Genomic DNA, 55,473 nt, shown 5'->3' with positions numbered 1-55,473 from the left:
CTATAGGCGATTTGATCATCCGGGACCCTACAATTAGGCAATGCCAAGGAGCCACCTAGGCAGTGCGAGTGATAGCTCTGGAATAAAGGTGACAATCATTACCATTGGAAGATGGCCTAGAAGAAGAAATTTCATGGTTATTCCAAAGTACTTGTCCAGCGAAATTTTACTCACGCCAGCTGCCATATAGAGCATAGGTGCGCAGGGTGGTGAGACATTACCTAGTCCCAAGTTCACGCCAACGATTGCTGCGAAATGGATTGGGTGTACGCCAATCGCAGTAGCCAAGGGGAGTAACACTATCGCAGCAAGAATGCTGCCAGAGATGTCGTCCACAATCATGCCAATCAGCAACAATACTAGGTTTATCAGAAGCAGGATGACCACTGGATTGTCGGAGAGACCAAGAAGGAAAGTGGTGACCTGTGTGGGTACCTGTTGCAGAATCATCGCACGGCTCATCATGAACAAAAAGAAGAGCACGGCTATAATTGAGCCAATGGTTACGGCGGCTTGTATCAACCCCTTCCAGAATGCCCTGTAACTCAAAGTTCGGTAGAGGGCGAAGCCAGCGAAGGCCGCATAAACTAAGGCAATGGCTGCAGCTTCGGTGGGAGTGGCTATCCCACCATAGATGGTGCCGAGGATGATCACCGGCATTAGCAGTGCCCAGCTTGCATTACGGCCACTTTTAAGCACCTTGAGGCTTGCCTCCCGGAGTGGCAGCCTCTCGTCGACCTCAATATTTGGGTTGTTGCGCAAAAAGAAGAAGTTCAGCCCCACGTAGATTATCATCAAAAGAACGCCAGGGATTACTGTTGAAAGAAAAGCTGCGCTTACAGAGAGTCCACCAGTCACGGCGAAGACTATCATCGGCACCGAGGGTGGGATTAATAATGCTAGGACTGATGAACAAGCAACGAGCGAAGTAGCATGCCCCACCGGGTAACCTTCATGCACCATACGCGGAATCATGATTTGACCGATCGCCGCGATGGCAGCCGAAGAAGAGCCGGAAATGGCCCCAAATAGTGCACAGGTAATCACCGTCACTGCCCCTAGGCCGCCCTTGATTCGGCCGACGAAGGCGTTGATGAAGTTGAGCAGGTGGTTAGAAATTCCGGCCTGGGCCATCACCATGCCGGCTAGTATAAAGAGCGGAAGGGCCAGCAAAGCAAAGCTGGTTGTGGTCTGGAATGCGTAAGGGATTAGAAAGGAGATGTCGGAGCCAGTGGCAAGAAGGTATATCAACGCGCCGAGCCCGAAGGCAAAAGCGATCGGCATACCCAGAAGCAAAAGCGCTACTATGATCCCGATCGCAAGGGAAAAGATCAGCATCGTGTCCTCTCTTAGTGTTGGTGTTGTTGGTTTTTAAGACGGCGAAGTTCCAGAAACTGATTGATGCTTTGCATGACCAGCGCCAACAACGCGCCAGCAAAGCCGACGATTAGCGAGCTGGACCAAAGCCATCTTGGCCAGCGCATGTATGAGCTGAGGCGTCCACGGTCGAAGTCGAACATTGCGTATTTGATGGCAAAGTATCCGAATACTGCGCACACGCCTATGCTAATAATCGACATGCAGAGGTTAACCATCTGTATGCGAGCGGGGGACTTTACTGCTAGTTCTAATATTCCACCTCGAATATGCTCTCCTTGGCGGGTTGCGTAGGCGAAGGCGGGAAAATAAACCCAAGCGCCGAGCAATAAGGCGATCTCCTCAATGCCAAGAAAAGGCGAGTTGAAGAGGTAACGCATCAGTACTTGGCTGAACATCAATCCACCCAGCAGAATGCTGAAGACTGCAAGTGAACTTTTGAGCAGCCAAGCATAGGCAGCCTCGAGCTTGAGGAACGCTGAGTAGATGGGGCCCACAGGAAAATCAGGGACGGCAATGACTTCTGGCCGTGAACTCTTCTGATGTCCCTCTTCTGAGCCGTGATTCTTGTCTTGTATAGGCATCACGTCCTCCATAGGAAAAGGCCCGCATGAGCGGGCCTCTGTGCTTATTCGATACCGGCTGCCTGCCTCAACTTAGACATGATCTCCGGGCCGACGAGCTCCTCCATTACCGGCCACTCCGTCTCATGCACAATCTTCGCAGCTGCGTCGATTTGTTCGTCACTGAGCTCAACCACGTTAATGCCAGATTCGCGCACTTTGTCAATAAAGTCATTACTTAGGCTTTCGGCCTTGTCCCAAGACCACAGCACGGTATTATCAGCAGCATCCTGCAGAAAATCGCGATTTTCTGCAGAGAGGCCATCCCACCAGTCCTTGTTGACTAACCAGAAGGCAGTTTCAAAGTAGTCATTGGTGAGCACGTTGGTTTCCAATACATCGCGTTGTTGATAAGTTTCCACTGCTGTAGAGAAAGCGCGTGCATCAACAGTGCCAAGCTGCAAGGCAGTGTAAACTTCTGATAAAGGAATCGGGACTGAGGCGAAACCTAGACTATTAAATCGATCAATGGCGATAGGTACCGGTGGTACTCTGGTCTTTAGATTCTGGCCATCTTCCGGGAAGTTAACAGGTGTTTTTCCTACGCCTTTGCGAATAACCAATGATCCAAAATCTGTCGGAATGATACCAATGGCATGCAGGTCAAGGTCATGGAAAATCTCATTATACACTTCCAGCATTTCGCCGCCGGGGCCATAAACTTCACGTGCATCTTCCCAATTTGAGACTACATAACCAAGCCAGGAGAGGTCGAGTCGTTGGTCAAACTCGGAAGCTCCCCAAGTGATTGACATAGGCACTACGCCCTGCATTGACTGCTCAAAGAGGGAGGTCCAGTCGCCTAGGTCACCCCCCGGATGATAGGCAACACTGAGATTTTCACTCTCTTCTAGTTGCTCGATAAAACGTTCTGATATCGAATGAAATACGTGGTCGCTAGGCATTGCATGGGCGAATATGAATCTTTCATTTGCCTGAACACTAACAGCAAATGAAGCTCCCATAATTGCTGAAATTGCAATGGCAAGACGAAGTTTTTTATGCTTGAATTTGGTTTTCATTTCTCTTCCTTTTTTAGCCATTGTTATAGTAAGTAAATCAATCATCTCTAATGATTATTTTTCTTTTTCAGCATGTCAAGATGGAAAAGAGAACTGCGCCCCCTCGCGCACGCCGGCCGAGGGCCAGCGCTGGGTGATGGTCTTGCGCCGGGTATAGAAGCGCACCGAGTCGGGGCCATAGGCGGAGAGGTCGCCGAAAAGAGAGCGCTTCCAGCCGCCGAAACTGTGGTAGGAGACCGGTACCGGCAGCGGCACGTTGATGCCGACCATACCCACCTGAATGCGATCACTGAAGTAGCGCGCCGCCTCGCCGTCCCGGGTATAGATGCAGGTGCCGTTGCCGTACTCATGCTCGTCGATCAGCCGCATGGCCTCCTCCATGGTGTCCACCCGCATCACCAGCAGCACCGGGCCGAAGATCTCCTCCTGGTAGCAGGTCATCTCGGGGGTCACACGGTCGATGAGGGTACCCCCTACATAGAAGCCCTCTTCATGGCCGGGGACCTGCACGCCGCGACCATCCACCACGATGGTGGCGCCCTGCTGCTCGGCGCTATCGATGTAGCCACACACCTTCTCCTGGTGGGCCTTGGTGATCACCGGGCCGAAGTCGTTCCCGGCATCGTGGCAGGGACCTACCTTGAGGGAGGCCATCTGCTCCTGCATCTTGGCGATCAGGGCGTCGGCGGCCTCGTCGCCCACCGCCACCGCCACCGAGAGCGCCATGCAGCGCTCGCCAGAGGAGCCAAAGGCGGCCCCGTTCAGGGAGCTGACCACATTGTCCATGTCGGCATCGGGCATGACGATGGCGTGGTTCTTGGCACCACCCAGGGCCTGGCAGCGCTTGCCGTTGGCGCTGGCCCGGGAGTAGATGTACTCGGCAATGGGCGTGGAGCCAACGAAGCTGACCGCCTGGACCCGGGGATCGTCGAGCAGGGTATCCACGGCCTCCTTGTCGCCGTTGACTACGTTGAGCACGCCGGCAGGTAACCCCGCCTCCAGCGCCAGCTCGGCGATAAACAGCGCCGAGGTGGGGTCACGCTCGGAGGGCTTGAGCACGAAGGTGTTACCGCAGGCGATCGCCATGGGGTACATCCATAGCGGCACCATGGCGGGGAAGTTGAAGGGGGTGATGCCGGCCACCACGCCCAGCGGCTGGAACTCGCTCCAGGAGTCGATGCCGGGCCCGGTGTTCTTGCTGTGCTCGCCCTTGAGCAGCTCGGGAGCCCCGCAGGCGTACTCCACGTTTTCGATACCGCGGGCCAGTTCGCCCTGGGCATCGTGAACGATCTTGCCGTGCTCTTCACCGACCAGGCGCACGATCTCATCGGCATGCTCCTCGAGCAGCTGCTTGAAGCGGAACATCACCCGAGCCCGCTTGGCCGGCGGCGTGTCGCGCCAGGCCGGAAAGGCCGCCTGAGCAGCGGCAATGGCCTCTTCAACGGTTGCCTTGGCGGCCAGGCTGACTTGGCCCTTCACCTCACCAGTGGAGGGGTTGTAAAGATCCTGGCTGCGCTCTTGGCGATCGACGCGAGCGCCGTTGATCAGGTGGCCGAGTGCTGTCATGGATTACCTCTTTTGCTGTTGCGTTGTTGTGGGAAGGTTCCGTCGTGAGAAATATTCAAGCCAGCTCGCCGATGGCGTCGCCCAGGACATTGACGATCCGATCGATCTCCTCATTCTCAACGATAAAGGGCAGGCCGAGTTGAATGGTGTCGCCGCCGTAGCGAACATAGAAACCCTTCTCCCAGCACTTCATGGCGATCTCGAAGGGGCGGCGGGCCGGCTCACCGGGGTAGGACTCGATGGTCAACGCCCCGGCGAGGCCGTAGTTGCGAATATCGCTGATATAGCGCGTGCCCTTGAGGCCGTGCAGCGCCTCCTCGAAGAGCGGGCTCACCTGCTGGACGCGCTCGATGAGTTTCTCCTGCTCCAGGATGTCGAGGGAGGCCAGGGCCGCGGCACAGGCCACCGGGTGGCCGGAGTAGGTGTAGCCGTGGGGCAGCTCGAGCATGTAATCGGGACCGCCCTGTTCCATGAAGGTCTGGTAGATCTCGCCCTTAACCATCACCCCGCCCATGGGTACCGCGCCGTTGGTCAGCTGCTTGGCAAAGTTCATCATGTCGGGGACCACGCCGAACGCCTCGGCGCCGGTCATGGCGCCCATGCGCCCGAAGGCGGTGATCACCTCGTCGAAGATCAGCAGGATGTCGTGCTGATCGCAGATCTCGCGCAGCCGCTGCAGGTAGCCGACTGGCGGCGGGATTACCCCGGCGGAGCCGGCCAGGGGCTCGACGATCACGGCGGCGATGTTGGAAGCATCGTGCAGGGCGATCAGCTCCAGCAGCTCTTCGGCCTTCTCTGCGCCGCGCTCGGGCATACCGCGGGTGAAGGCGTTCTCGGCCATCAGGGTGTGGGGCAGGTGGTCGGCGTCCACGCCCTGGCCGAACAGGGCGCGGTTGGCGCCGATGCCGCCCAGGCTGATACCGCCGAAGTTGACCCCATGATAGCCCTTGGCGCGACCGATCAACTTGGTCTTGGTGGGCTTGCCCTTCTTGCGCCAGTAGGCACGGGCGATCTTCAGGGAAGTATCAGCGCTCTCGGAGCCGGAGCCCGTAAAGAAGGCGTGGTCCAGCCCTTCCGGCGTCAGCTCACGCAGGCGATGGGCCAGCTCGAAGGCCTTGGGGTGGCCAAACTGGAAGGCTGGTGCATAGTCCAGCTCGCGCAGCTGACGGCTGACGGCATCGGCAATCTCGGGGCGCGAGTGGCCGGCGCCGCAAGTCCATAGTCCCGACAGGCCATCGAAGATCCGACGTCCATCGGCATCGATCAGGTAGCTGCCCTGGGCTCCGACGATGATGCGCGGATCTCGCTTGAACTGACGGTTGCCGGTATAGGGCATCCAGTAGGCGTCCAGCTGCTCGGAACTCAAACCGGCGGCGTGACGAAACTGCTGTGCGGTCATGGCGTTAGCCTCCCTTATTGTAGGTATCGACGGCGGATATCAAGAGCGATGTTGCGGCCGGCATCGACCTAGGCACAGGGTTCAAGCTAGCCCTTTGTTTGCATTAGTTAAACCACAAGGTATTTAATCTCATGCAAGCGATTAGTTAACTTAAACCCCACCAGCCGCATACCCACCACAGCACGGCTGTGGGGCACGACAGCCAGAGGAGGCGCACGATGACACAGCGCAGGAATCTCCCCATGGGACAGCTCGGGGACACCGATCTAAGGCTGCTGCGGATCTATCGCAAGGTGGTGGAGTGCGGGGGGTTTTCTGCCGCTGAGGTGGCACTAGGCATCAGCCGCGCTGCCATCAGCATGGCGATGAACGACCTGGAGACACGGCTTGGCCTGCGCCTCTGTCAGCGCGGACGCAGCGGCTTCGCCCTGACCAACGAGGGTACAGAGGTCTACGAATCAACTCTTCAGCTGCTCGCCGCTGTGGAGGGGTTTCGTACTCGAGTCAACGGCCTGCATGCCCAGCTCAAGGGCGAGCTCAATATCGGCATCACCGACAATCTGGTAACGATGCCCCAGATGCATATCACAGATGCACTCAGCGCGCTCAAGGAACGCGGCCCCGAGGTGCGCATTAACATTCGCATGATCCCCCCCAGCGATATCGAGATGGCAGTGCTCGACGGTCGCCTCCACACCGGAGTAATTCCCGATCTCAAGGTGCTACCGGGGCTGCATTACCTCTCGCTCTACGCCGAGGAGTCACGCCTCTACTGCTCCAATGAACATGCGCTGTTCGATGTGGAGAGCATCGACGAGGCGACGCTGTCCGACTACGATGCCGTAGTCCCGGCCTATGCCCAGACCTCCGAGATCAAGGAAGTTCATGAACCGCTAAAGGAGGCCGCCTCGGCCAGCGACCGCGAAGGCATCGCCTTCCTGATCCTCTCCGGCCGTTTTATCGGCTATCTGCCGACCCACTACGCCGAAGGCTGGGTCCGCGATGGGCGCATGCGCGCCCTGTGCCCTGAGAGGTGGCGTTACTGCACTCACTACAGCGCCATTACACGCAAAGGCGCACCGCCCAACCTGGTGCTGGAGTGCTATCTGGAGGAGCTGGCCAGGCTGGTGCAGTGATAGACAGCAGACTCAGCACTCGATGGCGTTGACGGCGAGGACTCCCACCGAGGTCTCCTTGTACTTCGCCTGCATGTCGGCGCCGGGCGGCGCCGTTCGCCCGGCAGAGCCGGCCTCGAAGGCTGCCTGCGGGACGGAACTCGGTGCGGATGAAGTAGCTAACCGCAGTGGCAGGGTCAGGCCTGTCATAACCACTGCACATAGCCTGGCTCTCCTGCCTCTGCCGTAGGGACTAACGTGCTGCAGTCACTGTGTAATGCAAGAAACCCTGCGACCAGAGCAGTGCGTGCCGTGGAACCTTATGCCGCCGAGTGGTCTGATAAGGCTTCTAAATGGCGCTGGAATGGTCCTATGAAACAGAAATTTGCTCTTTTAGCCCTGCTGGCCAGCACAATGGCCTTGACCGGCTGTTCCGGGCTTGACGCGACTTCCGGTGGAGGTGCCGGCGATGAACCGCTGGAGAATACTTACTGGAAGCTGGTGACAGTGGGCGAGCGTCAGGCGGTGGCCGTCACCGAGACACGCGAGGCGCACCTGGTGCTGCACGCTGAGGAGGCTCGGCTGGCTGGCTCCACCGGCTGCAACCGCATGATGGGGGGGTACGAACTTGATGGCGACCAGCTGAGCTTTGGTCAGCTGGCCACCACCATGATGGCGTGTCCCGGCGACGTAATGGAGTTCGAACGCGAATTTCTCGATGCCCTAGGCGACGTCGCCAGTTGGCAAGTCGAGGGCGAAAGCCTGACGCTCGTCGATGGTGAGGGCGAGGCACGTGTCCGCTTCGAGGCGGTGCACCTCTACTGAACCGAATAGCCCTGGAAGCATCGCCTTCGATCTCGGGCACCCGGGGCGGCGCTGTGTCGCGTCGGGTGCCCTTGTCTTAATCGGCGCTGGCGAGTCGCTGACGCAACCTTGGCAGCCTGCGTGCGACCGGCGGCAAGCGGGCCGCCATGAGCAGGGCAGATGCCAGGGCATACATGACCCACGCCCCCAGGTCCGCGCGCACCACCTGATCGCTGCCGCGCTGAGCGGAGGCCGCCGCCCTCGCCACCCAGGCGTCGCATTTCGCACATAAAAAGTCGCACCCCGAAAACTCCCTTCGCGCCTCCTCCCCCACACTGCTCCTGACATCAGCCATCCGTTCCTCAGGAGCCGACCATGAACCGCAACGTCATCCTCACCTGCGCCGTCACCGGCGCCGGCGACACCACCGCCAAGAGCCCCCATGTGCCGGTCACGCCGAAGCAGATCGCCGACGACTGCATCGCCGCCGCCAAGGCCGGGGCCAGCGTGGCACACATCCACGTGCGCGACCCCGAAACCGGCGCCGTCAGCCATTCGCTCGACCACTTCCGCGAGGTGATGGAGCGCGTGCGCGAGGCGGAGGTGGATATCGTCATGAACATCACCGCCGGCGGCGGCGGCGACTGGATCCCCGACGCCGAGGACCCCACCCGCGGCGGGCCGGGCACCGATATCCAGACCCCGGCCGAGCGCCACGCGCCGGTGGGTGAGCTTTTGCCCGAGCTCTGCACCCTGGACTGCGGCAGCCTCAACTTCGGCGACATGGTCTACGTGAACCCCGCCGACTGGCTGCGCGAGCACGCCCGCCTGGTGCAGGCCGCCGGCGTCAAGCCGGAGCTGGAGTGCTTCGATCTGGGCCACGTCTGGTTCGCCCGCCAGCTGCAGCAGGAGGGGCTGATCGACGGCGCCCCCCTCTACCAGCTCTGCCTGGGCATCCCCTGGGGCGCCGAGGCGGACACCGAGACCCTGCTGGCCATGCGCAACAAGCTGCCGGCAAGCGCCCACTGGGCCGCCTTCGGCATCGGCCGCCACCAGATGCCCATGGCCGCCCAGGCGGTGCTGCTGGGCGGCCACGCCCGGGTCGGCCTGGAGGACAACCTCTATCTGAAGAAGGGCACCCTGGCCACCAATGCCCAGCTGGTGGAGCACGCCGCCACCCTGATCGAGAACCTCGGCGCCCGGGTCATGACCCCCGCCGAGACCCGCGCCCACCTGGGGCTGCGCGACCCGCAGAGCGGCCAGCCGGTAGCGAAGCGCGCAGGAGGTGAGGCATGAGCCGCAAGCTCTCCGTGATCGGTACCGGGGTGATCGGCAACGGCTGGATCGCCAGGGCCCTGGCCCGGGGCTGGGACGTGGTGGCCTTCGACCCGGCTCCGGAGGCCCCGGCACGCACCCGCGCCTTCGTCGACAACGCCTGGGCCTCGCTGACGCGTCAGGGTCTGGCCGAGGGGGCCAGCCCCGCCCGGCTCACCTTCGTGGATAGCCTGGAGGCGGCCGTGGCCGGCGCCGATCTCATCCAGGAGAACGTGCCGGAGCGCCTGGATCTCAAGCGCGAGATCCTCGCCGCCCTGGACGCCGCCGCGGCGCCGGAGGTGCTGATCGGCTCCTCGACGTCCGGCTTCAAGCCCAGCGACCTGCAGCGGGACTGCGCCAAGGCGCCGGGGCGGGTGATCGTCGCCCACCCCTTCAACCCGGTCTACCTGCTGCCGCTGGTGGAGCTGGTCGGCGGCGAGGCCACCGAGCCCGCCGAGGTCGAGCGCGCCGCGGCGCTCTACCGAGAGCTCGAGATGCGTCCCCTGGCGGTGCGCCGCGAGATCGAGGGGCATATCGCCGACCGGCTGATGGAGGCGCTGTGGCGCGAGGCACTGCACCTGGTCAACGACGGCGTGGCGACCACCGAGGAGGTGGACGCCGCGGTGGTCTACGGCTGCGGCCTGCGCTGGTCGCTGATGGGCACCTTCCTCACCTTCCACCTCGCCGGCGGCGAGGCGGGCATGCGCCATATGCTCGAGCAGTTCGGCCCCGCCCTGAAGCTCCCCTGGACCAAGCTCGAGGCCCCGGAGCTCACCGAGGAGCTGATCGACCGGGTGGTCGAGGGGTGCGAGCACCAGGCCGCCGGGCGCCCGGTGGCCGAGCTGGACCGCCGTCGGGACGACTTCCTGGTGGAGCTGCTCGGCCTGGTCCAGAAGTACTGGCCCGAGGCCGAGGGCCTGGAGGGGCGCATCTGATGGAGATCCTCAACACCCGCGTCGCCCCGGAGTGGGTCGACTACAACGGCCACATGAATGACGCCGAGTACGCCCGGGTCTTCTCACTGGCGGTAGAGGCGCTGATGGAGCATATCGGCCTCGATGCCGAGGGGCGTGCCCGTCACGGCTATACGCTCTACACCCTGGAGACCCACCTCTGCTACCGCCGCGAGGCCCACGAGGGGGAGCCGCTGAGCGTGGCGCTGACCCTGCTGGACCGCGACGCCAAGCGGCTGCACGTCTTCTTCGCGCTCAACGACGCTGAGGGCAACCTGCTGGCCACCAGCGAGCAGATGCTGATGGGCATGAACCAGGAGAGCGGCCGGCCCGACGCCTTCCCGGCGCCGGTGGCCGAGGCGATCACCGCCCTGCCCCAGGCCGAGACGGGCGCCTGGCCGGAGCTCGCCGGGCGCACCATCGCCATTCGGCGCTGACAGCGCAGCAACGCCGGACCGCCCGCCACCGCGGGCGGCCCACCGGGACTGCCGGCCCGACGCCCGGCCAAGGAGGACAAGAACATCGCTACGCCAACTCCCCCCCACCGCCCCTCATCGCCGCCCAGCAACGCTTCGCCCAGAGCCGAACTCAACACCGACTACATGGTGACCGAGCTCGCTCAGGGCGGCGTCTTTCAGGGCATGCACAAGGGCATGACGCTGACCAGCGGCGGCCTGGTGCTGCTCTTCGTACTCTTCACCGGGCTCGGCTCGGAGACGGCCGGCAACCTGTTCGGCACGGCACGCACCTGGATCGAGACCACCTTCAGCGGCTACTACCTGGTCACGGTGATGCTGCTGCTGGCGGTCTGCGCCTTCATCGTCTTCAGCCGCTACGGCAGCGTGCGCCTCGGACCCGACGACAGCCGCCCCGAATTCAGCAACTTCGCCTGGCTGGCCATGCTGCTCTCGGCGGGTATCGGCATCGGCATTCTCTTCTTCGGCGTCGCCGAGCCGGTCTTCTACCTGGATGACACCGGCGCCTTCGGCTATCCCAACAACCCCCATGCCGACATGGCCGGCGCCACCGCCATCGGCCACGAGCGGGCCATCGATGCGCTGCGCGTCACGCTCTTTCACTGGGGGCTGCACGGCTGGGCGATCTACGTGATCGTCGGCATGTCGCTGGCCTACTTCGCCTACCGCAAGGGGCTGCCCCTGGCGCTGCGCTCGGCGCTCTACCCCTTCGTGGGCGACCGCATCTTCGGCCCCCTCGGCCACCTCTTCGATATCCTCGGCGTGCTCGGCTGCGTCTTCGGCGTGGCCACCTCCCTGGGCCTGGGCGTCAGCCAGATGGCGGTTGGCCTGGAGCGCCTGGTGGGCGTCGGCTCGGGCCTCTCGACCCAGCTGCTGCTGATCGCCGGGATCTCGGCTATCTCCATCTTCTCGGCGGTCACCGGCGTGCGCCGGGGCATTCGCGTGATCTCGGAGATGAACGTCTGGGTCTCACTGGCCGTGGTAGGGATATTCCTGATCGGCGGCCCCACCCTGTGGCTGATCATGGCCTTCGGCGAGACCCTGCTCGACTACGCCATCAACTTCATCCCCATGGGGCTGTGGCACGCCGACGAGCCGGGCACCGCCGAGTGGCAGCAGGGCTGGACCATCTTCTACTGGGGCTGGTGGCTCGCCTGGGCGCCCTTCGTGGGGCTCTTCATCGCGCGCATCTCCAAGGGGCGCACCCTGCGTGAATTCGTGCTGGGGGTGCTGCTGGTTCCCACCCTGATCATCTTCGTCTGGCTGATCATCTTCGGCGGCAACGCCATGTATCAGGAGCTCCACGCCGCGGGCGGCCCGGGCAGCGCCGGCATCATCGAACTGGTCAACGCCTGGCAGCTGCCGGCGGCGCTGTTCGCCACCGCCGACGGCATCGTCGGCACCGGCGCCTTCGGCTGGCTGCTCTCGGCGATGATGGTGTTCCTGCTGATGAGCTGGTTCGTCACCTCCTCGGACTCCGGCACCCTGGTGCTGACCACCATCCTGTCGCTGGGCGACGAGGAGCCGCCGGCGCGCTTCCGGGTCTTCTGGGGCGTGGTGATCGGCCTGGTCGCCGCGGTGCTGCTGGTGGCCGGCGGCCTCACCGCCCTGCAGACGGCGCTGATCGCCGCCGCCCTGCCGCTGAGCGTGGTGATCCTGGTGATGACCGCCGGCGTGCTGCTCTCGCTGTTCCGCGAGAGCCTCGACGCCAGACGGCGGCGCCGCCTGAACGAGCGGTAGGCCGACCTGGCGGTGTTCCGCCCCTAGCCGCTACCGGCCCGCCGCCGTATCTCGCGCGGCGGCTGGCCGTAGCGCTCCTTGAAGGCGCGGGAGAAGCTGGAAGCGGAGGCGAAGCCGCAGGCCAGGCTCACCGCCAACACGTCGAGGTCGGTCTCGGTCAACAGGTAGTAGGCGCGCCCCAGGCGCAGGCCGAGGTACCAGCCCTGGGGCGTACTGGAAAGGGTGTCGGCAAAGAGCCGCTGCAGCTGGCGCGGGGTGATCCCGCAGCGCCGGGCAATCTCGGCAAGGGACAGCGGCGCCTCGAGATGGCGCTCCATCAGCGCTACCGCCTGCACCAGGCGGCGATTATGGGTACCCAGGCGGCGCGCCAGGGTCATGCGCTGCTGGTCGCTGCGGTTGCGCAGCCGGTCATGGATCAGCTGTTCGGAGACATCCACCGCCAGGCGGGTGCCGTGGCGCCGGGCAATCACCTCCAGGGCCATGTCCATGGCGGCGGCGCCACCGGCACAGGAGAAACGCCGCGGCCCCAGCTCGAACAGCTCGTCGGAGGTCTCGACGGCAGGAAAACGCTCGCGGAACGCCGGCAGGCTCTCCCAGTGCAGGGTGACCCGCTCGCCCTCGAGCAGCCCCGCGGCGGCGAGCAGGAAGCAACCGGTGTCGAGCCCGCCCAGGGCGCAGCCGGCCTGGTCCAGGCGGTGTAACCAGGCCATCAGCGGCCGGCTCAGGTGCGCCTCGGGCGCGAAGCCGCTGCACACCGCCAGGGACGGCAGGGCGTGGATGTCACCCGCCGGCTGGTCGACCATCAGGGTCATGCCGTTGCTGGCGGTGACCGGCTGCCCATCCAGACCGAACAGGGTCCAGTCGAACAGCGGCCGACCGCTGATACGGTTGGCGATGCGCAGCGGCTCAACGGCCGAGAAGAAGGCCATCATCGAGAAGCGCGGCAGCAGCAGGAAGCCCACCGGTTCGGGCAGAGGCCCTGTGTAGTCCAGTCGCACGCGCCCGGCCTCTCGTTACCCGCCCGTCATGTTCATGAAGCGCACCACCTGGACGTCGCCGTCGGTGGTGAAGTGGTGGCGCTCTGGCTTCTTCGTCATGGCGGCGACGATGGCGGCCTTGAGGCGCTCGGCGTCGCCGGGGTGGCGGCGCAGCACGGCGCGCAGGTCCACGGAGTGTTCGTTGCCGAGACAGAGCAGCAGTCGCCCCTCGGCGGTAACGCGCACCCGGTTGCAGGCGTCGCAGAAGTTGTGGCTGTGGGGCGAGATAAAGCCGACCCGGCTCTCGGAGTCCGCCATGCGGTAGTAGCGCGAGGGGCCCAGCGTCGTCTCGGTGGTGGGCACCAGGGCGTGGCGGGGCTCGATGATCCCGCGCACCTCGTCGCTCGAGCAGAAGGTGGAGGCGCGGTCGTGGCCGATCGCCTGGCCCAGCGGCATCTCCTCGATAAAGCTGATATCCACCCGCTCCCGGCGCGCAAACTCGACCAGGTCGAGCACCTCGTCGTCGTTGCGACCCTTGAGGATCACGGCGTTGAGCTTGATGCGCTCGAAGCCGGCCTCCCTCGCGGCACGGATGCCGGCAATCACCCTGGCCAGGTCACCGGTGCGGGTCAGGGCGCGGAAACGCTGCGGGTCCAGGGTGTCGAGGCTGACGTTGAGGCGCTTGAGGCCGCCCTCGCGCAGGGCCCGGGCATGCTTGACCAGGCCGGCGCCGTTGGTGGTCATGGCGAAGTCGCGAAGGCCCGGCAGGGCGCCGACCTCCGACACCAGGGTCTCGATGCCGCGCTTGACCAGGGGCTCGCCGCCGGTGAGGCGGATCTTCTCCACGCCCAGCTCCACGAAGGCGCGGCACAGGGTGGCCATCTCCTCCAGGGTGAGCACCTGGGCGCGGGGCAGGAAGGTCATCTCCTCGGCCATGCAGTAGACGCAGCGGAAGTCGCAGCGGTCGGTGACCGAGAGGCGCAGGTAGCGGACGGTGCGGCCGAAGCCGTCGACGAGGGCGCTCATGCGCGGGCCTTCGCAGGCTCGACGACGGCTTCGGCGTCCATGGGCAGCCGGGCGATCAGTTCGCCCACGTCGCTTGCCACCTCGGCGACGGTAGCCTCGTCATAGAAGTGGCCGCGGCGCTTGCGCAGGCCGCGCTCGTAGAGCCTCACGTGTTCGGTGGGGGCGACGCCGGCATTGGCCAGGCAGTGGCTGGCACAGTGCATCTGGCAGCCGTCGATGGCCACGATGGGCCGACCGGAGCGGGCGGTACGGACCAGGCCCGGCACGCCGCCGCCAACGCCGGCGATGCAGGACATCTCCGCCACGCCGCCGTGATCCAGGCGCAGCGCCACGTCGTTGGCCAGCTGGGCCACGTCGGAGCAGCCGGAGCAGGAGTAGACCAGGGTACGGGGCTTCTTGGTGGCTCGGGACATGGTGCCTCCCTATTCCGATATACGCCCGACGTCCCGAAGGAGGTCAGTCGTCGGTCATCATGAAGTCGCGCAGCTTCTGCTCATCCAGCACGGTGAGCCGCTGGCGATCGATATTGATGGCGCCGCTGTCGCGCAGCTTGGCCAGCAGTCGAGAGAGCGTCTCGGGGGTCATGGCGAGCTGGGCCGCCAGCCAGCGCTTGGGAATCGTCAGGCGCACGACTTTCGGGCTGCGGCTGCGCCCGGAAGGCAGCTGGCGCAGCACATAGCTGACCAGCCGCGACATGGCATCGCCCTGGGTCAGCAGCGCCAGGTCCTCGAGGCGATCGGTGAGCTCCAGTGCCAGGCGGCTCATGAACTCGGCGCGACACTCGGGCTGGCGATCCAGGATCTCCCGGCAGTGCGCCGCCGGGATCGACAGCACATGGGTACGGCGCAGGGCCTCGGAGGAGTAAAGGTAGACGCCCTCCCGGGAGACCATGCTCAGCTCGCCCAGGGTGCCGCCGCGCTCCACGCAGCGAATGGTGGCCATGCGGCCGTCGCCGGCGCTGCGCACCAGGCGCACGGTGCCGCTGATCACGATATGCAGCCACTCGGCCGGGGTGTCCTGGCGAAACAGCCACTCGCGGCTCTTCAGGGTGCGCAGCTCACCGATACCCAGCAGGGCTTCCACCTCTTCATCGGAGAGGCCCGTCAGCCAGGGCACACCGCGCACCAGGTCGCGCAGCTGGCGCGGATTGAACAGCAGCTCAGTCGAGGAACTGGGCTGTGGGGCAGTATCCGTAGGCATGGCCTTTCTCCACATTCTTGTTGGCGTCTATCACCAGGTAGCCATGGGCCTGGCTTGCCGCGCTCAGCATATGGGACCCCTGGCCACCGGCCAGGTGTGCCACCGGCGCTCCGGCACTCCAGTCGAGTACCACCCTGAGCAGTTCGCGACGCCCCTTGGGCCCGCGTCGCGAGAAGCCCGCGGCAACCGGGAACTGCTGAAGCGGTGCCGCCTGGCGGCCCTGGCGCACCTGCACGAAGGGCAGCCCCAGGAACTGCCAACCCACCAGCGAGGCCACGGGATTGCCCGGCAGGGCGATCAGCGGGGTGCCGGTATGCAGGGACTCGCCCAGGTAGCCAAGGGCGAAGGGCTTGCCGGGCTTGATGCCCACGCCGTGAAAGGCAATGCCGCCCAGCCGCTCGATGACCGGGCGCACATGGTCCTCTTCTCCTACCGAAACGCCGCCCGTACAGACTACCAGATCGGCCTCGTCACGGGCCCTGGCAAAGGCCTGATGCAGGTCAAGGGGAGTGTCCGCGATGACGCCCAGATCGAGCACCTCGCAGCCGGACTGGGCCATCAGCGCGCTCAGCATGGCGCGATTGCTGTCATAGACCTGGCCCGGTGCCCGACGGGTACCGGGCTCGATCAGTTCGTCGCCGGTGGAGATCAGCGCGACCTTGAGCCGGCGTATCACCGCCACCTCGCCGACGCCGTGGCTGGCCAGCAGGGCGATGGCCGCGGCGTCCAGGCGGGCGCCGGCGGGCAGCAGCAGCGCACCCCGGCGGGTCTCCTCGCCGCAGCGGCGAATATTGGCCCCCTCCGCGACGTCACCCTCGACGTGCATGCGCCCCTCGGCATCCAGGGTCACCCGCTCCTGGGGGACCACCGCATCGGCGCCCAGGGGTAGCGGCGCACCGGTGAAGATCCGCGCGCAGCCCCCCTCGGGAAGCTCCAGCACGCCGGCCCCGGCCGGCACGCGCAGGGCTACCGGCAGGCCTTCCGGGCCCAGCTCGGCCAGGCGCAGGGCGTAGCCGTCCATGGCGCTGTTGTCGACTCCGGGCATGTCGAGGGTCGCGAGGAGATCCTCGGCCAGCACCCGACGATAGGCCTCACCCAGGGCGACCGTCTCGATGCCGTCGACGGGGCGTGCCGCGGCGACCATGCGGCCGCGGGCGTCGAAGAGGTCGAGCAGCCCGGGAGTCACCACCTCGGCACATCCGCAGCCGCTCATGACTCGGCCTCCTTACGCGACGCCGTGGAGTCGGTCGAGGCACCCTCACTAGGTGGCTGGCGGCTGGCGCAGCGCCGCGCCGCCTCGGGCAGCACCATGGCCACGAAGTTGCAGGGCCGGGTGCGGGCATCGAGCTGGGCGGCCAGGATGCCGTCCCAGGCGGTGGCGCAGGCCTTGGGCGAACCGGGCATGGCGAACACCAGGGTGCGGTCGATCACCCCGCCCACGGCCCGGGACTGGATGGTGGAGGTGCCGATGCTCTCGAGCGACAGGTGGCGGAACAGTTCGCCATAGCCGTCGATGGCCTTGTCAAACAGCGGCATCAGGGCCTCCGGCGTGGTATCGCGCCGGGTGAAGCCGGTCCCGCCGTTCACCAGCACCACCTGGATGTCGTCACGCACCACCCACTTGGAGACCACCGCACGGACGCGATAGATATCATCCGGCACGATGCGCCGCTCCACCAGGGCGTGGCCCGCCTCGGTGAGGCGCTCGGCCAGCAGGTCGCCGCTGCCATCCTCGTCGAACCCTCGGGTATCGGAGACGGTCAGCACGGCGATGCCGAGCGGGGCGAAGGGGGTATTGGCGTGGACATGGGCCATGGGGTCCTCCTGACCGCCCGCGGGACGGGCGGCGGCAAGCAAGAGAAATATCAGCAAGGTGTAGAAATCGCCGAGAAGGATGAAGCGCAAGGCGCAAGGCGCGCAGCAACCGGAGCCTAGTGGTTTCTAGGTGAGGATTGCGAGCGCCGCGCAACGCAGCGATTCGCCTGCGCAGGCATTTCTACTGCATCAGCGAGTTGGCGCTGTCGTCATCCAGGGCAATGCCCTCGACGCCGATCTCCGACTCCAGCACCAGCAGGTAGTGGCGCAGGGAGCGGCGGGTAGACTGCTCGCGCAGGCTGTGACGCACGCGCTCGGCCACCTGCTCATAGGGCAGCTCGCGGCCCTCGACGCGCTCGTCGATGGCGATCAGGTGCCAGCCGTAGCGAGAGGCCAGGGGACGGTCGTGCAGCCCCTCGGGAAGGTGCTGCAGGGCGCGGTCCAGCTCGGCGACGGTCTGGCCCGGGGCCAGCCAGCCCAGCTCGCCGCCCTGCTCCTTGGAGGGGCAGGCGGAGAAGCGCATGGCGAACTCGGTGAAGCGCTCGGGCGAGGACGCGAGCTCCTTGAGCAGCTTCTCGCCCTGGCGGTAGCCGGCATCCCGGGCCTCGGCGTCATCCGGTGCCGCGGCAAGCAGGATATGGCGCACCCTCAGGCGGGTGGGCTCGCTGAAGCGCTCGACGTGGGCGGCGTGGAAGCGGCGACAGTCCTCCTCGGAGGGATCGGGAATGTCGAGCTCCTTCTCGAGCAGGGCGGCGATGGCGGCGTCGCCCTCCTCCAGCGCCTCGCCCGAGACCTCGGCGAGCCCCAGTTCGGCGGCGCGCTGGCGCAGCAGTTCGCGAACCACCAGCGCCCGGGCCGCCTTGAGCTGGGCGGTACCGGCGGAGTCCGCCGGGTGGTACTGCATCTCCTGGGCGATATCGGCTTCCTCGATGGTGACCGCGCCGACCTTGATGGGAGGGGGGCTCGCGCCCCCCGGGATCATCTCGATATCGATCTTCTGCATGGTGATGGCCCCTTAGCCCCGCTTACGCACGAGCTGGTAACGACGGGTGATATAGCCGAGCGGGATGCTCCACACGTGCACCAGGCGCGAGAAGGGGAAGAGCAGGATGATGGTCAGCCCCAGGAAGATATGCAGCTTGTAGATCCAGGAGACGTTCTCCATGTAGGCCGCCGCGCCGCCGCCGAAGAAGACGATGGCCTGGGCCCAGCTGGAGAGGGTGACCATCATCTCGCCGTCCATGTGGCCCAGGGAGAAGAAGATGGTGATCATGCCCAGGAAGGCCTGGAAGACGATCAGCCCGAGGATGGCGGTGTCCATGGTGCTGGAGGAGGCGCGCACCCGCGGGTTGGTGATGCGGCGATGCAGCAGCATGGCGCCGCCCACCAGGCACATGGCCCCGGCGATACCGCCCACCACGATGGCCAGCAGCTGCTTGGTGCCGGCGTGCAGGAAGGGCGAGTAGACCCAGTGCGGCGTCAGCATGCCGAAGAGGTGGCCGAAGAAGATCACGATGATGCCGATATGGAAGAGGTTGCTGGCCAGGCGCATGTTCTTCGACGAGAGCATCTGGCTGGAGCCGGTCTTCCAGGTGAACTGACCGTGGTCGTAGCGCAGCAGGCTGCCGACCAGGAAGACGGTGCCAACCAGGTACGGGTAGTAGCCGTAGATCAGATGGTCGAGATAGGTGCCGAATGCGGACATGGTGATTCTCCTGTTAACGACCCGTCACCGGAGGCATCGCCTCGGGTGAGAGAATGCGAACGGCCTCGCTCTGCACGCCCTGCTTGCGCTCGGCCAGGCGTCGGCCCTCGGCGGACTGCAGGGCGCAGTCCTGGTCGGACTCGGCGGAGAAACGCACCGCCTCCTCTTCCCAGACCGCATCCAGCGCCTCGGGGGTGTCATCGCGGGACTCGCCCTGGACCTCCTCGCGGTGGGCGTCGGCCTCGGCCTCGGCGCCGATCAGCGCCAGCAGCGCGCGCGGCACCAGGGCATGATCGGCACCGCGCTCCTCGAGGCGCGCGGTGATCAGGCCGAGGATATGGCGGATCTCGCCCAGCCAGCGGCCGATCTCGGCTTCCTCTCGGGTGGAGAGGTACTCCAGGAAGATCGGCAGGTAGTCGGGCAGCTCCCGGGCATCCAGCTCGAAGCCGGCGGCCTGGTACTCCGCCATCAGGTCGACCATGGCCTGGCCGCGGTCGCGGGACTCGCCGTGGACGTGCTCGAAGAGCAGCAGCGAGGTGGCGCGCCCCTTGTCGAAGCGGGCCACGTACTCGGACTGCAGCTCGAGCAGGTCGCCGTCGGCGATGCGCTGGCACCAGTCCATCAGGGCGGTGCGCAGCGCCGCCGGCAGGCGGCGCTCCTGGTCGATGATCTCGATCAGCTCGCCGGCCGCGGCCTGGAGCTCCTCGGTGGGGTAGTCGAGCAGGCGGGCCAGCACGCGCAGGCTGCGCATGCCAACCGCCGGCTCGGCCATCTTGTGGGCTGCTTCAGCCATGACGCACCTCCTCGGCTTTCTCGTCGCGCCGCCCATCGCTCTGCGGATCGAAGGATTCCACCGGCTTGACCAGGGTGGTGGTCTGGGAGCGGCCGTTGAACAGGCTCGGCTTGCTCTCGCCGTGGCAGCCATCGCCGAAGGTGAAGCCGCAGCCGCCGCGCTCCGGGAAGGCCTCGGTGGCCATCTCGCGGTGGCTGGTGGGGATCACGAAGCGATCCTCGTAGTTGGCGATGGCCAGGTAGCGGTACATCTCCTCCACCTGAGCCTCGGTCAGCTCGACGTCCTCCAGCACCTCGGCGTTGGCCTGGCCTTCCACGTGCTTGCCGCGCATGTAGAGGCGCATGGCCATCAGCCGCTTGAGCGCCAGCACCACGGGGGCCTCCTCACCGGCGGTGAGCATGTTGGCCAGGTACTTCACCGGGATGCGCAGCGACTCGATCTTCGGCATCACGCCGTCGAACTCGATCTTGCCGGCCTCGGCGGCGGACTGGATCGGCGAGAGCGGCGGCACGTACCAGACCATGGGCAGGGTGCGGTACTCCGGGTGCAGCGGCAGCGCCAGGCCCCACTCCATGGCCATCTTGTAGACCGGGCTCTCCTGGGCGGCCTTGATCACGTTGTCGGTGATGCCGTCCTTCTTCGCCTGGGCGATCACTTCGGGATCGTTGGGATCCAGGAAGATCTCGCACTGGCGATGGTAGAGGTCGCGCTCGTCCGGGGAGCTGGCCACTTCCTCGATGCGGTCGGCATCGTAGAGCAGCACGCCGAGGTAGCGGATGCGGCCCACGCAGGTCTCGGAGCAGATGGTCGGCTGACCGGCCTCGATGCGCGGGTAGCAGAAGATGCACTTCTCCGACTTCCCGGTCTTCCAGTTGTAGTAGATCTTCTTGTAGGGGCAGCCGGAGATGCACATCCGCCAGCCGCGGCACTTGTCCTGGTCGATCAGGACGATGCCGTCCTCCTCGCGCTTGTAGATGGCGCCGGACGGGCAGGAGGCCACGCAGGTCGGGTTGAGGCAGTGCTCGCACAGGCGCGGCAGGTACATCATGAAGGTGTTCTCGAACTGGCCGTAGATATCGGCCTGCACCTTCTCGAAGTTCATGTCGCGGCGACGCTTGGCGAACTCGGTGCCGAGGATCTCCTCCCAGTTCGGGCCCCACTCGATCTTCTTCATGCGCTCGCCGGAGATCAGCGAACGCGGGCGCGCCACCGGCTGGTGCTCACCGATCTTGGCGGTGTGCAGGTGCTCGTAGTCGAAGGTGAACGGCTCGTAGTAGTCGTCGATCTCCGGCAGGTCGGGGTTGGCGAAGATGTTCGCCAGCACCCGCCACTTGCCGCCGATCTTCGGCTCGATCTTGCCGTCCTTGCGGCGCATCCAGCCGCCCTTCCACTTCTTCTGGTTCTCCCACTCCTTGGGATAGCCGATGCCGGGCTTGGTCTCGACGTTGTTGAACCAGGCGTACTCGACGCCCTCGCGGCTGGTCCAGACGTTCTTGCAGGTCACCGAACAGGTGTGGCAACCGATGCACTTGTCGAGATTGAGGACCATGCCTACCTGGGAACGAATCTTCATTTCACGGCCTCCTGCACGTAGTCATTGCCCTCGCCATCCAGCCAGTCGATGTGCTTCATCTTGCGAACCATGACGAACTCATCGCGGTTGGAACCGACGGTGCCGTAGTAGTTGAAGCTGTAGGAGAGCTGCGCGTAGCCACCGATCATGTGGGTCGGCTTCGGGCAGACCCGAGTCACGGAGTTGTGCATGCCCCCGCGGGTGCCGGAGACCTCGGAGCCCGGCACGTTCACCTGGCGCTCCTGGGCGTGGTACATCATCACCATGCCAACCTTGACCCGCTGGCTGACCACCGCACGCGCGGCGATGGAGCCGTTGGCGTTGTAGAGCTCGACCCAGTCGTTGTCCTCGATGCCCACCTCGGCGGCGTCATCCTCGGAGAGCCAGACCACCGGGCCGCCGCGGTTCAGCGTCAGCATCAGCAGGTTGTCCGAGTAGGTGGAGTGGATCCCCCACTTCTGGTGCGGCGTGATGAAGTTCAGCGCCTTGCTCTTGTAGCCGTTGTCGGCCGGTGCCTCGAAGCTCACCAGGGTCTTGGTGTTGATGGGCGGCCGGTAGGTGAGCAGGCTCTCGCCGAAGGCGCGCATCCAGGCGTGATCCTGATAGAACTGCTGGCGGCCGCTCACGGTGCGCCACGGGATCATCTCGTGCACGTTGGTGTAGCCGGCGTTGTAGGAGACGTGCTCGTCCTCGAGGCCGGACCAGGTCGGGCTGGAGATGATCTTGCGCGGCTGGGCGACGATATCGCGGAAGCGGATCTTCTCCTCCTCCTTGTTGATCGCCAGGTGGGTGTGATCCCGCCCGGTGATCTTGGAGAGCGCGTCCCAGGCCTTCACCGCCACCTGGCCGTTGGTCTCCGGCGCCAGCGTCAGGATCATCTCGGCCGCGTCGATGGCGGTCTCGATCTGCGGGCGACCCTTGGAGGAGCCCTCCAGCTTGCGATGGTTGAGCTTGCCGAGCAGTTCCACCTCGGACTCGGTCTTCCAGCTGATGCCCTTGCCGCCGTTGCCGATGCTCTCCAGCAGCGGGCCCACGGAGGTGAAGCGCTCGTAGGTCTCGGGGTAGTTGCGCTTGATCTCGATCAGCGCCGGCATGGTCTTGCCGGGGATCGGCTCGCACTCGCCCTTCTTCCAGTCCAGCACTTCGGGCTGGGCCAGCTCGGCGGGGGAGTCATGCTGATGCGGCAGGGTGACCAGGTCGGTCTCCTCGCCCAGGTGCCCCACGCAGACCCGGGAGAACTCCTTGGCGATGCCCTTGTAGATATCCCAGTCGCTGCGCGACTCCCACGCCGGGTCGGTGGCCGCGGTCAGCGGGTGGATGAAGGGGTGCATGTCCGAGGTGTTGAGGTCGTTCTTCTCGTACCAGGTGGCCGTCGGCAGCACGATGTCCGAGTAAAGACAGGTGGAAGACATGCGGAAGTCCAGCGTGACCACCAGGTCGAGCTTGCCTTCCGGCGCCTCGTCGTGCCACTTCACCTCTTCCGGCTTCTGGCCGCCGAAGTCGCCCAGGTCCTTGCCCTGGATACCGTGGCGGGTGCCCAGCAGGTACTTGAGCATGTACTCGTGGCCCTTGCCGGAGCTGCCCAGCAGGTTGGAGCGCCAGATGAAGAGGTTGCGCGGGAAGTTCTGGGGGTTGTCCGGATCCTCCGCGGCGAAGGCCAGCTTGCCGGCCTTGAGCTGCTCGACGGCATAGTCCTTGGTGGACAGGCCGGCGGCCTCGGCGGCCTTGGCCAGGCGCAGCGGGTTGGCACCCAGCTGGGGCGCGGAGGGCAGCCAGCCCATGCGCTCGGAGCGCACGTTGAAGTCGATCAGGCTGCCGCTGTACTTGCTGTGGTCGGCGAGCGGGGAGAGGATCTCCTTGATCTCGAGCTTCTCGTAGCGCCACTGGGAGGAGTGGTTGTAGAAGAAGGAGGTGGAGTTCATGTGGCGCGGCGGACGGTTCCAGTCCAGGCCGAAGGCCAGCGGGGTCCAGCCGGTCTGCGGGCGCAGCTTCTCCTGGCCGACATAGTGGGCCCAGCCGCCGCCGCTCTGACCGATACAGCCGCACATGATCAGCATGTTGATCAGGCCGCGGTAGTTCATGTCCATGTGGTACCAGTGGTTCATCGCGGCACCCACGATGATCATGGACCGGCCCTGGGTCTTGTCGGCGTTCTCGGCGAACTCCCGGGCGATGCGCGCGACCTGCTCGGCGGGCACGCCGGTGATCTTCTCCTGCCAGGCGGGGGTGTAGGGCTTCACCTCGTCCAGGGAGGTGGCGCCGTCGTCCTCGCCGAAGCCGCGATCGATGCCGTAGTTGGCGCACATCAGGTCGAAGACGGTGACCGCCAGCACGTCGGTGCCGTCGGCCTTCTTCAGGCGCTTGGCGGGCAGGCTGTGGTAGAGCAGCTCGTCGCTGGCCCCGCCGCTCTCGACGTGGTCGAAGTGCTCGTGCTTGAGCCCGCCGAAGTAGGGGAAGGCGACCTTGGCGACGTCGTCGTGGTGGTCGGCCAGGGTCAGCAGCGGCTTGATCTCGTCGCCGGCGGCGTCGCGGGGCTCGAGGTTCCACTTGCCCTCCTCGCCCCAGCGGAAGCCGATGGAGCCGCGCGGCACCACCAGCTGGTCGCGGCTCTCGTCCCAGGCCACGGTCTTCCACTCGGGGTTGTTGTCCTCGCCCATGCCGTCGGCGAAGTCGCTGGCGCGCATCTGCTTGCCCGGCACGTAGCTGCCGTCCTCGCGCTGCTCCAGCTCCACCAGGAAGGGCATGTCGGAGTACTGGCGCACGTACTCGGTGAAGTAGGCGCTGGGCTTCTCGAGGTGGAACTCCTTGAGGATCACATGGCCCATGGCCATGGCGATGGCCGCATCGGTGCCCTGCTTGACCGACAGCCACTCGTCGGTGAGCTTGGAGACCTCGGCGTAGTCCGGGGTGATGGAGACGGTCTTGGTGCCCTTGTAGCGCACCTCGGTGAAGAAGTGGGCGTCCGGGGTACGGGTCTGGGGCACGTTGGAGCCCCAGGCGATGATGTAGCCGGAGTTGTACCAGTCGGCGGACTCGGGCACGTCGGTCTGCTCGCCCCAGGTCTGGGGGCTGGCCGGCGGCAGGTCGCAGTACCAGTCATAGAAGCTCATGCAGACGCCGCCGATCAGCGACAGGTAGCGGCTGCCCGCGGCGTAGCTGACCATGGACATGGCGGGGATCGGCGAGAAGCCGATGATGCGATCCGGGCCGAACTGCTTGGCGGTGTAGACGTTGGAGGCGGCGACCAGCTCGTTGAGCTCGTCCCAGTTGGCCCGCACGAAGCCGCCCATGCCCCGGGCGCGCTTGTACTGCTTGGTCTTGGCGGGATCCTCGACGATGGAGGCCCAGGCGTCGACCGGGTCCTTCTTCTCCTTGAGGGCGTCGCGCCACAGCTTGAGCAGCGGCTTTCTGATCAGCGGGTACTTGAGGCGGTTGGCGCTGTAGAGGTACCAGGAGTAGCTGGCGCCCCGCGGGCAGCCGCGCGGCTCGTGGTTGGGCAGGTCCGGGCGGGTGCGCGGGTAGTCGGTCTGCTGGGTCTCCCAGGTGACCAGGCCGTTCTTGACGTAGATCTTCCAGCTGCAGGAGCCGGTGCAGTTCACCCCGTGGGTGGAACGCACGACCTTGTCATGCTGCCAGCGCTGACGATAGCTGTCCTCCCAGCCGCGCGACTCCTCGCGGGTCTCGCCATGCTCGTTGGCGAAGGGCTCGCGGGCCTTGCGGAAGAAGTTCAGCCGATCAATGAAGTGACTCATGGTCGATCTCCAGGCTTCTTGGAAAGTGGGTGTGACCGCCCTGGGCCACCCGGCCTGCCGTGCGGCGCGACGCAATGGACCGCACGCCAGGCAGGAACCTTGGGGATGATTCTGGGCGAAGGCGCCGCGGATTACTGCGGGTTTACCTCCATATACCGCCCCTCTACCCCCAAGGTGATAGACCCGCCGAACCAGGGGGATAAGCCCGGCGGTTCAGGCCTGTTGGCCGCGGCCGCTGGCGTGGTCCCAGACCATCAGCAGCATGCAGGCCACCAGCGAGCCGTAGAGGAACATGAAGCCGGCGGTGCGGATGCCGATCCACTCGTTGCCGACCACAAAGACCAGCGGCAGCAGCGCCGCAAAGAGCCCACCCAGGGTCATGGCCAGGCCGCCCACCAGGGGCATCCGGTCGCGGTGATCGCGATGAATCAGCCGCATCAGGCTGCCCTTGCCGATCCCCATGGCAGCGCCCATGGCTACCAGCAGCAGCAGGAAGCCCCACAGCGGCGCCTCGTAGTGCAGGATGATGGGAGCATGTACCCCCTCCACCTGCATGACGAAGGGGGGATAGGAGAGCAGGAAGAGACAGACCAGCACGAAGGCGCTGACCCACCAGCGCAGGGCTCGGAAGTCGCGCCGGTCGGCCCAGGCGCCACCGACGATCTGCCCGCCCCCCACCGCCAGGACGAAGGGCACCGCCGTCAGGGCGGCCTGCTTGAGGGGAAGCGCGTACTGGGCGCTCAGGTAGGCGGGCAGCCACAGCGCCAGGGCCAGGAAGGCGCCGTAGAAGAAGCTGTAGACCACCGCCAGTCGCCAGAGCTGCCAGCTGGCCAGCTGACGCAGCATGCCGAGCGTTGAGCACTGCCCGGGCAGCGGGGCCTCCGGCGCCGGATCATCGTCGGTAAAGAGCCACAGCAGCGCGGCCACCGCCAGCACCGGCAGGAGATAGAGGAGCGGCGCGACCCGCCAGCCGTAGGCCTGGCTGATCAGCGGCAGCAGCAGGTAGCTGAGCCCGGCCCCCACCATGCCGGCGCCGTAGAGCCCCAGCGCCAGGCCGGCGTGGCGGCGCGGACAGAGCCCCGCCACATAGGCCAGCCCCGCCGACAGCGACCCGGCCCCCAGGCCGAGGCCGGCGCCCACCAGCAGCAGATGGGGGTAGTCGCGGGCCTGGGAGAGACCCCACAGGAAAGGACAGATCAGCAGCAGGCAGGCGATCATCACCCGGCGCCCGCCGAAGCGCCTGGCCAGTGCCGCCATGGGCAGCGACGCCAGCCCACCAACGGCCATGGGCGTGGCCAGCAGCAGCGCAAAGCGTGCCTCGCCGAAGCCGAGCACCCCCTTGAGCTCTACCCCCAGCACCGCAAAGATGGTCCAGCTGGCGAACACCAGCGCAAAGGCCAGCGGCGCGAGCAGCACGACGGCCAGGGGCCGATGGCCCCCGGCAGGATCCAGGTCTGGCTGATAGGCAGCAGGCATCATGGCGGGCCGGGGAACGAAAGGTGTCTGGACAAGTCTCCGTAGGGGAACCCACCGGGTCAAAGGGGCATAGGGGGTATGCGTTATACCCCCATGGGTGTAGTAGACTGGTACTCTCCTGAACGATCGCGAGGCGCAATGAAACTGCTGCGACACTCCCTGGTGGCTCGGATCATCGCCTCGTTGCTGGCCGTCAGTGCCCTGGCGCTGGTCAGCATCGTGGTGACCATGACGGTGGCTTCGGACAGCCGCGGCGACGCTGCGGCCATCAACATGGCCGGCTCGCTGCGCATGAACACCTACCAGATCGTCAGCGCCCTGCAGCGTTACGAACAGCAGCCCAGCGAGACGGCTCGAGCGCGAGTCACCGAGCTGGCCGAGCGCTTCGAGCAGCGCCTGGCCAGCCCCGAGCTCACCGATGCCCTGCCCCGGGCCCAGGACCACCAGCTGCAGCATCAGCACCGCCAGCTCCAGGCACGCTGGGCCGAGGAACTGGCCCCCCAGGTCTCGCTGGCCGCCGCCGGCGGCAACGTCGCGCCCGACGCCCTGCGCGAGACCCTCGATGAGCTGGTCGCCGAGATCGACGCCATGGTCACCCTGCTCGAGCAGAACAGCGAGTCGAAGATCCAGCTGCTCAGCGCCCTGCAGATCCTCTTCCTGGGACTCACCGCCGTGGTGGTGGTGATCGCCCTCTACGATATTCGCCACAACCTGGTGATGCCATTGCGCCACCTGGTGGTGCTGGCCCGGGAGGCCGCCCACCGCAACTTCGGCCACCGCACCCGGCTCACCGGCAACGATGAGCTGGCCCTTCTGGGGCGCACCTTCGACACCATGGCCGAGGAGCTCGGCGCCAGCTACGCCGAGCTGGAGTCGCGCGTCTCCAGCAAGAAGGCGGAGCTCGAGCGCAGCAACCGCGCCATGCAGGTGATGCACGACGGCAGCCGCGCCCTCTACGGCGGCGGCAACGACCTCTGCGCCAGCGCCGCCCCCATGCTGCGCCGCCTGGAGCAGCTGCTGGAGATCGGCCCCATCCGGCTCTCCCTCAACGACCCCCATGACGAGCGCGAGATCCCGATACTGGCCACCCACTCCGCGCGCCGCCCCGAGTACTGTCGCGACCACGACTGCCACGCCTGCCTGATCGACCCCCAGCCCCTCAGGCTGCAGGGAACCGAGGCCGGCGAGTGCCTGCTGCTGCCGGTCAGCGTGGGCGACCTGATGCTGGGCACCCTGGAGGTATGGCACCCGAAAGAGGCACCGCTGACCGACAGCGTGCGCCGCCTGCTCAACGCCCTGGCCGACCAGCTGGCCACCGCCGTCTACCTGCAGCGGCGCATCGAGGAGCAGCAGCAGGTGACGCTGATGAACGAGCGCACCATCATCGCCCGGGAGCTCCACGACTCCCTCGCCCAGTCGCTCTCCTACCTGAAGATGCAGGTGGCCAGGCTCGAGCGCATGCAGGCCAAGGGGGTGGGGCCGGAGACCCAGGCCCCGGTATTCGACGAGCTGCGCACCGGCCTGGACAGCGCCTACCGCCAGCTGCGCGAGCTGCTCACCACCTTCCGCCTCAAGCTGGAGGGGCCGGGGCTTGCCAGCGCCCTGCACCAGACCGTGGAGGAGTTTGGCGAGCGCCTGAAGGCCCCGATCGATCTGAGCGTCGACCTGCCGCCCCACCTGCTCAACCCCAACGAGGAGATCCACGTGCTGCAGGTGGTGCGGGAGTCCCTGGCCAACGTGGTCAAGCACGCCAACGCCCACTGGGTGGCGGTATCGGTCACCTTCCGCAGCGCCCGACTCCATGTCACCATCGAGGATGACGGCGTGGGCCTCGAGGACGACAGCTCGCCGCCCATGCACTACGGGCTGGTGATCATGCGCGACCGCGCCGAGACCCTGGGCGGGGAGCTGACCCTGCGCAACCGCGAAGGCGGCGGCACCCGGGTCGAGCTGGTCTTCACCCCCCAGACCGCCCGCCTGATCAGCCAGCACGTCGGCAAGGCCAGCGTGCCCGCCACTCCCGTCGACCCTCACGACGACACCATCGCCACCGATCGTCACGGCCACAGGAACATCGCAGGATGACCGACAAGACCACCGACGCCCCCGCCAGCATCCTGATCATCGACGACCATCCGCTGCTGCGCCGCGGCGTCTCCCAGCTGCTTGAGCTGGAAGACGACATGACGCTGATCGGCGAGGCCGGCGAGCCCGAGGAGGGCATTCGCCTGGCCCTGGAGCTGGACCCCGACATGGTGCTGCTCGACCTCAACATGCCCGGCCTGAACGGCATCGAGACCCTCAAGCGGCTGCGTGACCAGGGCTTCGCCGGCCGGGTGGTGATGTTCACCGTCTCCGACCACGAGGAGGACGTGGTGGCCGCCCTGCAGGGCGGCGCCGACGGCTACCTCCTCAAGGACATGGACCCGGACGAGATGATCCGCCAGCTGCGCCAGGCGTCGCTCGGGCGCATGGTGATCAGCGAGAGCCTCACCGCCCTGCTGGCCGAGGCGCTGCGCAGCCAGCGCAGCCAGCCGGCCGCCCCGGATATCCACAGCCTGACCCAGCGGGAGCGCGAGATCCTGCGCGAGCTGGCCGGCGGCCTCTCCAACAAGATGATCGCCCGCAGGCTCGACATCACCGAGGGCACGGTGAAGGTGCACGTCAAGCACCTGCTCAAGAAGCTCAACCTGCGTTCCCGGGTCGAGGCCGCCGTATGGGCGGTGCAGGAGGGGGTAGACCGCTGATTTCAGAGGTTCTGTGTGGATACCTCCAAATAATCCGGGGGCATCGCCAGCCCCCCCACGCCCGGCCCCCTTCCCCATAAAGCCTTTGATAAACAGCCACCTGCGGCTTATCCCCACCTACCTCCCTGGAGGTATTCCGCCGCTTTCAACCGCTTTTCGGCACGTTTCCCCCTTTCGTACGGCGGCGTATCTTTGCCCCAGAGCTCCTGCCCTTGATACCGGTCAACCGCTATCGGGCACCACGAGCACACCGCTGGACCTCAAGGGGATACGCCATGACCAGGAAGAATGCCGACATCGAACACTGGGATGTCGAGAACGAGGAGTTCTGGGAGAAGGAGGGCAAGCGGGTTGCCAGTCGCAACCTGTGGATCTCCATCCCGAGCCTTTTGATGGGCTTTGCCGTCTGGATGATGTGGGGCATGATCACCACCCAGATGCAGAACCTCGGGTTTCCGTTCACCGTGGGTGAGCTCTTCACCCTGACCGCCCTGGCCGGCCTCTCCGGCGCCACCCTGCGCATCCCGGCCTCCTTCATGATCCGCATCGCCGGCGGGCGCAACACCGTCTTCCTGACCACCGCCCTGCTGATGATCCCCGCGGCCGGCACCGGCTTCGCGCTGATGAACCCGGAAACGCCGCTGTGGGTCTTCCAGGCCCTGGCGCTGCTCTCCGGCATCGGCGGCGGCAACTTCGCCGCCTCCATGAGCAACATCTCCACCTTCTACCCGAAGAAGCAGCAGGGCTATGCCCTGGGCATGAACGCCGGCCTCGGCAACTTCGGCGTCACCTCCATGCAGATCCTGATCCCGCTGGTGATGACCGTGGGCATCTTCGGCGTGATCGCCGGCGGCCCCATGGAGCTGCAGAGCTCCAGCGGCACCCTGATCGGGCGCATCGAGGCGGGCACCGACACCTGGATCCAGAACGCCGGCTTCATCTGGCTGGTCTTCCTGATTCCGCTGGCCTTCGCCGGCTGGTTCGGCATGAACAACCTGCGCACCATCACGCCTGACCCGGGCACCCCTGCCCAGGCCTTCGGCAAGATCCTCGGCCTCTACGCCGTGGGCGCCGTGGCCAGCATCATCGGCATGTTCGCCCTGGGCCTGCTCGGCATGTGGGTCGCCCTGCCGCTGACCATCGTGCTGACCCTGGTGCTGCTGCGCCTGATCCCGGGCGATATCAAGCCCAATATCCAGAAGCAGTTCGCGATCTTCTCGAACAAGCACACCTGGTCGATGACCATCCTCTATATCCTGACCTTCGGCTCCTTCATCGGCTTCTCCGCCGCCCTGCCCCTCTCCATCAACGTCATCTTCGGCAACATGATGGAAGTGGCCGCCGACGGCAGCGTGACCCGCGTCGCCAACCCCGACGGCCCCAGCGCCCTGACCTGGGCCTGGATCGGTCCCTTCGTGGGCGCCCTGATCCGTCCCATCGGCGGCTGGATCTCCGACAAGGTGGGCGGCTCCATCGTCACCCAGGTCATCTCGGTGGTCATGGTGGTGGCCTCGGCGGTGACCGGCTACGTGATGATGCTGGCCTACAACTCCACCGACCCGAACAGCTACTTCGCGATCTTCATGCTCATGTTCGTGATCCTGTTCGCCGCCAGCGGCATCGGCAACGGCTCCACCTTCCGCAGCATCGGCGTGATCTTCGACCAGCACCAGAAGGGCCCGGTGCTGGGCTGGACCTCGGCCGTGGCCGCCTACGGCGCCTTCATCGCTCCCCGGGTGATGGGCGAGCAGATCCAGGCCGGCACGCCCGAGCTCGCCATGTACGGTTTCGCGATCTTCTACGCGCTCTGCCTGGTGATCAACTGGTGGTTCTACCTGCGCAAGAACGCCTACGTGAAGAACCCGTAACACCACTTGCGTTCATCCGGCGACCGGCCCGCCCGGTCGCCGCGATACCCACCACAGGCCCCGACTCCAGCCAAGGAGAGTCCCATGAAGATCATGGTCGCCTATGACGGCTCCCGAAACGCCAAGCTCTGCCTGGCCCAGGCCGTCGAGATGTTCCGCTGCACCCAGCCGAAGCTGCTGCTGGTAGCGGTGGCCGAGAACCCCCGAGACTATACCGACGCCAACGAGGATCTCTTCCAGGAGGAGGTCCAGGAGCTGACCGCGGCTCTGGCGGAGGCCAAGGCCTTCGCCGAGGCCGAGGGGTGCGAAACGGAAGTGCATATCGCCGAGGGAGACCCCCGCAAGCAGCTTCTGGAGGCCACCCGCAAGCTCGCGCCCGACCTGCTGGTGATGGCGCGCCACAGCCAGAAGCCCGACGGCGGCATCATCGCCCAGTCGCTGAGCTACTTCGTCGACGAGCTCGACTACATGACCTTCGGCAGCGTCAGCTCCTTCCTGGCCCGCCGCGCCGAGGTCCCGCTGCTGATCTTCCCGAGCCCGTAAGCGGTGAATATCCCGCTGCCCGCGTCATCACGTCCTTCGCTTAAAAGGATGACTTCACCATGAAAGTCGCTGACCTCTTCAAGGTACGCACTCCGGAGATCAGGGCCCTGCACCTGACCTGGATCGCCTTCTTCATCACCTTCTACGTCTGGTTCAACATGGCGCCGCTGGCCACCAGCATGCTGCGCGACGTCGACTGGCTGACCCAGGACCATATCCGCCTCTTTGCCATCTGCAACGTGGCGCTGACCATCCCGGCGCGCATCATCGTCGGCATGGCACTGGACCGCTTCGGCCCCCGCCGGGTCTTCTCGATCCTGATGGTGACCATGGCGATTCCCGCCCTGGCCTTCGCCTTCGGCAACACCTTCACCCAGCTGCTGGTCGCCCGCCTGGTGCTGAGCTCCATCGGCGCCAGCTTCGTGGTCGGCATCCATATGACCGCGCTGTGGTTCAAGCCCAAGCACATCGGCTTCGCCGAGGGCTTCTACGCCGGCTGGGGCAACTTCGGCTCCGCCGCCGCCGCCATGACCCTGCCCACCATCGCCATCGTCTGGTACGGCGGCGACGAGGGCTGGCGCTGGGCCATCGCCCAGAGCGCCTTCGTGATGGCCGCCTACGGCGTCTACTACTGGTTCGCCATCACCGACGGCCCCTCCGCCACCTCCCACCGCAAGACCCGCAAGGCGCTGGCCATGGAGGTCAGCAGCTGGGGCGACATGATCAAGCTGATCCTGTGGACCATCCCGCTGGTGGGCTGTCTCGCCATCCTGGTGTGGCGCATCCAGGACATGGGCTTCATGTCCATGACGGCGGCGGTGATCGCCTACCTGGCGATCCTGGCGATCGTCATCTACCAGGTGGTGCAGATCATCCGCGTCAACGTGCCGATCCTGAAGAAGGGCGTGCCGGAGGATGACAAGTACCACTTCAACAGCGTCGCCGCGCTCAACACCACCTACTTCGCCAACTTCGGCGCGGAGCTGGCGGTGATCTCCATGCTGCCGATGTTCTTCGAGCAGACCTGGGGGCTCACCGCCGCGGCCGCCGGCCTGATCGCCTCGTCCTTCGCCTTCGTCAACCTGGTGGCTCGCCCCATGGGCGGCGCGGTCTCCGACCGCATGGGCAACCGCCGCTTCGTGATGCTCAGCTACATGTTCGGCATCGGCATCGGCTTCACCCTGATGGGCATGATGAACGAGACCTGGCCGCTGATCCTGGCCATCGCCATCACCATCTTCACCTCCTTCTTCGTGCAGGGCTCCGAGGGCGCCACCTTCGGCATCATTCCCTCGATCAAGCGCCGCATCACCGGCCAGATCTCCGGCATGGCCGGCGCCTACGGCAACGTGGGGGCGGTGGTCTACCTGACCATCTTCACCTTCGTCACCCCGACCCAGTTCTTCTACATCCTGGCGGCGGGCGCCTTCTTCAGCTGGCTGGTCTGCTTCATCTGGCTCAAGGAGCCGGAGAGCGGCTTCGCCGACGAGTACTACCTCTCCTCGGTGGACAAGATGATCGAGGAGCAGGAGCAGCTGAAGGCGCAGGGCAAGGCCTGACGCCCACCGCTTCCACCCGACCCACTGCGCCCGGCCTAGCCGGGCGCAGCCGTTTCCGGCCTCACCGACCGCGACCTTGATTTCCGACAATGACGCCGCGGTACTCGGGATGCATAGTAGTATCTAGAATGCATGAAATCAGGCAGCACTCGACAGGAGCCATGGCGACATGTCCCACACCGACACCACCCTCGCACCCGATACCCGTGGCCGCGGCCTCGCCGCCACGGTCTACGTGCTCTACCTGGGCAGCATCATGGCCGTGATCACCGCCCCCATCGGCGTAGTGATCGCCCATATCCGGCGCGGTCGCGTCCCGCCCATGGCCGATAGCCACCTGCAGTTCCAGATCCGCACCTTCTGGCTGGGGGCCCTGGGCGCCCTGGTCGCCCTGGCCGCCTGGAATCTGCTGGGCTGGGTCAGCGCCCCCTCCTGGGCCTCATGGACGCTGGGCTACGGCTTCTTCACCGCCTGCCTGGTCTGGACCATCGCGCGCTGCGGCGTCGGCATCCAGCGGCTGATGTCCTCCCGCCCCGTCGACAACCCGCGCAGCCTGCTGTTCGGCGGCGCTACCGTTCGCCTGGACGACTGAGGGAGTTCCACCATGACCGACACCTCGCTCTCGCTTCGATCTCCGGCACCGCGTTCCCCAGCCGTTACCGGCCTGGCCTGGGGCTTCATCCTGTTTGCCCTCGCCACCCTGCTGCTGGTGCTGCTGAGCCGCGCGCCGGGCGACGCCATGGCCACGACCCTGGGCGTCGATGCCGGCAGCGGCGGGCTCACCGGAGGCGTGGCCTGGATGATCGAACGCAGCACCCGGGTCGCCAACCTGCTGCTGCTCGGCGCCCTGGTCACCCTGGGCCTGGCCGTCGCCCTGCTGCGCCGCCTGCCCTGGGCCAGGCGTGCCTTCATCGCCCTGATGATTGCCGGCTTCGTGGGCGTGCTGGGCGGCGCGGCCCTGACGCCACTGACCTTCAGCCTGCTGCCGGACGCCGCCACCACCGAGGCGATCAACGTCGAGGACCCGGTCGCCGGCCTGATCGGCCTGCTGGGGGGGCTGATCCTCTTCGCCACCCTGCTCACCGCGCTGTTCGCCTGGGCAGGCTGGAAGCTGACCACCCCGGCGGTGCGTGCCGAGTTCGAGCACGTCCCCGCCGAGGGCTGAAATGAACAGGGCTGAAATGAACAGGGCTGAAATGAACAGGGTCGAGATAAGCGAGCACGATGCCGCTCGGGAGCCTTCGCTTCCCAACCCGGGCTGGGGGCCGCTCTCGGCGCTGCCGGGCAACCCGCTGATGTGGGTGCTGATCCTGAGCGAGATGCTGGTCTTCGCCGCCTTCTTCGGCATGTTCGCCTGGCTGCGCGCCGGCGAGCGCGAGGTGTTCGACGCCTCCCAGCAGCTGCTCGACCCGGTAGCCGGCGGGCTCAACACCCTGGTGCTGCTGACCAGCGGCCTCTTCGCCGCCCTGGCGTCCCGGGCCATCGCCGCGGGAGAGGTACGCCGCTGCCGACAGTGGCTGGGGGCGGCCTTTGCGCTGGGGGTGGTCTTCTGCGTGGTCAAGGTGGTGGAGTATGCCGACAAGCTGGGGCAGGGCATCCTCCCCGAGACCAACACCTTCTTCACCTTCTACTACCTGCTGACCGGGTTTCACTTCGCCCATGTGCTCTTCGGCCTGGGACTGATCGCCCTGGTGGCCTGGAAGGTCTCCCACGACAACGTGGAGACCGCCGCCGCCTTCTGGCATATGGTCGACCTGATCTGGATCCTGCTCTATCCCATCATCTATCTGCTGAGGTGAGTCCCATGCACTCCAGGACCAAGGGCGCACCGACCCATCCGACACGCCGGCTGCTGATCACCTGGGCGGTGCTGATGGGCCTGACCCTGATCAGCATGGCCTCGGCCAGGCTGGGCGGCGAGACGCGCCTCGAGGCGCTGCCGCTGTGGTCGGCGGGGCTGCTGCTGGCCACCACCTTCTTCAAGGCCCACCGGGTGCTGATGGTCTACCTGGGCCTGGCCGCGTCGACGCCGGCCTGGCGCGGCGCCTTCACCGGCCTCACCCTCTTCACCCTGTTGCTGGTGGGCGCCGGCTACCTGGTGGCCCAGGCGGCGTAGCGAGCCCTTCCCTGCCCACCAACAGACGCGCCGCCCGGATGGGCGGCGCGTCTCGTTACTGTGGGAGTACACGGGGGAGTTTCAGGGCGGCGGGCCGACGCCGGCCCAGTCGGCCAGGCGGCGGCCCAGTCGAATCATGCCCCACACCGCGAAGGGCACCACGAACATCACCAGGATGCCCCAGTCGCGGGTGTTGATCAGCCAAGCCAGGGTGGAGATCACTACCAGGGCCACCAGCAGGCCCAGGGCGACGGCAATGGCGGGACGGCGATTCGGCACGGCGGCGTTGCGCATGATGGTCGCTCCTCAGTGTCCGATGATCTGGCGGTAGATGCCCGGCAGCGCCAGGGCGAGGTGCTCCGGGCGATTGACGATGGCATAGCTGCCGCGGCCGAAGAGGTGCGAGACGTACTGATGCGCCTCACGGTCCACGGTGACGCCGAACACCCTCACCTCCTGCTGGCGCGCCTCGAGCACCGCCTTGCGGGTATCCTCGATGCCGTAGCGCCCCTCGTAGTAGTCGGTGTCGTTGGGCTTGCCGTCGGTGATCACCAGCAGCAGGCGGTGGCGGTTGGGGCGCTTGGAAAGCTCCCCGGTCACGTGGCGGATCGCCGGCCCCATGCGGGTGTAGTGGCCGGGCTTCAGCGCCGAGATGCGCCGCGCCACCCGCTCGCTCATGCTCTCCTCGAAGGTCTTGAGGGTATTGACCCACACCTTCTGACGCCGGTGGGAGGTGAAGCAGTGGATGGCGTAGTCGTCGCCGCAGCCGGCCAGGCCGTGGCCCAGTACCATCAGCGCCTCCTTCTCCACGTCCAGCACCCGGCGATCCTCCAGCCAGGCATCGGTGGAGAGCGAGACGTCCACCAGGATATCCACCGCCAGGTCCCGGGCCTGCTCCCGGGCCGACATGTAGAGGCGGTCGCTCGCCTCACCGGTGGCCGCCAGGTCGCAGCGGGAGCGGATCACCGCATCCATGTCGAGCTCATTGCCGTCGACCTGGCCGCGCAGGATCTCGCGGCGCGGACGCAGCGCCTCGAACTCCCGACGCACCCGGCGGATGCGACGCCGGGTGGCCTCGTCGGGTTCCCACTGCTCTCCCTCCTCGCTCTGCAGGTCGGTATGCACCTGGCAGTGGTCGGGCAGGTAGGACTGCTTGCGGTAGTTCCACTCGGGGTAGAGCCGCTTGCCGCGCAGGCGCTCGCCCAGGGCCTCGTCCGGCGGCAGGTCGAGGTCGACCTTGAGCCGCGTCGCCGCCCGCTGCTTGTGCGGGCTGATGACGATCTCCTCGATCTGCTCGGCGGCGCGCTTGGCCTCCTCGTCCTCGTTGTCCTCCACCAGCCGGTTGAGGTTCACCATCTCGGTCCAGGAGAGCATCTTCTCGAAGCGGTTGGCGATCAGCGGGTCGTCGCGCTCCGACTGGTCCTGGCGGCGTCGCTCCGCCTTGCGCTTGCCCTCGCTGGCCTGCTGGGCGCTGTTGGTCTCGCCGTCGTGGGGATCCTCGTCGCTCTCCTCCCGGCCATGGCCCAGGCCGAGGTGCACTACCTGTCCCCACAGCGGCACCGGCAGCGGCGGACGATAGCCCCGCGGCGCCTGAAAGGCCTCGAGGGAAGCGTCAGGATCGGCCACCGCCGCGGCCATGGAGGCGGCCCAGCCCTCCAGGGGGGAGTCATCGCCCAGCAGGGCGCGCAGGGTGGCCTCCAGGGCCTGCTCCATGGGCGGAAGCTTGCGCCGCACCGGGCGCACCGCCAGCAGCGCCCCGCAGAGGTCGCGATAGCGACCGGCGAGGCCCGGAAAGCGCTCGAGGGCCGCCTCGGTGGCGCGCATGGCCTCGCGCAGCCGCGCCAGGTCGTTCTGAAGCGGGTCGGCGTGGAGGCCCGGGTGCCGAGAGACCGCCAGGAAGGCGGTCAGCCAGAAGTAGAGGTCGCGGTTGAGGCGCGCCTCGGGAAAGAAATCCAGGGTCGGCGGCAGCAGCAGGCTCTCCTCGTCCCGGCGCGCCTGGTCAATGGCTTCGTCATCGAAGCCAAGGCGCTGGCGCAGCGAGAGGCGGTGCGCCGAGCTGCGCGCCACGATGGCGGCCACCTCGAGGCCGCTCTCGCCCCCGCTGGCGCGAAAGAAGACGCCCAGCACATGGCGTAGCTCCTCCAGGGCCACGGCGGCCTCGGGGTGACGCCGATAGCTGGCGGCCCCGGAGGCCCAGCGGTGCCAGTGGCGGCCGACGAACTCCTCGACCTCGAGAAAGTGCAGCATGGCGGACTCCCCCCTCGGCTCAGCCGAAGGTTGCGTTAATTGCTTCCATAAGCCCTTCCTGGACGTCCAGGTCATCGGTCAGGGGCTCCACCAGGGTGGCCCGGGCCGCGGTCAGGATCGGCATGCCGGCCTGGATCAGGGTGGCGCAGTAGACCAGCAGGCGGGTGGAGACCCCCTCCTCCAGGTCCTGGCCCTTGAGCTCGCGCAGGCGGGTGGCCAGGTTGACCAGGGCGGCGCAGCGCTCATGGGGCAGGCCACTCTCCCGGGCCACGATGCCGCACTCCACCTCGGGGGGCGGGAAGTCGAAGGACATCGCCACGAAGCGCTGGCGGGTACTGGGCTTCAGAGACTTGAGAATGTGTTGATAGCCGGGGTTGTAGGAGACCACCAGCATGAAGTCGTCGGGCGCCTCGAGGAGTTCTCCGGTGCGCTCCAGGGGCAGCAGGCGGCGGTCGTCGGTCAGCGGATGCAGCACCACGGTGACGTCCTTGCGCGCCTCGACCACCTCGTCGAGATAGCAGATGCCACCCTCGCGCACGGCGCGGGTCAGCGGGCCGTCGACCCAGCGGGTCTCGCCACCCTGAAGCAGGTAGCGACCGGTGAGGTCGGCGGCGGTGAGATCGTCGTGACAGGAGACGGTGTAGAGCGGTCGACCCAGCTTGGCCGCCATATGGCTGACGAAGCGCGTCTTGCCGCAGCCGGTGGGGCCCTTGAGCAGCAGCGGCAGGCGCTGCTGGTAGGCCTGCTCGAAGAGGGCACACTCGTTGCCGACCGGCTGGTAGAAGGGTGCCTCCTGGTCGAGCTCGGGCAGGGGTGCGATATGGGTCATGAATCACTCCATAAGCCAGAAGGAAGCGGGCCACGGCGACCGCCGCGGCCCGCCAGGGGCATTACTCGGCAGCGGTCAGCGGCTTGCTGGTGGCGGGCACCTGCTCACGCGCCGGCCCGAAGACCGCGTAGATGAACATCAGCGCGGCGATGCCGACGAAGATGCCGGTACCGAAACGCATCACGTAGAAGAGATCCAGCTGGTCCTGAACCTGCATGAAGTTCATGCCGAGCACCCGCTGCAGGTGGGTCTGGACGACACCTGCGAAGGTCAGGGTGAAGGTCATGAACCACATGGCGGAGGTCATGATCCAGAAGGCCCACATGTTCAGCACCTGGTTGTAGGGCTGGACGCGACGGATCTGCGGCATGGCGTAGGTGATGATGCCCATGATCAGCATCACGTAGGCACCGTAGAAGGCCAGGTGGCCGTGGGCCGCGGTGACCTGGGTGCCGTGGGTGTAGTAGTTGATCCAGGACAGGGTGTGCATGAAGCCCCAGACGCCGGCGCCGAAGAAGGCCACGGCGGCACAGCCCATGGTCCACAGCATGGCGGCCTTGTTGGGGTGGTTACGGTTGCCCTTCCAGAACATGTAGAAGGCGAACACCACCATGGCGAAGAAGGGGATCACCTCAAGCGTGGAGAAGATGCTGCCGATGGGCTGCCAGTAGCCGGGGGTGCCGATCCAGTAGTAGTGGTGGCCGGTACCCAGCAGGCCGGAGAAGAGCGCCAGGCCGACGATGACATAGAGCCACTTCTCGATGATCTCGCGGTCGACGCCGGTCATCTTGATCAGCAGGTAGCCGAGCAAGGAGGCCATGATCAGCTCCCATACGCCTTCCACCCAGATGTGGACGATCCACCACCACCAGAGCTTGTCCAGCGCCAGGTTGTCGGGGTTGTAGAAGGCGAACAGCCAGAATACCGCCGCCAACCAGAGGCCCAGCATCAGCACCATGTTGATGGCCGTCTTGCGCCCCTTGAGCATGGTCAGGCTGGTATTGAACAGGAACATCAGGAAGGAGATCGTGATCAGGATCTTCGACCAGAGCGGCTGCTCGAGGTAGTGACGCCCCTCGTGGATGCCGAACTGGTAGCTGATCAGCGCGCCGGCGCCGGCAATGGCGAACAGGCCAAGCTGCAGGTAGGCCAGGTTGGGGCTGTAGATCTCGTTCTCGGCCTCCTCGGGCATCAGGTAGTAGGTGCAGCCCATGAAGCCGATCAGCAGCCAGACGATCAGCAGGTTGGTATGACTGGTCCGGGTAATGTTGAAGGGCATGGCCTCGGACATGAAGTGAGGCCAGACATAAGCGGCGGCGGCGGCAAGACCAAAGACGATCTGCAGCGCAAACAGCGCCATCGCGACCATGAAGAATGGCAGGGCCACCTTCTGCGTTTCATATTTCATCGGTTCGGCTCTCCTGGTTTCGGGAATCCGGCTGAGTCACGGGTCCGGATCAACCGGCCGGGTGGGGCGGCCAGCCCTGGGTATCGATGGAATCGGTCCACTCGAAGAAGTCGATCAGGGCTGCCATCTCTTCGTCATTGATCTCGAAGTAGGGCATCTGACGACGGTTCGGTGCACCGGTGGGCTGGGCGCGCATCCAGGCCGCCAGCGCCATGCGAGCCCCTTCGGGGTTCTCATGGCCGCCGTAGCGGGTCCAGACGTTGCCGACTTCCGGTGCGAAGTAGGAGCCTTCACCGAGGATGGTGTGGCAGTTGATGCAGTTGTGCTCCTCCCACACGTGCTTGCCCAGCCGCACGGAGTCCGTGAGCGGCTGGGTCGACGTATTGACGATGTAGAAATGGCTGTGTGCCGTCAGCGCGGCAAACACCAGGAAGAAGAACAGCGACCCGCCGTAGAAGATGTTACGGGCAGCCGCCTTTGTCAGGCCTTCGGTCATGGACCATACCCCCTTGCTAGTCTGGCATTCTTGTCGGAGCCGGCGGGTCCACCTGCGAGGATCCGAATCCGCCGCTTCCGCCCCTTTAATATGCATTCAGCATGCATGTTAAAGGGTAGCAGTGAGGAGGCGTCGCTGACTTTGACGCTGGTCAACTGGGAGGGGGCCTAATCACATCGGCAAGGCTTGCCAGACCCCGCGGGATAGGCAGGGCCGGCAGCAGACTGCCGGCCGGGGGGTCACTTCTCGGTAAGATCCTCGATCCAGGTCAGTGCCGCCACGCCGGCGGGCAGACCCAGGGTGGGGATGGCCAGCATGGCCACCTGCTTCAGCGCCTCGGGGGACTCGCCCTCCTCCAGGCCGCGCCGTGCGTGGGAGTGCACCGCCCCCTCGGAGCGCGCGCCCACGGCGAGCGCCAGCTTGACCAGGCGGCGGGTGCGGGCATCCAGGGGACCGGCCTCGGCGCAGGCCTTACCCAGCTCGGCATAGGCGTCCCATACCTCGGGGTACTGCTCGGCGACCTTGCCGGCGCCGGCGGGAAGTTGCTCTTGGCTCATCGAATCGCTCCTTGTGTGCTGGCGTGGGTGCCGGGAAGGTCGGCCCCCAAGCGGGAGTATAGCCGCCAGTATAGTGAGCCCCGGCCCCCGACGTCATGCCGCGCCTCAGCCGGCCGCCAGCCAGGAGAGCGGCGAGTGGTTGAGCGCCGCCCCCAGCATGTAGGCGAAGGTGGCCACCGCCGCCAGGGCCGCGCCCCCGCGCACCGCGGGGCTACGCCCGCGCTTGATCGCCAGGGTGCCCAGGCCGATATAGAGCAGCAGGGCGATCAGCTTGGCGGCAAGCCAGGGGTGGTGCTGTGGCCACATCCTGAGCATCACCATCAGCAGCACGCCGAGCGTCATCAGCAGGGTGTCGTTGACGTGAGGCAGCACCCTGACCCAGCGGCGCTGGAGCCAGGACGACTCGCGCACCGACCACCAGGCCCGCACCACGAAGAACAGCAGGCTCAGGGTGGCGGTGGTGATATGCAGGTGCTTGATCAGAAAGTAGTGCTCGATCATCTCGAACCTCGCCTAGCCATCCTTGCCGTCTGCACGCGTGGTCAGCAGGGGCACCGTATAGTGAAACAGGAAGATCAGAAAGGCGATGCACCAGAACAGGATGCTCAGATTGTAGGTCCAGTGGGTGATCTGGGGGAACATGGCGAGTATCGGCGAGCGCAGCAGGGCGCCGATGAACATCAGCACCAGCCCCACGCCGATGCCCGGCAGGGTGCGGATCTCGCGGCCGGTATGGCCGAGCGAGACCCGCGCCATCATCGCCAGCATCATGGAGGCGATGCCGCCGATGGCCAGGGCATGCAGCGCCAGCTCCACCCGGAAGACGCCGGTCATCGCCAGGGCCCACATCACCAGCCCCACCACGATGAAGGCGTAGCTCAGGTGCAGGCCCCACAGCAGCGGCTCCTGCAGGGTGCGCAGCCCGCCCCAGCGGGCCAGGCGAACCGCATTGGCGGCGGCGGCCACCAGCATCACCCAGCCGTGCAGCCCCCGGGGCAGCTCGACCTCGAGCAGTACCGCCAGCTGCAGCAGCACCACGGCATAGATGGACCACAGCGATAGCCGCTCCAGCATCGGCCAGTCGGCGGGCTTGGGGTGCCCCAGCTTGCGGGACGTGAAGAAGGGAATCACCCGGCCGCCGAGCAGCACCATCAGGGTGGCGATCAGCAGCACGCCCAGGTAGCCGCCCTCGCGGATCGGCAGCAGCTGCCCGCGCAGCACCCCCAGGTGCATCGCCAGGTTGGCCACCGCCAGCAGCAGCAGGATCGGCACGAAGATCAGGTTGCGCCAGTGGCGTGCCGCTACCAGCATCCGCCCCAGGGCCAGCGCCGCCAGGGGCAGGAAGGCCAGGTCGATGGCTACCAGCAGCAGGGGCGGCAGCCCCATGGGGAAGGCGATCAGCAGCCGCGCCGCCAGCCAGACCCCGGCCAGGCCCAGCAGCGGTGCCCCGCGGGGACTCGGCTGGCCGGTCCAGTTCTGTGCCGCGGTGAGCAGGAAGCCCACCGCCACGGCGGCGCCGAAGCCGAAGATCATCTCGTGCTGGTGCCACCACATCAGGCCGCCGTGGGGGCGCAGCAGGATATCGCCGTGCCAGAAGGCGAACCACACCACCATGGCCAGCACGCTGAACAGCGAGGCGAGCAGGAAGAAGGGGCGGAAGGCGAGCCGGGCGATGGGCGCTCCGACCGGCTCGTGTTGAGGTGACTGCATGGCGAGTATCCCGACGGTTGCGCTAGATTTCCCATTGTGCCTTGCCCGAGGCCGCCGGGGCCATGACAGGTATCAAGAATATTTCTTATCGCGGCCGCTCGGTGACCGCCCTGTGCCTACCGGGTCTGGTTCCAGATGTTGTACTTGCCGGAGGGGCGTTTCATGGGCATCCGCCCCAGCTCCTCGAGGGTATCGGCATCGAGCCACAGCAGGTAGCCATCATCCTCCCAGATGCTCAGCAGCAGGGTCTCGCCGCGCCGGTCGAACTCCACGTGGGCGGCGGTCTTGCCCGGCTCCGGAATCAGCGTCTCGACGACCTGAAGGCTCTGCTTGTCGAGCACATGGACGCGATCCTGATGGGGACCGAAGAAGACATCCACCCAGGCGTAGGGGGAGTTCTCGTGGCTGCGCGTGAAGAAGCCCGGACCGTCAGTCTCGATATGGGTGATCAGCGACCAGTCGTTCATATCGAGCACCGAGACCCGCCCCATGTTGAGATGGGGCACGGCCATCACGCTGGTGCCATTGCGCTCCCAGGTCAGGCTGGACCCCAGATGCGGCATGCCCTCCAGGGGCAGGTCCGCCACCTTGCGCGCCTCGTCGAGGTCGAACACCTGAGCGCCCCGGCCACCACGAGTTGCGCCGATGACATGGCGATAGTCACGATCGAAGAAGAAGTTGTCCAGGTGGTCGGGCGCCTTCACACGATGCAGGGCGACATCGCCCAGAATCGTCTCATCGCCCTCGATGCGCTCCTCCGGCCAGCGTATCTCCCAGACCTCGGGGATATCGGGAAGCGCCGCCACGAAGCTGTTGCGTGGCGCCGCGGTATAGACGGCGCTGACCCGGGAGGTCTCGCCGCTGAGCCCCTCCGCAGGGATCCTGGCAACCAGATCGAGGTTCCGGGCATCCAGCAGCACCAGGCTGTGGGGCAGGTAGTTGGCGGCCAGCACATAGTTGCCGTCGGCGGACAGGGCAACGTTGCGCATATTGATACCGGCGCGAATCTCGGCGGTGACCGTCAGGTTGTAGATATCGTACTTGGTGACCCAGCCATCCCGGGAGCCGAAGTAGACATAGCGACCATCGGCGGAAAACTTGGGCCCACCGTGCAGGGCATAGCGGCTGGGGAAGCGGGTGATGCGCTCGAAGGTGTCGCCGTCCAGCAGGCTGACGTGGTGGTCGCCGATCTCCACCACCAGAAAGAGGTTCTTCAGATCCTCGACCTCGAATACCGGCGCGTCCGGCAGGCTGCCATGGGGGTGAGCGACATCGTGGCTGGCCAGGATATCGGCCTCTTCCCAGGCCAGGTCATGCTCAGGCGGCGTGAAGATCCACTCGGCCAGGGCCGCCACCTCCTCCTGAGACAGCAGCTCGCGGTAGGCCGGCATCTCGGTGTCCTTCCGCCCCTCCAGTATCGTCGCCATGGCGTCGTCGGGGCGGACACGGGCCAGGTTATCCGGCAGCAGTGCCGGGCCGATCCCGCCCAGGCGACTGACGCCGTGGCAGACCGAGCAGTGCTGGTTGTAGAGCACCTCGGCGTCCGGTTCGCCGGCCAGGGCCGGCAGGGTGATCGCGGCCAGCAGGCCACCGAGTATCAGGGGTGGCAGCGCCATCGGGATCTCCCTCACAGGGCCACCCTCCCCACCCCGCGCTCCAGGGAGTCGATGGCGCCGCTCGGTTCACGGGCCAGGCGGGTCATGGCCGGGGCCAGGGTATCGGCGAGGGTGACCACCTCACCCACCACGATCAGGGTCGGCGGCCGGAAGGCCTCGCGCTCGATCGCCCCCACCAGATCCCCTAGGGTGGTCAGCAGGTGGCGCTGCTCCGGCGTGGTGCCCCGCTCCACCAGGGCCACCGGAGTCTCGGCGGGCATGCCGTGGGCCTGCAGCTCGCGACGGATCAGCTCGGCGTTGCTCAGCCCCATATAGAAGACCGTGGTGTGATGGGGCACCGCCAGGGCCGACCAGTCGAGAGCCAGGTCCCGGTCGCCCTTGCAGTGGCCGGTGACGAAGGTGACGCTCTGGGCATAGTCGCGGTGGGTGAGCGGGAAGCCGGCATAGCTGGAGCAGCCCGAGGCCGAAGTGATGCCCGGCACCACCCGGAATCCCACGCCGTGCTCGATCAGGTACTCGGCCTCCTCGCCGCCGCGGCCGAAGATGAAGGGGTCGCCGCCCTTGAGGCGCAGCACCCGCCGGCCCTCGCCGGCCAGCCGCACCAGCAGGGCATTGGTCTCCTCCTGGGTCAGGGCATGGCAGCGCGAGGCCTTGCCCACGTAGTAGCGGCGGGCATCGGGTCGGCCCATGGCCAGGACCTCCTGGGAGACCAGGCGATCGAACACCAGGCAGTCCGCCTGCTGCAGCATGGAAAGCGCACGCAGGGTCAGGAGGCCGGGGTCGCCGGGGCCGGCGCCGACGATGGCGACCTCACCCGGCGCCAACGGCGCCTCGTCGAGGCCGAAGTTGAGGGTCTGGGTCTGTCGGAATGCTGTCATGGCTCGCTCTCCCGGAGCATCACGGTCTGAAATCTGGCTCGGCTCAGAGCTCGATGGCCTGGATGGCCTCATAGGGCGCCGCCACGCGCCGCTCGCCGGCGTCGCTTGCGCCGATCTCTTCATTGGTGAGGTAGCAGCCGGGATCCTCCTCCCAGGGATCCCCGGAAACCTTCCAGGCTCGCACCCGGGTATTGCCGTTGCAGATGTCGAGAAAGCGGCACTCGGCGCAGCGGCCCTTGAGCGGCCGCGGCCGCTGGCGGAAGCCTGCCATCAGGGGATCGCGGGTATCGCGCCAGATCTCGGAGAAGGGACGGTCGCGCACGTTGCCGAGGTCATGGTCCCACCAGAAGGTATCCGGGTGGACGTTGCCGAGGTTGTCGATGTTGGCGATATGCTCCCCCGAGGCGTTGCCGCCCCAGTTGACCAGCCGCTGGCGCAGGGCGTCGGCCTGGTCGGGGAAGTGCTCCCGGGCCCACATCAGCAGGAAGGGGCCGTCGGCGTCGTTGTTGCCGGTGACGTATTCGCGCTCCACGCCGCGCTCGAGCTCGTCACGGCAGTGGTCGAAGAGCCGGGTCATGGCGTCGCGGGTCATGCGGTACCAGGCGTCCTGCTTGCTGTGGCGCCGGCCGCGCCCGCCGTAGTTAAGGTGAGAAAGGTAGAACTTGTCGACGTCATGCGCCTCGATCAGGTCAAGGATGTCGCCGAGCTGCTCGTAGTTCTCGCGGGTCAGGGTGAAGCGCAGCCCCACCTTGATGCCGCGCTCCTTGCACAGCTTCACCGCGTGCATCGACTCGCGGAAGGCGCCCTTGCGCTGGCGGATGACGTCGTGGGTGGCCTCCAGGCCGTCGATGCTGATGCCCACGTAGTCGTAGCCGATCGAGGCGATCTCGTCGATGTTGGACTCGTCGATCAGGGTGCCGTTGGTGGAGAGGCCGGTGTAGATGCCCAGCTCACGGGCGCGGCGCGACAGCTCGAAGATGTCCGGGCGCATCAGGGGCTCACCGCCGGAGAGGATAAGCGCCGGCACCCGGAACCCCTTGAGGTCGTCGAGCACGGCATGGGCCTCGGCGCTGGAGAGCTCGCCAGCGAAGTCGATATCCGCGGAGGTGGTATAGCAGTGCTTGCAGGTCAGGTTGCAGCGGCGGATCAGGTTCCAGATCACCACCGGGCCGGGGGGCTTGCGAGCCGGCGGGATGGGGCCGGGCTCGAGCAGCGACTTGATATAGCGGGTGACGCGAAACATGGCTTACCTCCTGGGCTCGGGCTTTCGCCCGGCACCGGGTCGGCCGGCCAGGCGCAGGCCGGTCTTCTTGAGAATGCGGGAGCTGTAGAGGATGCGGTGGTCACGGCAGGCCTCGCCGAGCAGCTCTCGCAGCGCCTCGGCCTGCCGCTCGACCTCCTCCCGGGTGTGGCCATGCAGCATGGCGAAGAGGTTGTAGGGCCAGTCGGGGAGGTGGCGCGGGCGCCGGTAGCAGTGGCTGACGCCGGGCAGGCGGCCCACCTCGCGCCCCAGGCGCTCGATCCGGGCGTCGTCCACGTCCCACACCGTCATGCCGTTGGCCACATAGCCGAGCCGATAATGGTTGGGTACCGCCGCCACCCGGCGAATGGCACCGCTGGCCTGCATGGCCTGCACCCGGGCCAGCACCTCGGCGCCGCTCATCCCCAGCTGGCGACCCACTGCCGCCCAGGGGTCGGGCACCAGCGGCAGACCCGCCTGGGTGGCCAGCACGATGGCGCGATCCCGCTCATCGGGCGTGGAGACGGCGGGCGACTCAGACGGGCAGGTGGAGACGGACATGGAATTCCTCCTGCTTGGGCATGTTGAAGACGGGCAGGCCAGTGGCGGCCTCGATCTCGGCGATCACCTGGCCGATGCGCTCGGGCGTCTCGGTGGCCAGCACGAACCACATGTTGAGGCGGTGCTCGCGGCGGTAGTTGTGGGCCACCTCGGGGAAGGCGTTCACCGCCGCGGTGACCCGCTCGAAGTCGTGCTCCGGCACCGCCAGGGCGGCCAGGGTCAGGCCTCCGCCCAGCAGCTCGGCGTGGTACATGGGCCCGAAGCGACTCAGCACCCCCGCCTCCAGCAGCCGCTCCAGGCGGTAGAGCAGCTCGCCCTCGGAGACGCCGATCTCGGCCGCCACGGAGGCATAGGGCGCCGCCACCAGGGGCAGGCCATCCTGCAGGCGGTTGATCAGACGGCGATCGGCGGCATCCAGCTCGGCCAGGGTGTCGGCAGGGAGGGAGTGATGGGGGGAGATGGCGTTCATGGGCGCTCCTCGCGGGTATAGGTGCCGCCGCGCTGGCGGTAGGCCTTGAAGCTGAACAGCACGCGGTGGGGGATGGCCTGCAGCCCCTGAGCCTCGACGATCTCGTCGAGGGCGCCCAGCACCCGCTCGCGGCGGGTGCCATGGATCATGCAGAACAGGTTGTAGGGCCAGTCGGGCAGCCGCCGGGGGCGGCGGTAGCAGAGGGTGACGGCGGGCTCGGTGGCCAGCCGACGACCCAGTTCGGCCACCGACTCATCGGGCACGTCCCACACCACCATGGCGTTGGCGTTGATGCCCAGGCGCCGATGACGCACCACCAGGCCCAGTCGCTTGACCAGCCCCTCGGACTGCCAGCGCCGCATGCAGGCCATCACCTCTGCCTCCGCCATCCCGCACTGCTTGGCCAGAGCCTCCCAGGGGCGCGGCACCAGCGGCAGCCCCTGCTCCACCAGGGCGCGCAGGCGCCGCTCGGCGGCGCTCTCGTGACGGGAGAGGAGGGGGTGTCGGGCGTTCATGGCGCCTCCAGTTCATCCCAGGGAATGGGAAAGCCGAGGTCGATATGGAAGCCCTCGAGCATCGGCAGGCGCAGGATCTCGCGACCCAGCTCCGCCTCCAGGGCATCGAGGCGGGCCTCGAGGACGGTCTCGTCCGGCGCGGTCATCACGAACCAGAGGTTGAAGTCGTGTTCACGGGCATAGTTGTGATTCACCCCCGGGGCGCGGTTGATCACCTCCGCCACGGCATCACGCTCCGCCTCGGGCGCGGCCACCGCGGCCAGCAGGCTGGCCCCGGCCCGGGCATGGTCGAACACCGGTCCTACCCGGCTCAGCACCTGCAGGCGCTCCAGGCGCTCCAGGCGCTCGAGCACTTCCGCCTCGCTGCTCTCCAGGCGCTCGGCCATGGCGGCGAAGGGGCGCTCGCAGACCGGCAGCCCGCGCTGGTAGGCGTCGATCAACCGGCGATCCAGGGTGTCGAGTGTGACCATGGCGCTCCTCTCGGCGCAGATAAGATGCCTTTCTCGAGCATCTTACCTGCAGGCCGAAAGCCGCAAGCGGAGAACTCCTCGGTGGTTGACGCAAGTCAAAAGAGGCATCTGATATGTGCTTTTATGCCCTCGCCCTCTTCGCAACGGACCCTTGGCTTGATATTCATCAACGCACCCCGCTGTGCTCGGGGCGACACTCGGTATCCAACCCAACGCCTGCTTCCATGAGTCCCGACATGCCCAAGAGAGCCCAACATCTGCTGCTACTCTGCCTGGCCTGGCTGCTGCCTCAGGCGGCCCTGGCGGAGGCGGGAAGCCCCACCTCCCCGGTGGACCCCGAACGCCTGGAGACCCTGCTCTACCAGGACTGCGGCTCCTGCCACGGCATGACCCTGCGCGGCGGCCTCGGCCCCGCCCTGCCCCAGGACCGCATGCAGGCGCTCAGCCCCGAGGCGCTCACCCATATCATCCGCCACGGCATCCCCGGCACCGCCATGCCCGGCTGGCACGCCCTACTCAGCGAGGAGGAAGCCCGCTGGATGGCCGAGCACCTGCAGACCGACAACCGCCTGAAGACCCTGGACGACTGACTCTCCCGAGGAGACCCCCATGCCGCTGATTCGCCCCCTGAAGACCCTGATTGCCGCCGGCGCCCTGTCGCTGCTGGCCGTCGGTCCCGCCCTGGCCGAGAGCGCCGTCGAGCTGCGCGGCACCGGCGACCTCGGCGTGGTGATCGAACGCGCCACCGGCAGCGTGGCGCTGGTCGACACCACCCACAAGACGGTGCTCAAGAACATCGAAGGCTTCGGCGATCTCTCCCACGCCTCGGTGAAGTTCACCCGCGATGCCCGCCACGCCTTCGTCTTCGGCCGCGACGGCGGCCTGACCCGCCTGGACCTGCTCACCGGCGAGATCGACGGACGCATCATCCAGGGCGGCAACAGCATCGGCGGCGCCATCTCCCAGGATGGCCGCTATGTGGCGGTGGGCAACTACGAGCCGGGCGGCGTGAAGGTGTTCGACGTCGAGACCATGGAGCTGGTGGTCGACGTGCCGGCCACCTACGAGAAGGCCGACGGCACCACCGACCAGGCCAAGGTGGTGGGCGTAGTGGACGTGCCGGGCAACATGTTCGTGTTCAGCCTCTTCGAGGCCGGGGAGATCTGGACCCTGGACATGTCCACCGAGGAGCACGAGGTGACCCGCTACCGGGACATCGGCAGCATGCCCTATGACGCCCTGATCACCGCCAACGGTCGCTACTACATCGCCGGCCTGTTCGGCGAGGACGGCATGGCGCTGCTCGACCTCTGGCAGCCGGAGAAGGGGGTGCAGCGCATCCTCCCGGACTACGGCCGCGGCGAGGAGCGCCTGCCGGTCTACAAGATGCCGCACCTGGAGGGCTGGGCCATGGCCGGCAGCCAGGCCTTCTTCCCCGCCGTGGGCCGCAACGAAGTGCTGGTCGCCGACACCCGCGACTGGTCCCTGACCCAGCGCATCGAGGTGCACGGCCAGCCGATCTTCGTGATGAGCCGCCCCGACGAGCAGCAGGTGTGGGTCACCTTCGCCCACCCGAACAACGACCGCGTCCAGGTGATCGACACCCGCACCCATGAGGTGATCGAGACGCTCTCCCCCGGCGAGTCGATCCTGCACAAGGAGTTCACCCCCCGCGGCGAGCATATCTGGATCTCCGCCCGGGACAGCGGCCACGTAGTGGTCTACGACACCCGCACCTTCGAGGAGCTGGCCCGCCTGCCGGCGGAGTCGCCCAGCGGGATCTTCTTCACCCATCGGGCCCACCGCATCGGCCTGTGAGCCGATAGCGGACTAGCACCACCCACGGGTCGGGCCAGCCATGGCCCGGCTCGTTTCCGAGCACACCTTCTCCTCTTCTTGAGGGGGCGACAATTCGCCCCATGACAGTGCTTCGGTTAAGATGTATTTTTAATACATCTTAAAAACACCCCCCGACGAACGACGACTAGAAGAGGAGCCAGCCATGCTGACCCCTGCCCAGGAAGAACTGATCGCGGCCACCGCCCCCACCGTCGCCGAACACCTCGACGCCATCACCCAACGCTTCTATCCGCTGATGTTCGAGCGCTATCCCGAGGTGAAGCCGCTGTTCAACGAGGCCCACCAGGCCGACGGCGGCCAGCCGAGGGCCCTGGCCGGCGCCGTGCTGGCCTACGTGCAGCTGCGCCAGGATCGCGCCAGGGTGCGCGAGACCCTGGCCACGGTGGTCAGCAAGCATGTTTCGCTCGACATCCGTCCCGAGCACTATCCCATCGTCGGCGAGTGCCTGATGGCCGCCATCGGCGAGGTGCTCGGCGATGCCGTGACGCCGGAGATCGCCGATGCCTGGGGCACCCTCTACGAGGAGCTGGCCGGCCTGCTGATCGAACTGGAGGAGTACCGCTATCGCGAGTTCGAGCAGCGCCCCGGAGGCTGGCGCGGCACCCGCACCTTCCGCATCGCCGAGACCCGCCAGGAGAGCGCGGTGATCCGCTCCTTCGTGCTGGCGCCCGTGGATGGCGAGCCGGTGGCCGACCATGTTCCCGGCCAGTACATCGGGGTCCGGCTGATCCTCGACGGCGAGCCGCTCTATCGCCACTACAGCCTCTCGGCGCTGCCCGACGGCCGCACCTACCGGATCTCCGTCAAGCGCGAGCCGGAAGGGCGCGCCAGCCGCCACCTGCATGACGCCATGGCACTCGGCGACACCCTGGAGCTGCTGCCGCCGGCCGGCGATCTGACCCTGGCCGAGGGTGGCGAGCCGCTGCTGCTGGCCTCCGGCGGGGTCGGCCAGACGCCGATGCTGCCCCTGGCCCGCCAGGCGCTGGCCCAGGGCCGCCGGGTGGTCTATCTGCACGCTGCCCTGGATGCCGAGCATCACGCCTTCCGCGACGAGGTCGCGGCCCTGGCCGAGGCCCACCCCGAACGGCTGCAGGCGGTAACCGTCCACGAGCGCGGCGAGGCGGCCGACCATACCGGCCGCATCGACCGCGCGCTGCTGGCCCGGCTGCTGCCACAGGACGCCCGCTGCTACTTCGTCGGCCCCCAGGGCTTCATGAGCGCCATCGACCGGGCCCTGGCCGAGCTGGGCGTGCCGGCCGAGCGCCGCCACTACGAGCACTTCGGCCCCTCGCGTCCCCTCGACGCCGCCTGAGTCCGTCGTCGTTGCCCCGGGCGCCGTCTGCCACCTGAACTGAAGCGTTTTACCCACCCTACGAGGACCTCACCATGAGCCTGATCGAACAGACCGTCGGCCGCACCGCCCTGACCCTGCCCGGTGCCACCCGGGTATTCCGCGACCACAACATCGACTTCTGCTGCGGCGGACGCATCAGCCTGCGCGAGGCCGCCGAGCGCATCGGCCTCGCGCCCGAGGCCCTGGTCGCCGAGCTCGAGGCGCTGCCCGCCGGCGCGAGCGAGGAGCGCGACTGGCGAGAGGCCAGCAACGACGAGCTGATCGACCATATCCTGACCCGCTATCACGACGTCCATCGCCAGCAGCTTCCGGAGCTTACGCGCATGGCCCGTCGCGTCGAGCAGGTCCACGGCGAGCGGGACACCTGCCCCAACGGCCTGGCCGACCTGCTCACCACCATCCACCAGGAGATGGAGAGCCATATGCAGAAGGAGGAGCAGATCCTCTTCCCGATGCTGCGCCGAGGCATGGGCGCCCAGGCCCAGGGGCCCATCGCGGTGATGCGCCACGAGCATGACGACCACGGCGAGAACCTCGAGCAGGTGCTGGCGCTGACCGACAACATCACCCCGCCCAAGGGCGCCTGCACCACCTGGCGCGCCCTCTACACCGGGCTGCGCGAGTTCCGCGACGACCTGATGCAGCACATCCATCTGGAGAACAACCTGCTGTTCGAACGCGCGGGCTAGGCGACTCCGCTCCCGCCCGCCACGGCTCCCGATATCGGGGGCCGTGGCGTTCAGAAACGCCTGGTTTCAGGAAAAAGTGCCGACGCCTGGCCCGCCCGGGCAACCAACCCGGGTCCGCCATGACCCGCGTCAAAAGGCCATGGGGAAGGGTCGACTAGCATGGTCGAGTTTCCCACCACAGGAGGCTCACCATGGAGCTCGTCTGCCCCGCCGGTAACCTGCCCGCCCTGAAGCGCGCCGTGGACGAAGGGGCCGATGCCGTCTATTTCGGCTTCCAGAACACCACCAACGCCCGCCAGTTCGCCGGCCTCAACTTCACCGACAAGCGCGCCCGAGAGGGCATCGACTACGCCCACGCCCGCGGCAAGAAGGTGTTCTGCGCCATCAACACCTATCCGCAGCCGGACGGCTGGGCCATGTGGACCCGCGCCGTGGACCAGGCCGCGGAGCTCGGCGTCGACGCCCTGATCATGGCCGACATGGGGCTGCTCGACTACGCCGCCCGTCGCCACCCGGACCTCGCCCGCCACCTCTCGGTGCAGGGCTCGGCCACCAGCCACGAGGCGCTGCGCTTCTACCATGACCAGTTCGGCATCAAGCGCGCCGTGCTGCCCCGGGTGCTCTCCATCACCCAGGTGCGCGACCTGGCCAAGCAGAGCCCGGTGGAGCTCGAGGTGTTCGCCTTCGGCAGCCTCTGCATCATGGCCGAGGGGCGCTGCTACCTCTCGTCGTATCTCACCGGCGAATCCCCCAACACCCGCGGCGTCTGCTCGCCGGCCGCCCACGTGCGCTGGGAGGAGACTCCGGAAGGCCTGGAGTCGCGGCTCAACGGCGTGCTGATCGACCGCTACGGCGAGGGCGAGAACGCCGGCTACCCGACGCTCTGCAAGGGGCGTTTCGAGGTGGGCGGCGAGACCTACCACGCCATCGAGGAGCCCACCAGCCTCAACACCCTGGAGCTCCTGCCCGAGCTCGCGGAGCTCGGCATCAGCGCGGTGAAGATCGAAGGACGCCAGCGCAGCCCGGCCTATGTGTCCAAGGTGGCCGGCATCTGGCGCCAGGCCCTGGATCGCCTGGAGCGCGCTCCCGGCCGCTTCCACACCGAACCCGCCTGGATGACCGGCCTCGGCGAGGTCTCCGAAGGCAGCACCACCACCCTGGGCGCCTACGAGCGCCGCTGGAAATAGGAGAGAGCCCCATGTCCGAGACCCCCAAGCTCCAGCTGTCCCTGGGCCCGGTGCTCTTCTACTGGACCCGAGAGCGCTATGCCGACTTCTATCGGGAGGCCGCCGACTGGCCCCTCGAGATCGTCCACCTGGGCGAGTCGGTCTGCTCGCGCCGCCGGGACATGAAGCTCGACGACTGGCTGGGGCTAGGCCGCGAGCTGGCCCAGAGCGGCAAGCAGGTGGTGCTCTCGAGCCAGACGCTGATCGAGTCCGAGGCCGACCTGCGCGACCTGCGCAAGCTCTGCGACAACGGCGAGTTCCTGGTGGAGGCCAACGACCAGAGCGCCCTGCAGCGCCTCTCGGCGGCGGGCCGGCCCTTCGTGGCCGGCGCGGCGCTCAACCTCTACAACCCGGCCACGCTCGCCGTGCTCTCCCGGGCCGGCATGCGGCGCTGGCAGGCGCCGGTGGAGATGTCGAAGGAGGACCTGGCCCGGCTGCTGGCCGACTGCCGCGAGCAGGGCCTCGAGGCCCCCTGCGAGGTGTTCGCCTATGGCCACCTGCCGCTGGCCTGGTCGTCGCGCTGCTTTACCGCGCGGCGCTACCAGAAGCCCAAGGACCGCTGCCAGTTCGTCTGCCAGAAGCACCCCGAGGGCCTGGCGCTGCGCACCCAGGAGACGACCCAGGTGTTCACCCTGAACGGCATCCAGACGCTCTCCGGCGCCTGCCAGGACCTGCGCCACGAGCTGCCGAGCATGGCCGAGATGGGGGTCGGCATCGCCCGCCTGAGCCCGCGCCCCGAGGGCATGGCCGAGGTGGTCGCCGCCTTCGATGCGTCGCGCCGCGGCGAGCTGCCCGCCCAGGACCCGCTCTCCCTGGTCGACGCCGAGATCTGCGACGGCTACTGGCACGGCCGCCCCGGCATGGACAACAGCCGGGACGCCCAGCGGGCATAGGCATGGCAGCGTCTCCGTTGACTCCGGCACCCGCCGCGGCCCCCTGCCTGCCGATCGCCGGCATCATGGCCCGGGACGATCACGCCTTCCCTGGCCGGCGGGCGGCGGTGGTCTATCTGCAGGGCTGCCCGCTGGCGTGCGGCTACTGCGAGACGGCAGGCAGCATGGGGCCGCCGCGCCGAGCGGCCACGGGAGAGTGGCCGGCCATCGAGGCGCTGCTGGCCTCTCGGCTGGGCGAGATCGATGCCGTGGTCTTCAGCGGTGGCGAGCCCACCCTGCACCCCGATCTGCCTGCCGCCGTGGACGCCTGCCGGGCCCTGGGCCTGGCGGTGGGGCTGCATACCGCCGGCCCCTATCCGGCGCGCCTGGAGGCGCTGCTGCCGAGGCTCGACTGGGTCGCCCTGGACACCAAGGGGCGCGGCGCCGACTTCGACCGCATCAGCGGTCGGCCCGGCATCTGGCAGCGCCACGCGCTGAGCCTGGCGCTGCTGCTGGAGAGTGACACCCCCTTCGAGTGCCGCACCACGGTGCACTGGCGCGACTTCACCCTGGAGGCCCTGGAGCAGCTGGCCATGACCCTGGCCGACTGTGGGGTACGCCGCTATGCCATCCAGCTGGCGCGACGGGAGCGCTGCCTCGACCCCGGCTACTGTGAGCCGGTGGAAGAGGCCCCGCCCCGGGAGGCCCTGGAAACCCTGATCAGGCGACTAAAGCGCCACTTCGAGCACCTCGAGCTGCGCGGCTGAGCCCCCGCCTGAAACGCCACCGCCCCGGGCCACTCTCGTGACCCGGGGCGGTGCGTGTACTGCGCTGGTCCGTCAGCGCGAGGAGCCGTGGCGCGCTGACGTCAGCCGCACTACTGTTAGCCGCACTTGGACCAGCCGCAGCCGGAGTAGCAGGTGGGGCAGCCGTCCAT

55 protein-coding genes (1 of these 55 cut by a window edge) are annotated in these 55,473 nt (G+C 66.8%); 22 read left to right on the top strand and 33 right to left on the bottom strand.

What is annotated here, in order from left to right; genetic code table 11:
* Positions 1-33: 33 nt before the first annotated feature.
* From ACRYRV_RS08975 to ACRYRV_RS08955, 5 genes are all read right to left on the bottom strand, one after another.
* On the bottom strand, positions 34-1,338 hold the full coding sequence (locus tag ACRYRV_RS08975) for a TRAP transporter large permease (protein WP_444985358.1): 1,305 nt from the start codon (positions 1,336-1,338) through the stop codon (positions 34-36).
* A gap of 11 nt (positions 1,339-1,349) precedes the next feature.
* Complete coding sequence (locus ACRYRV_RS08970) at positions 1,350-1,961, bottom strand: TRAP transporter small permease (protein ID WP_253446795.1); 612 nt, start codon at positions 1,959-1,961, stop codon at positions 1,350-1,352.
* Between the two features lie 44 nt (positions 1,962-2,005).
* Positions 2,006-3,022: a TRAP transporter substrate-binding protein DctP gene (gene dctP, locus ACRYRV_RS08965; RefSeq protein WP_444985359.1), complete on the bottom strand. Its 1,017-nt coding sequence runs from the start codon at positions 3,020-3,022 to the stop codon at positions 2,006-2,008.
* Positions 3,023-3,097: 75 nt separating this feature from the next.
* The gene (locus tag ACRYRV_RS08960) at positions 3,098-4,588 is read right to left on the bottom strand and encodes a CoA-acylating methylmalonate-semialdehyde dehydrogenase (protein WP_444985360.1); all 1,491 of its coding nucleotides are present in this window, start codon (positions 4,586-4,588) and stop codon (positions 3,098-3,100) included.
* A 55-nt stretch (positions 4,589-4,643) separates the two neighbouring features.
* Complete coding sequence (locus ACRYRV_RS08955; protein ID WP_309636649.1) at positions 4,644-5,987, bottom strand: aspartate aminotransferase family protein; 1,344 nt, start codon at positions 5,985-5,987, stop codon at positions 4,644-4,646.
* Between the two features lie 242 nt (positions 5,988-6,229).
* Here ACRYRV_RS08955 and ACRYRV_RS08950 point away from each other — a divergent pair, with 242 nt between their 5' ends.
* From ACRYRV_RS08950 to ACRYRV_RS08925, 6 genes are all read left to right on the top strand, one after another.
* On the top strand, positions 6,230-7,123 hold the full coding sequence (locus ACRYRV_RS08950; protein WP_444985361.1) for a LysR family transcriptional regulator: 894 nt from the start codon (positions 6,230-6,232) through the stop codon (positions 7,121-7,123).
* Positions 7,124-7,474: 351 nt separating this feature from the next.
* Positions 7,475-7,927, top strand: a complete 453-nt coding sequence (locus ACRYRV_RS08945) for an META domain-containing protein (RefSeq protein WP_444985362.1) — start codon at positions 7,475-7,477, stop codon at positions 7,925-7,927.
* A 354-nt stretch (positions 7,928-8,281) separates the two neighbouring features.
* Positions 8,282-9,202, top strand: a complete 921-nt coding sequence (locus tag ACRYRV_RS08940) for a 3-keto-5-aminohexanoate cleavage protein (protein ID WP_444985363.1) — start codon at positions 8,282-8,284, stop codon at positions 9,200-9,202.
* Positions 9,199-10,155, top strand: coding sequence for an L-carnitine dehydrogenase (locus ACRYRV_RS08935; RefSeq protein WP_444985364.1), 957 nt, complete (start codon positions 9,199-9,201; stop codon positions 10,153-10,155). The genes ACRYRV_RS08940 and ACRYRV_RS08935 overlap by 4 nt, the downstream gene beginning before the upstream one ends.
* A complete protein-coding gene (locus ACRYRV_RS08930) occupies positions 10,155-10,610 on the top strand; it encodes a thioesterase family protein (RefSeq protein WP_305498704.1) in 456 nt (151 codons plus the stop codon). The genes ACRYRV_RS08935 and ACRYRV_RS08930 overlap by 1 nt, the downstream gene beginning before the upstream one ends.
* A 165-nt stretch (positions 10,611-10,775) precedes the next feature.
* On the top strand, positions 10,776-12,389 hold the full coding sequence (locus ACRYRV_RS08925) for a BCCT family transporter (protein WP_444985365.1): 1,614 nt from the start codon (positions 10,776-10,778) through the stop codon (positions 12,387-12,389).
* Between the two features lie 23 nt (positions 12,390-12,412).
* On the opposite strand, the gene ACRYRV_RS08920 is transcribed toward ACRYRV_RS08925, so the two are convergent.
* From ACRYRV_RS08920 to ACRYRV_RS08865, 12 genes are all read right to left on the bottom strand, one after another.
* The gene (locus ACRYRV_RS08920) at positions 12,413-13,387 is read right to left on the bottom strand and encodes a GlxA family transcriptional regulator (protein WP_444985366.1); all 975 of its coding nucleotides are present in this window, start codon (positions 13,385-13,387) and stop codon (positions 12,413-12,415) included.
* A gap of 15 nt (positions 13,388-13,402) precedes the next feature.
* Entirely contained in the window at positions 13,403-14,392 is a 990-nt protein-coding gene (gene moaA / locus ACRYRV_RS08915) for a GTP 3',8-cyclase MoaA (protein WP_444985367.1), read from the bottom strand.
* Complete coding sequence (locus tag ACRYRV_RS08910; RefSeq protein WP_253446834.1) at positions 14,389-14,805, bottom strand: putative zinc-binding protein; 417 nt, start codon at positions 14,803-14,805, stop codon at positions 14,389-14,391. The genes moaA and ACRYRV_RS08910 overlap by 4 nt, the downstream gene beginning before the upstream one ends.
* A gap of 43 nt (positions 14,806-14,848) precedes the next feature.
* A complete protein-coding gene (locus ACRYRV_RS08905; RefSeq protein ID WP_309636641.1) occupies positions 14,849-15,592 on the bottom strand; it encodes a Crp/Fnr family transcriptional regulator in 744 nt (247 codons plus the stop codon).
* Positions 15,552-16,805, bottom strand: coding sequence for a molybdopterin molybdotransferase MoeA (locus ACRYRV_RS08900; RefSeq protein ID WP_444985368.1), 1,254 nt, complete (start codon positions 16,803-16,805; stop codon positions 15,552-15,554). The genes ACRYRV_RS08905 and ACRYRV_RS08900 overlap by 41 nt, the downstream gene beginning before the upstream one ends.
* Complete coding sequence (gene moaB / locus ACRYRV_RS08895) at positions 16,802-17,407, bottom strand: molybdenum cofactor biosynthesis protein B (RefSeq protein ID WP_444985369.1); 606 nt, start codon at positions 17,405-17,407, stop codon at positions 16,802-16,804. Before moaB ends, ACRYRV_RS08900 begins: the two co-directional genes overlap by 4 nt.
* Positions 17,408-17,588: 181 nt before the next feature.
* Positions 17,589-18,410 carry a peptidylprolyl isomerase gene (locus ACRYRV_RS08890; protein ID WP_444985370.1) on the bottom strand — a complete coding sequence of 274 codons (822 nt, stop codon included), beginning with the start codon at positions 18,408-18,410 and terminating at the stop codon, positions 17,589-17,591.
* A gap of 12 nt (positions 18,411-18,422) precedes the next feature.
* The gene (gene narI, locus ACRYRV_RS08885; protein ID WP_309636637.1) at positions 18,423-19,112 is read right to left on the bottom strand and encodes a respiratory nitrate reductase subunit gamma; all 690 of its coding nucleotides are present in this window, start codon (positions 19,110-19,112) and stop codon (positions 18,423-18,425) included.
* Positions 19,113-19,125: 13 nt separating this feature from the next.
* Positions 19,126-19,905 carry a nitrate reductase molybdenum cofactor assembly chaperone gene (narJ, locus tag ACRYRV_RS08880; RefSeq protein ID WP_309636636.1) on the bottom strand — a complete coding sequence of 260 codons (780 nt, stop codon included), beginning with the start codon at positions 19,903-19,905 and terminating at the stop codon, positions 19,126-19,128.
* On the bottom strand, positions 19,898-21,478 hold the full coding sequence (narH, locus tag ACRYRV_RS08875) for a nitrate reductase subunit beta (protein ID WP_444985371.1): 1,581 nt from the start codon (positions 21,476-21,478) through the stop codon (positions 19,898-19,900). Before narH ends, narJ begins: the two co-directional genes overlap by 8 nt.
* Entirely contained in the window at positions 21,475-25,230 is a 3,756-nt protein-coding gene (locus tag ACRYRV_RS08870; protein ID WP_309636634.1) for a nitrate reductase subunit alpha, read from the bottom strand. Before ACRYRV_RS08870 ends, narH begins: the two co-directional genes overlap by 4 nt.
* Positions 25,231-25,443: 213 nt before the next feature.
* On the bottom strand, positions 25,444-26,706 hold the full coding sequence (locus tag ACRYRV_RS08865) for an MFS transporter (protein ID WP_445005893.1): 1,263 nt from the start codon (positions 26,704-26,706) through the stop codon (positions 25,444-25,446).
* 138 nt (positions 26,707-26,844) lie between these two features.
* Between ACRYRV_RS08865 and ACRYRV_RS08860 the strand changes: the two genes are divergently transcribed.
* The 9 genes from ACRYRV_RS08860 (at position 26,845) to ACRYRV_RS08820 (ending at position 35,539) form a co-directional block, all read left to right on the top strand.
* Positions 26,845-28,791 (top strand): type IV pili methyl-accepting chemotaxis transducer N-terminal domain-containing protein, encoded by a 1,947-nt coding sequence (locus ACRYRV_RS08860; protein WP_309636632.1) that lies wholly within the window; start codon positions 26,845-26,847, stop codon positions 28,789-28,791.
* Positions 28,788-29,453 carry a two-component system response regulator NarL gene (gene narL / locus ACRYRV_RS08855; protein ID WP_309636631.1) on the top strand — a complete coding sequence of 222 codons (666 nt, stop codon included), beginning with the start codon at positions 28,788-28,790 and terminating at the stop codon, positions 29,451-29,453. The genes ACRYRV_RS08860 and narL overlap by 4 nt, the downstream gene beginning before the upstream one ends.
* Positions 29,454-29,728: 275 nt before the next feature.
* Positions 29,729-31,321, top strand: coding sequence for an antiporter (locus ACRYRV_RS08850; protein WP_309636630.1), 1,593 nt, complete (start codon positions 29,729-29,731; stop codon positions 31,319-31,321).
* 84 nt (positions 31,322-31,405) lie between these two features.
* Positions 31,406-31,864, top strand: coding sequence for a universal stress protein (locus ACRYRV_RS08845; RefSeq protein WP_309636629.1), 459 nt, complete (start codon positions 31,406-31,408; stop codon positions 31,862-31,864).
* A 59-nt stretch (positions 31,865-31,923) separates the two neighbouring features.
* Positions 31,924-33,423, top strand: coding sequence for an MFS transporter (locus tag ACRYRV_RS08840; RefSeq protein ID WP_309636628.1), 1,500 nt, complete (start codon positions 31,924-31,926; stop codon positions 33,421-33,423).
* A 169-nt stretch (positions 33,424-33,592) separates the two neighbouring features.
* On the top strand, positions 33,593-34,015 hold the full coding sequence (locus ACRYRV_RS08835; protein WP_444985373.1) for a DUF4870 family protein: 423 nt from the start codon (positions 33,593-33,595) through the stop codon (positions 34,013-34,015).
* A gap of 12 nt (positions 34,016-34,027) precedes the next feature.
* On the top strand, positions 34,028-34,588 hold the full coding sequence (locus ACRYRV_RS08830) for a hypothetical protein (RefSeq protein ID WP_444985374.1): 561 nt from the start codon (positions 34,028-34,030) through the stop codon (positions 34,586-34,588).
* 31 nt (positions 34,589-34,619) lie between these two features.
* Positions 34,620-35,222: a cytochrome c oxidase subunit 3 family protein gene (locus ACRYRV_RS08825; protein ID WP_444985375.1), complete on the top strand. Its 603-nt coding sequence runs from the start codon at positions 34,620-34,622 to the stop codon at positions 35,220-35,222.
* A 5-nt stretch (positions 35,223-35,227) separates the two neighbouring features.
* Positions 35,228-35,539 carry a cytochrome C oxidase subunit IV family protein gene (locus ACRYRV_RS08820; RefSeq protein ID WP_444985376.1) on the top strand — a complete coding sequence of 104 codons (312 nt, stop codon included), beginning with the start codon at positions 35,228-35,230 and terminating at the stop codon, positions 35,537-35,539.
* Positions 35,540-35,620: 81 nt separating this feature from the next.
* Here ACRYRV_RS08820 and ACRYRV_RS08815 read toward each other — a convergent pair whose 3' ends face one another.
* The 15 genes from ACRYRV_RS08815 to ACRYRV_RS08745 form a co-directional block, all read right to left on the bottom strand.
* Positions 35,621-35,833 (bottom strand): hypothetical protein, encoded by a 213-nt coding sequence (locus ACRYRV_RS08815; RefSeq protein WP_309636623.1) that lies wholly within the window; start codon positions 35,831-35,833, stop codon positions 35,621-35,623.
* Positions 35,834-35,845: 12 nt separating this feature from the next.
* Positions 35,846-37,786, bottom strand: coding sequence for a nitric oxide reductase activation protein NorD (locus ACRYRV_RS08810; RefSeq protein ID WP_444985377.1), 1,941 nt, complete (start codon positions 37,784-37,786; stop codon positions 35,846-35,848).
* 19 nt (positions 37,787-37,805) lie between these two features.
* A complete protein-coding gene (locus ACRYRV_RS08805) occupies positions 37,806-38,615 on the bottom strand; it encodes a CbbQ/NirQ/NorQ/GpvN family protein (RefSeq protein WP_309636621.1) in 810 nt (269 codons plus the stop codon).
* Between the two features lie 61 nt (positions 38,616-38,676).
* Positions 38,677-40,023 carry a cbb3-type cytochrome c oxidase subunit I gene (locus ACRYRV_RS08800; RefSeq protein ID WP_299316271.1) on the bottom strand — a complete coding sequence of 449 codons (1,347 nt, stop codon included), beginning with the start codon at positions 40,021-40,023 and terminating at the stop codon, positions 38,677-38,679.
* Positions 40,024-40,072: 49 nt separating this feature from the next.
* Complete coding sequence (locus tag ACRYRV_RS08795; RefSeq protein WP_299316272.1) at positions 40,073-40,519, bottom strand: c-type cytochrome; 447 nt, start codon at positions 40,517-40,519, stop codon at positions 40,073-40,075.
* Between the two features lie 239 nt (positions 40,520-40,758).
* Positions 40,759-41,076, bottom strand: coding sequence for a carboxymuconolactone decarboxylase family protein (locus tag ACRYRV_RS08790; protein WP_299316273.1), 318 nt, complete (start codon positions 41,074-41,076; stop codon positions 40,759-40,761).
* A gap of 105 nt (positions 41,077-41,181) precedes the next feature.
* Positions 41,182-41,577: a SirB2 family protein gene (locus ACRYRV_RS08785; protein WP_444985378.1), complete on the bottom strand. Its 396-nt coding sequence runs from the start codon at positions 41,575-41,577 to the stop codon at positions 41,182-41,184.
* A 12-nt stretch (positions 41,578-41,589) separates the two neighbouring features.
* Complete coding sequence (locus tag ACRYRV_RS08780) at positions 41,590-42,786, bottom strand: NnrS family protein (RefSeq protein ID WP_444985379.1); 1,197 nt, start codon at positions 42,784-42,786, stop codon at positions 41,590-41,592.
* Between the two features lie 116 nt (positions 42,787-42,902).
* A complete protein-coding gene (locus ACRYRV_RS08775) occupies positions 42,903-44,402 on the bottom strand; it encodes a cytochrome D1 domain-containing protein (protein WP_444985380.1) in 1,500 nt (499 codons plus the stop codon).
* 11 nt (positions 44,403-44,413) lie between these two features.
* Positions 44,414-45,280, bottom strand: coding sequence for a uroporphyrinogen-III C-methyltransferase (cobA, locus tag ACRYRV_RS08770; RefSeq protein WP_444985381.1), 867 nt, complete (start codon positions 45,278-45,280; stop codon positions 44,414-44,416).
* 43 nt (positions 45,281-45,323) lie between these two features.
* A complete protein-coding gene (nirJ, locus tag ACRYRV_RS08765) occupies positions 45,324-46,523 on the bottom strand; it encodes a heme d1 biosynthesis radical SAM protein NirJ (protein WP_444985382.1) in 1,200 nt (399 codons plus the stop codon).
* A 3-nt stretch (positions 46,524-46,526) separates the two neighbouring features.
* A complete protein-coding gene (gene ahbB / locus ACRYRV_RS08760) occupies positions 46,527-47,081 on the bottom strand; it encodes a siroheme decarboxylase subunit beta (RefSeq protein WP_309636614.1) in 555 nt (184 codons plus the stop codon).
* Positions 47,056-47,550, bottom strand: a complete 495-nt coding sequence (locus ACRYRV_RS08755) for an Lrp/AsnC family transcriptional regulator (protein WP_444985383.1) — start codon at positions 47,548-47,550, stop codon at positions 47,056-47,058. Before ACRYRV_RS08755 ends, ahbB (ACRYRV_RS08760) begins: the two co-directional genes overlap by 26 nt.
* The gene (ahbB, locus tag ACRYRV_RS08750; protein WP_444985384.1) at positions 47,547-48,065 is read right to left on the bottom strand and encodes a siroheme decarboxylase subunit beta; all 519 of its coding nucleotides are present in this window, start codon (positions 48,063-48,065) and stop codon (positions 47,547-47,549) included. The genes ACRYRV_RS08755 and ahbB (ACRYRV_RS08750) overlap by 4 nt, the downstream gene beginning before the upstream one ends.
* The gene (locus ACRYRV_RS08745) at positions 48,062-48,535 is read right to left on the bottom strand and encodes an AsnC family transcriptional regulator (protein WP_309636611.1); all 474 of its coding nucleotides are present in this window, start codon (positions 48,533-48,535) and stop codon (positions 48,062-48,064) included. Before ACRYRV_RS08745 ends, ahbB (ACRYRV_RS08750) begins: the two co-directional genes overlap by 4 nt.
* A gap of 236 nt (positions 48,536-48,771) precedes the next feature.
* Between ACRYRV_RS08745 and ACRYRV_RS08740 the strand changes: the two genes are divergently transcribed.
* The 7 genes from ACRYRV_RS08740 to ACRYRV_RS08710 all read left to right on the top strand — a co-directional run bounded on the left by ACRYRV_RS08740 (position 48,772) and on the right by ACRYRV_RS08710 (position 55,303).
* On the top strand, positions 48,772-49,125 hold the full coding sequence (locus ACRYRV_RS08740; protein WP_444985385.1) for a c-type cytochrome: 354 nt from the start codon (positions 48,772-48,774) through the stop codon (positions 49,123-49,125).
* A 19-nt stretch (positions 49,126-49,144) separates the two neighbouring features.
* On the top strand, positions 49,145-50,353 hold the full coding sequence (locus tag ACRYRV_RS08735; RefSeq protein ID WP_444985386.1) for a cytochrome D1 domain-containing protein: 1,209 nt from the start codon (positions 49,145-49,147) through the stop codon (positions 50,351-50,353).
* A 184-nt stretch (positions 50,354-50,537) separates the two neighbouring features.
* On the top strand, positions 50,538-51,707 hold the full coding sequence (gene hmpA / locus ACRYRV_RS08730) for an NO-inducible flavohemoprotein (protein ID WP_444985387.1): 1,170 nt from the start codon (positions 50,538-50,540) through the stop codon (positions 51,705-51,707).
* A 74-nt stretch (positions 51,708-51,781) separates the two neighbouring features.
* Positions 51,782-52,438: an iron-sulfur cluster repair protein YtfE gene (ytfE, locus tag ACRYRV_RS08725; protein ID WP_444985388.1), complete on the top strand. Its 657-nt coding sequence runs from the start codon at positions 51,782-51,784 to the stop codon at positions 52,436-52,438.
* A 191-nt stretch (positions 52,439-52,629) separates the two neighbouring features.
* Positions 52,630-53,625 (top strand): ubiquinone anaerobic biosynthesis protein UbiU, encoded by a 996-nt coding sequence (gene ubiU, locus ACRYRV_RS08720; RefSeq protein ID WP_444985389.1) that lies wholly within the window; start codon positions 52,630-52,632, stop codon positions 53,623-53,625.
* 11 nt (positions 53,626-53,636) lie between these two features.
* Positions 53,637-54,557 (top strand): U32 family peptidase, encoded by a 921-nt coding sequence (locus ACRYRV_RS08715; protein ID WP_444985390.1) that lies wholly within the window; start codon positions 53,637-53,639, stop codon positions 54,555-54,557.
* Positions 54,558-54,559: 2 nt separating this feature from the next.
* Entirely contained in the window at positions 54,560-55,303 is a 744-nt protein-coding gene (locus ACRYRV_RS08710; RefSeq protein WP_444985391.1) for an anaerobic ribonucleoside-triphosphate reductase activating protein, read from the top strand.
* A 116-nt stretch (positions 55,304-55,419) separates the two neighbouring features.
* Here ACRYRV_RS08710 and ACRYRV_RS08705 read toward each other — a convergent pair whose 3' ends face one another.
* Positions 55,420-55,473, bottom strand: partial view of a ribonucleoside-diphosphate reductase gene (locus tag ACRYRV_RS08705; protein WP_309636603.1) — the 3' end only. It continues 699 nt past the right edge of the window; 54 of the gene's 753 nt are visible here — the last part of the coding sequence; the start codon falls outside the window, past its right edge — the gene reads right to left on this strand; its stop codon occupies positions 55,420-55,422.

This window comes from Halomonas mongoliensis, from assembly GCF_052496345.1.
Note: the sequence above shows the minus strand (reverse complement) of the source record. Positions and strands in the feature narration are given on the sequence as shown.

Coding starts and splice junctions, on each gene's coding strand:
- ACRYRV_RS08820 (WP_444985376.1), top strand. CDS start 35,228: ATGCACTCCAGGACCAAGGGCGCACCGACCCATCCGACACGCCGGCTG.
- ACRYRV_RS08955 (WP_309636649.1), bottom strand. CDS start 5,987: ATGACCGCACAGCAGTTTCGTCACGCCGCCGGTTTGAGTTCCGAGCAG.
- nirJ (WP_444985382.1), bottom strand. CDS start 46,523: ATGTTTCGCGTCACCCGCTATATCAAGTCGCTGCTCGAGCCCGGCCCC.
- ACRYRV_RS08945 (WP_444985362.1), top strand. CDS start 7,475: ATGAAACAGAAATTTGCTCTTTTAGCCCTGCTGGCCAGCACAATGGCC.
- ACRYRV_RS08805 (WP_309636621.1), bottom strand. CDS start 38,615: ATGACCCATATCGCACCCCTGCCCGAGCTCGACCAGGAGGCACCCTTC.
- ACRYRV_RS08840 (WP_309636628.1), top strand. CDS start 31,924: ATGAAAGTCGCTGACCTCTTCAAGGTACGCACTCCGGAGATCAGGGCC.
- ACRYRV_RS08735 (WP_444985386.1), top strand. CDS start 49,145: ATGCCGCTGATTCGCCCCCTGAAGACCCTGATTGCCGCCGGCGCCCTG.
- moaA (WP_444985367.1), bottom strand. CDS start 14,392: ATGAGCGCCCTCGTCGACGGCTTCGGCCGCACCGTCCGCTACCTGCGC.
- ACRYRV_RS08785 (WP_444985378.1), bottom strand. CDS start 41,577: ATGATCGAGCACTACTTTCTGATCAAGCACCTGCATATCACCACCGCC.
- ACRYRV_RS08890 (WP_444985370.1), bottom strand. CDS start 18,410: ATGCAGAAGATCGATATCGAGATGATCCCGGGGGGCGCGAGCCCCCCT.
- ACRYRV_RS08830 (WP_444985374.1), top strand. CDS start 34,028: ATGACCGACACCTCGCTCTCGCTTCGATCTCCGGCACCGCGTTCCCCA.
- moaB (WP_444985369.1), bottom strand. CDS start 17,407: ATGGCCCATGTCCACGCCAATACCCCCTTCGCCCCGCTCGGCATCGCC.
- ACRYRV_RS08780 (WP_444985379.1), bottom strand. CDS start 42,786: ATGCAGTCACCTCAACACGAGCCGGTCGGAGCGCCCATCGCCCGGCTC.
- ACRYRV_RS08825 (WP_444985375.1), top strand. CDS start 34,620: ATGAACAGGGTCGAGATAAGCGAGCACGATGCCGCTCGGGAGCCTTCG.
- ACRYRV_RS08870 (WP_309636634.1), bottom strand. CDS start 25,230: ATGAGTCACTTCATTGATCGGCTGAACTTCTTCCGCAAGGCCCGCGAG.
- ACRYRV_RS08745 (WP_309636611.1), bottom strand. CDS start 48,535: ATGGTCACACTCGACACCCTGGATCGCCGGTTGATCGACGCCTACCAG.
- ACRYRV_RS08905 (WP_309636641.1), bottom strand. CDS start 15,592: ATGCCTACGGATACTGCCCCACAGCCCAGTTCCTCGACTGAGCTGCTG.
- ACRYRV_RS08910 (WP_253446834.1), bottom strand. CDS start 14,805: ATGTCCCGAGCCACCAAGAAGCCCCGTACCCTGGTCTACTCCTGCTCC.
- ACRYRV_RS08860 (WP_309636632.1), top strand. CDS start 26,845: ATGAAACTGCTGCGACACTCCCTGGTGGCTCGGATCATCGCCTCGTTG.
- ACRYRV_RS08790 (WP_299316273.1), bottom strand. CDS start 41,076: ATGAGCCAAGAGCAACTTCCCGCCGGCGCCGGCAAGGTCGCCGAGCAG.
- narI (WP_309636637.1), bottom strand. CDS start 19,112: ATGTCCGCATTCGGCACCTATCTCGACCATCTGATCTACGGCTACTAC.
- ACRYRV_RS08930 (WP_305498704.1), top strand. CDS start 10,155: ATGGAGATCCTCAACACCCGCGTCGCCCCGGAGTGGGTCGACTACAAC.
- ACRYRV_RS08925 (WP_444985365.1), top strand. CDS start 10,776: ATGGTGACCGAGCTCGCTCAGGGCGGCGTCTTTCAGGGCATGCACAAG.
- ACRYRV_RS08960 (WP_444985360.1), bottom strand. CDS start 4,588: ATGACAGCACTCGGCCACCTGATCAACGGCGCTCGCGTCGATCGCCAA.
- ACRYRV_RS08800 (WP_299316271.1), bottom strand. CDS start 40,023: ATGAAATATGAAACGCAGAAGGTGGCCCTGCCATTCTTCATGGTCGCG.
- dctP (WP_444985359.1), bottom strand. CDS start 3,022: ATGAAAACCAAATTCAAGCATAAAAAACTTCGTCTTGCCATTGCAATT.
- ACRYRV_RS08940 (WP_444985363.1), top strand. CDS start 8,282: ATGAACCGCAACGTCATCCTCACCTGCGCCGTCACCGGCGCCGGCGAC.
- narL (WP_309636631.1), top strand. CDS start 28,788: ATGACCGACAAGACCACCGACGCCCCCGCCAGCATCCTGATCATCGAC.
- ACRYRV_RS08865 (WP_445005893.1), bottom strand. CDS start 26,706: ATGCCTGCTGCCTATCAGCCAGACCTGGATCCTGCCGGGGGCCATCGG.
- ACRYRV_RS08795 (WP_299316272.1), bottom strand. CDS start 40,519: ATGACCGAAGGCCTGACAAAGGCGGCTGCCCGTAACATCTTCTACGGC.
- ACRYRV_RS08975 (WP_444985358.1), bottom strand. CDS start 1,338: ATGCTGATCTTTTCCCTTGCGATCGGGATCATAGTAGCGCTTTTGCTT.
- ahbB (WP_444985384.1), bottom strand. CDS start 48,065: ATGAACGCCCGACACCCCCTCCTCTCCCGTCACGAGAGCGCCGCCGAG.
- hmpA (WP_444985387.1), top strand. CDS start 50,538: ATGCTGACCCCTGCCCAGGAAGAACTGATCGCGGCCACCGCCCCCACC.
- ACRYRV_RS08755 (WP_444985383.1), bottom strand. CDS start 47,550: ATGAACGCCATCTCCCCCCATCACTCCCTCCCTGCCGACACCCTGGCC.
- cobA (WP_444985381.1), bottom strand. CDS start 45,280: ATGACAGCATTCCGACAGACCCAGACCCTCAACTTCGGCCTCGACGAG.
- narJ (WP_309636636.1), bottom strand. CDS start 19,905: ATGGCTGAAGCAGCCCACAAGATGGCCGAGCCGGCGGTTGGCATGCGC.
- ACRYRV_RS08715 (WP_444985390.1), top strand. CDS start 53,637: ATGTCCGAGACCCCCAAGCTCCAGCTGTCCCTGGGCCCGGTGCTCTTC.
- ubiU (WP_444985389.1), top strand. CDS start 52,630: ATGGAGCTCGTCTGCCCCGCCGGTAACCTGCCCGCCCTGAAGCGCGCC.
- ACRYRV_RS08810 (WP_444985377.1), bottom strand. CDS start 37,786: ATGCTGCACTTTCTCGAGGTCGAGGAGTTCGTCGGCCGCCACTGGCAC.
- narH (WP_444985371.1), bottom strand. CDS start 21,478: ATGAAGATTCGTTCCCAGGTAGGCATGGTCCTCAATCTCGACAAGTGC.
- ahbB (WP_309636614.1), bottom strand. CDS start 47,081: ATGTCCGTCTCCACCTGCCCGTCTGAGTCGCCCGCCGTCTCCACGCCC.
- ACRYRV_RS08950 (WP_444985361.1), top strand. CDS start 6,230: ATGGGACAGCTCGGGGACACCGATCTAAGGCTGCTGCGGATCTATCGC.
- ACRYRV_RS08850 (WP_309636630.1), top strand. CDS start 29,729: ATGACCAGGAAGAATGCCGACATCGAACACTGGGATGTCGAGAACGAG.
- ACRYRV_RS08775 (WP_444985380.1), bottom strand. CDS start 44,402: ATGGCGCTGCCACCCCTGATACTCGGTGGCCTGCTGGCCGCGATCACC.
- ytfE (WP_444985388.1), top strand. CDS start 51,782: ATGAGCCTGATCGAACAGACCGTCGGCCGCACCGCCCTGACCCTGCCC.
- ACRYRV_RS08970 (WP_253446795.1), bottom strand. CDS start 1,961: ATGCCTATACAAGACAAGAATCACGGCTCAGAAGAGGGACATCAGAAG.
- ACRYRV_RS08710 (WP_444985391.1), top strand. CDS start 54,560: ATGGCAGCGTCTCCGTTGACTCCGGCACCCGCCGCGGCCCCCTGCCTG.
- ACRYRV_RS08815 (WP_309636623.1), bottom strand. CDS start 35,833: ATGCGCAACGCCGCCGTGCCGAATCGCCGTCCCGCCATTGCCGTCGCC.
- ACRYRV_RS08845 (WP_309636629.1), top strand. CDS start 31,406: ATGAAGATCATGGTCGCCTATGACGGCTCCCGAAACGCCAAGCTCTGC.
- ACRYRV_RS08900 (WP_444985368.1), bottom strand. CDS start 16,805: ATGAGCGGCTGCGGATGTGCCGAGGTGGTGACTCCCGGGCTGCTCGAC.
- ACRYRV_RS08935 (WP_444985364.1), top strand. CDS start 9,199: ATGAGCCGCAAGCTCTCCGTGATCGGTACCGGGGTGATCGGCAACGGC.
- ACRYRV_RS08835 (WP_444985373.1), top strand. CDS start 33,593: ATGTCCCACACCGACACCACCCTCGCACCCGATACCCGTGGCCGCGGC.
- ACRYRV_RS08740 (WP_444985385.1), top strand. CDS start 48,772: ATGCCCAAGAGAGCCCAACATCTGCTGCTACTCTGCCTGGCCTGGCTG.